General features: G+C 55.3%; 52 protein-coding genes (2 of these 52 running past the window's edge). 27 read left to right on the plus strand and 25 right to left on the minus strand.

Translation table 11 applies throughout. From position 1 onward, the window contains the following. A protein-coding gene (locus WJU22_RS12010) for a TonB-dependent receptor (protein ID WP_341843473.1) crosses the window boundary here: on the plus strand, window positions 1-1,139 show its 3' portion. 1,342 nt of this gene lie to the left of the window's left edge; only the last 1,139 of its 2,481 coding nucleotides appear in the window; its start codon lies beyond the left edge, outside the window; the stop codon is at window positions 1,137-1,139. A 74-nt stretch (window positions 1,140-1,213) separates the two neighbouring features. Here the strand turns inward: WJU22_RS12010 and WJU22_RS12015 are convergent, their stop codons facing one another. After that, window positions 1,214-2,260 carry an agmatine deiminase family protein gene (locus tag WJU22_RS12015; protein WP_341843474.1) on the minus strand — a complete coding sequence of 349 codons (1,047 nt, stop codon included), beginning with the start codon at window positions 2,258-2,260 and terminating at the stop codon, window positions 1,214-1,216. Continuing rightward, window positions 2,257-3,135 carry a carbon-nitrogen hydrolase gene (locus WJU22_RS12020; RefSeq protein ID WP_341843475.1) on the minus strand — a complete coding sequence of 293 codons (879 nt, stop codon included), beginning with the start codon at window positions 3,133-3,135 and terminating at the stop codon, window positions 2,257-2,259. Before WJU22_RS12020 ends, WJU22_RS12015 begins: the two co-directional genes overlap by 4 nt. Window positions 3,136-3,244: 109 nt before the next feature. On the opposite strand from WJU22_RS12020, the gene WJU22_RS12025 reads away from it, so the two are divergent. The 4 genes from WJU22_RS12025 to WJU22_RS12040 all read left to right on the plus strand — a co-directional run bounded on the left by WJU22_RS12025 (window position 3,245) and on the right by WJU22_RS12040 (window position 7,321). Continuing rightward, a complete protein-coding gene (locus WJU22_RS12025; RefSeq protein ID WP_341843476.1) occupies window positions 3,245-4,759 on the plus strand; it encodes a sensor histidine kinase in 1,515 nt (504 codons plus the stop codon). Next, on the plus strand, window positions 4,756-5,958 hold the full coding sequence (locus WJU22_RS12030) for a DUF4407 domain-containing protein (protein WP_341843477.1): 1,203 nt from the start codon (window positions 4,756-4,758) through the stop codon (window positions 5,956-5,958). The genes WJU22_RS12025 and WJU22_RS12030 overlap by 4 nt, the downstream gene beginning before the upstream one ends. 17 nt (window positions 5,959-5,975) lie before the next feature. Next, complete coding sequence (locus WJU22_RS12035) at window positions 5,976-6,680, plus strand: LytTR family DNA-binding domain-containing protein (protein ID WP_341843478.1); 705 nt, start codon at window positions 5,976-5,978, stop codon at window positions 6,678-6,680. Between the two features lie 164 nt (window positions 6,681-6,844). After that, the gene (locus WJU22_RS12040; protein ID WP_341843479.1) at window positions 6,845-7,321 is read left to right on the plus strand and encodes a DUF4920 domain-containing protein; all 477 of its coding nucleotides are present in this window, start codon (window positions 6,845-6,847) and stop codon (window positions 7,319-7,321) included. 68 nt (window positions 7,322-7,389) lie between these two features. Here WJU22_RS12040 and WJU22_RS12045 read toward each other — a convergent pair whose 3' ends face one another. From WJU22_RS12045 to WJU22_RS12055, 3 genes are all read right to left on the minus strand, one after another. Continuing rightward, window positions 7,390-7,932, minus strand: coding sequence for an alpha/beta fold hydrolase (locus tag WJU22_RS12045; RefSeq protein ID WP_341843771.1), 543 nt, complete (start codon window positions 7,930-7,932; stop codon window positions 7,390-7,392). Next, window positions 7,929-8,081 (minus strand): hypothetical protein, encoded by a 153-nt coding sequence (locus WJU22_RS12050; RefSeq protein WP_341843803.1) that lies wholly within the window; start codon window positions 8,079-8,081, stop codon window positions 7,929-7,931. The genes WJU22_RS12045 and WJU22_RS12050 overlap by 4 nt, the downstream gene beginning before the upstream one ends. A gap of 236 nt (window positions 8,082-8,317) precedes the next feature. Next, window positions 8,318-8,701, minus strand: coding sequence for a VOC family protein (locus WJU22_RS12055; RefSeq protein WP_126247149.1), 384 nt, complete (start codon window positions 8,699-8,701; stop codon window positions 8,318-8,320). 203 nt (window positions 8,702-8,904) lie between these two features. On the opposite strand from WJU22_RS12055, the gene recQ reads away from it, so the two are divergent. From recQ to WJU22_RS12070, 3 genes are all read left to right on the plus strand, one after another. Continuing rightward, entirely contained in the window at window positions 8,905-11,073 is a 2,169-nt protein-coding gene (recQ, locus tag WJU22_RS12060) for a DNA helicase RecQ (RefSeq protein ID WP_341843480.1), read from the plus strand. A 114-nt stretch (window positions 11,074-11,187) separates the two neighbouring features. Continuing rightward, window positions 11,188-12,216, plus strand: coding sequence for a sugar phosphate isomerase/epimerase family protein (locus tag WJU22_RS12065; RefSeq protein ID WP_341843481.1), 1,029 nt, complete (start codon window positions 11,188-11,190; stop codon window positions 12,214-12,216). A 78-nt stretch (window positions 12,217-12,294) separates the two neighbouring features. Beyond that, window positions 12,295-12,609 (plus strand): hypothetical protein, encoded by a 315-nt coding sequence (locus WJU22_RS12070; protein WP_341843482.1) that lies wholly within the window; start codon window positions 12,295-12,297, stop codon window positions 12,607-12,609. A gap of 98 nt (window positions 12,610-12,707) precedes the next feature. On the opposite strand, the gene WJU22_RS12075 is transcribed toward WJU22_RS12070, so the two are convergent. Then, window positions 12,708-13,484 (minus strand): FecR family protein, encoded by a 777-nt coding sequence (locus tag WJU22_RS12075; RefSeq protein WP_341843483.1) that lies wholly within the window; start codon window positions 13,482-13,484, stop codon window positions 12,708-12,710. A 203-nt stretch (window positions 13,485-13,687) separates the two neighbouring features. On the opposite strand from WJU22_RS12075, the gene WJU22_RS12080 reads away from it, so the two are divergent. Then, window positions 13,688-14,866 (plus strand): proline dehydrogenase family protein, encoded by a 1,179-nt coding sequence (locus WJU22_RS12080; RefSeq protein WP_341843484.1) that lies wholly within the window; start codon window positions 13,688-13,690, stop codon window positions 14,864-14,866. Between the two features lie 220 nt (window positions 14,867-15,086). Here the strand turns inward: WJU22_RS12080 and WJU22_RS12085 are convergent, their stop codons facing one another. Further along, entirely contained in the window at window positions 15,087-16,376 is a 1,290-nt protein-coding gene (locus tag WJU22_RS12085; protein WP_341843485.1) for a RagB/SusD family nutrient uptake outer membrane protein, read from the minus strand. A 25-nt stretch (window positions 16,377-16,401) separates the two neighbouring features. Beyond that, window positions 16,402-19,365 carry a SusC/RagA family TonB-linked outer membrane protein gene (locus WJU22_RS12090; RefSeq protein ID WP_341843486.1) on the minus strand — a complete coding sequence of 988 codons (2,964 nt, stop codon included), beginning with the start codon at window positions 19,363-19,365 and terminating at the stop codon, window positions 16,402-16,404. Window positions 19,366-20,059: 694 nt separating this feature from the next. On the opposite strand from WJU22_RS12090, the gene WJU22_RS12095 reads away from it, so the two are divergent. Beyond that, a complete protein-coding gene (locus WJU22_RS12095) occupies window positions 20,060-20,854 on the plus strand; it encodes a thymidylate synthase (protein WP_341843487.1) in 795 nt (264 codons plus the stop codon). Further along, the gene (locus WJU22_RS12100) at window positions 20,851-21,342 is read left to right on the plus strand and encodes a dihydrofolate reductase (RefSeq protein ID WP_341843488.1); all 492 of its coding nucleotides are present in this window, start codon (window positions 20,851-20,853) and stop codon (window positions 21,340-21,342) included. The genes WJU22_RS12095 and WJU22_RS12100 overlap by 4 nt, the downstream gene beginning before the upstream one ends. Window positions 21,343-21,389: 47 nt before the next feature. On the opposite strand, the gene dnaG is transcribed toward WJU22_RS12100, so the two are convergent. Beyond that, window positions 21,390-23,390, minus strand: a complete 2,001-nt coding sequence (dnaG, locus tag WJU22_RS12105; RefSeq protein ID WP_341843489.1) for a DNA primase — start codon at window positions 23,388-23,390, stop codon at window positions 21,390-21,392. Window positions 23,391-23,618: 228 nt separating this feature from the next. Between dnaG and WJU22_RS12110 the strand changes: the two genes are divergently transcribed. Then, entirely contained in the window at window positions 23,619-24,791 is a 1,173-nt protein-coding gene (locus tag WJU22_RS12110; protein ID WP_341843490.1) for an acetyl-CoA C-acyltransferase, read from the plus strand. 84 nt (window positions 24,792-24,875) lie between these two features. Next, the gene (locus tag WJU22_RS12115) at window positions 24,876-25,859 is read left to right on the plus strand and encodes a pyruvate dehydrogenase complex E1 component subunit beta (RefSeq protein WP_126247137.1); all 984 of its coding nucleotides are present in this window, start codon (window positions 24,876-24,878) and stop codon (window positions 25,857-25,859) included. 141 nt (window positions 25,860-26,000) lie between these two features. Here WJU22_RS12115 and cysM read toward each other — a convergent pair whose 3' ends face one another. Both cysM and WJU22_RS12125 read right to left on the minus strand, forming a co-directional pair. Beyond that, a complete protein-coding gene (gene cysM, locus WJU22_RS12120) occupies window positions 26,001-26,885 on the minus strand; it encodes a cysteine synthase CysM (RefSeq protein ID WP_341843491.1) in 885 nt (294 codons plus the stop codon). Further along, complete coding sequence (locus WJU22_RS12125; protein WP_425165451.1) at window positions 26,882-27,691, minus strand: serine O-acetyltransferase; 810 nt, start codon at window positions 27,689-27,691, stop codon at window positions 26,882-26,884. The genes cysM and WJU22_RS12125 overlap by 4 nt, the downstream gene beginning before the upstream one ends. Before the next feature lie 183 nt (window positions 27,692-27,874). On the opposite strand from WJU22_RS12125, the gene WJU22_RS12130 reads away from it, so the two are divergent. Together WJU22_RS12130 and WJU22_RS12135 are read left to right on the plus strand one after the other, a co-directional pair. Continuing rightward, window positions 27,875-29,251, plus strand: coding sequence for a sigma-54 dependent transcriptional regulator (locus tag WJU22_RS12130; RefSeq protein WP_341843492.1), 1,377 nt, complete (start codon window positions 27,875-27,877; stop codon window positions 29,249-29,251). Beyond that, window positions 29,244-29,897 (plus strand): alpha/beta hydrolase, encoded by a 654-nt coding sequence (locus tag WJU22_RS12135; RefSeq protein WP_341843493.1) that lies wholly within the window; start codon window positions 29,244-29,246, stop codon window positions 29,895-29,897. The genes WJU22_RS12130 and WJU22_RS12135 overlap by 8 nt, the downstream gene beginning before the upstream one ends. Before the next feature lie 4 nt (window positions 29,898-29,901). On the opposite strand, the gene WJU22_RS12140 is transcribed toward WJU22_RS12135, so the two are convergent. Beyond that, entirely contained in the window at window positions 29,902-30,804 is a 903-nt protein-coding gene (locus WJU22_RS12140) for a MerR family transcriptional regulator (RefSeq protein ID WP_341843494.1), read from the minus strand. A 165-nt stretch (window positions 30,805-30,969) separates the two neighbouring features. On the opposite strand from WJU22_RS12140, the gene lepB reads away from it, so the two are divergent. The 3 genes from lepB (at window position 30,970) to WJU22_RS12155 (ending at window position 33,772) form a co-directional block, all read left to right on the plus strand. Next, window positions 30,970-32,139, plus strand: a complete 1,170-nt coding sequence (gene lepB / locus WJU22_RS12145) for a signal peptidase I (protein WP_341843495.1) — start codon at window positions 30,970-30,972, stop codon at window positions 32,137-32,139. Between the two features lie 106 nt (window positions 32,140-32,245). Then, complete coding sequence (locus WJU22_RS12150; RefSeq protein WP_341843496.1) at window positions 32,246-32,731, plus strand: cytidine deaminase; 486 nt, start codon at window positions 32,246-32,248, stop codon at window positions 32,729-32,731. Between the two features lie 39 nt (window positions 32,732-32,770). Further along, the gene (locus WJU22_RS12155) at window positions 32,771-33,772 is read left to right on the plus strand and encodes a tetratricopeptide repeat protein (RefSeq protein ID WP_341843497.1); all 1,002 of its coding nucleotides are present in this window, start codon (window positions 32,771-32,773) and stop codon (window positions 33,770-33,772) included. A 57-nt stretch (window positions 33,773-33,829) separates the two neighbouring features. Here WJU22_RS12155 and argS read toward each other — a convergent pair whose 3' ends face one another. The 3 genes from argS to WJU22_RS12170 form a co-directional block, all read right to left on the minus strand. Then, on the minus strand, window positions 33,830-35,938 hold the full coding sequence (gene argS, locus WJU22_RS12160) for an arginine--tRNA ligase (RefSeq protein WP_341843498.1): 2,109 nt from the start codon (window positions 35,936-35,938) through the stop codon (window positions 33,830-33,832). A gap of 104 nt (window positions 35,939-36,042) precedes the next feature. Continuing rightward, window positions 36,043-36,627, minus strand: a complete 585-nt coding sequence (locus tag WJU22_RS12165) for a porin family protein (protein ID WP_341843499.1) — start codon at window positions 36,625-36,627, stop codon at window positions 36,043-36,045. 118 nt (window positions 36,628-36,745) lie between these two features. Then, a complete protein-coding gene (locus WJU22_RS12170; protein WP_341843500.1) occupies window positions 36,746-38,098 on the minus strand; it encodes an OmpA family protein in 1,353 nt (450 codons plus the stop codon). A 205-nt stretch (window positions 38,099-38,303) separates the two neighbouring features. Between WJU22_RS12170 and dnaK the strand changes: the two genes are divergently transcribed. Further along, a complete protein-coding gene (dnaK, locus tag WJU22_RS12175; protein WP_341843501.1) occupies window positions 38,304-40,220 on the plus strand; it encodes a molecular chaperone DnaK in 1,917 nt (638 codons plus the stop codon). Between the two features lie 69 nt (window positions 40,221-40,289). Here the strand turns inward: dnaK and WJU22_RS12180 are convergent, their stop codons facing one another. After that, window positions 40,290-41,204: a BPSS1187 family protein gene (locus WJU22_RS12180; protein ID WP_341843502.1), complete on the minus strand. Its 915-nt coding sequence runs from the start codon at window positions 41,202-41,204 to the stop codon at window positions 40,290-40,292. A 201-nt stretch (window positions 41,205-41,405) separates the two neighbouring features. Between WJU22_RS12180 and WJU22_RS12185 the strand changes: the two genes are divergently transcribed. The 6 genes from WJU22_RS12185 (at window position 41,406) to WJU22_RS12210 (ending at window position 46,878) form a co-directional block, all read left to right on the plus strand. Beyond that, a complete protein-coding gene (locus WJU22_RS12185; protein WP_341843503.1) occupies window positions 41,406-41,747 on the plus strand; it encodes a hypothetical protein in 342 nt (113 codons plus the stop codon). Window positions 41,748-41,761: 14 nt separating this feature from the next. Next, complete coding sequence (locus tag WJU22_RS12190) at window positions 41,762-42,376, plus strand: hypothetical protein (RefSeq protein ID WP_341843504.1); 615 nt, start codon at window positions 41,762-41,764, stop codon at window positions 42,374-42,376. A gap of 33 nt (window positions 42,377-42,409) precedes the next feature. Next, window positions 42,410-44,788 carry a 4-alpha-glucanotransferase gene (locus WJU22_RS12195; RefSeq protein WP_341843505.1) on the plus strand — a complete coding sequence of 793 codons (2,379 nt, stop codon included), beginning with the start codon at window positions 42,410-42,412 and terminating at the stop codon, window positions 44,786-44,788. A 54-nt stretch (window positions 44,789-44,842) separates the two neighbouring features. Continuing rightward, window positions 44,843-45,055 carry a hypothetical protein gene (locus WJU22_RS12200; protein ID WP_341843506.1) on the plus strand — a complete coding sequence of 71 codons (213 nt, stop codon included), beginning with the start codon at window positions 44,843-44,845 and terminating at the stop codon, window positions 45,053-45,055. Window positions 45,056-45,109: 54 nt separating this feature from the next. Then, a complete protein-coding gene (locus WJU22_RS12205; RefSeq protein ID WP_341843507.1) occupies window positions 45,110-45,322 on the plus strand; it encodes a hypothetical protein in 213 nt (70 codons plus the stop codon). A 536-nt stretch (window positions 45,323-45,858) separates the two neighbouring features. Beyond that, entirely contained in the window at window positions 45,859-46,878 is a 1,020-nt protein-coding gene (locus tag WJU22_RS12210; RefSeq protein ID WP_341843508.1) for a dipeptide epimerase, read from the plus strand. Here WJU22_RS12210 and WJU22_RS12215 read toward each other — a convergent pair. From WJU22_RS12215 to WJU22_RS12225, 3 genes are all read right to left on the minus strand, one after another. After that, entirely contained in the window at window positions 46,875-47,297 is a 423-nt protein-coding gene (locus WJU22_RS12215; protein ID WP_341843509.1) for a hypothetical protein, read from the minus strand. The genes WJU22_RS12210 and WJU22_RS12215 overlap by 4 nt on opposite strands. Window positions 47,298-47,491: 194 nt before the next feature. Next, on the minus strand, window positions 47,492-47,752 hold the full coding sequence (locus WJU22_RS12220; RefSeq protein WP_341843510.1) for a hypothetical protein: 261 nt from the start codon (window positions 47,750-47,752) through the stop codon (window positions 47,492-47,494). Beyond that, on the minus strand, window positions 47,739-49,223 hold the full coding sequence (locus tag WJU22_RS12225) for a hypothetical protein (RefSeq protein WP_341843511.1): 1,485 nt from the start codon (window positions 49,221-49,223) through the stop codon (window positions 47,739-47,741). The genes WJU22_RS12220 and WJU22_RS12225 overlap by 14 nt, the downstream gene beginning before the upstream one ends. 107 nt (window positions 49,224-49,330) lie before the next feature. Between WJU22_RS12225 and WJU22_RS12230 the strand changes: the two genes are divergently transcribed. Continuing rightward, the gene (locus WJU22_RS12230; protein ID WP_341843512.1) at window positions 49,331-50,587 is read left to right on the plus strand and encodes a PmoA family protein; all 1,257 of its coding nucleotides are present in this window, start codon (window positions 49,331-49,333) and stop codon (window positions 50,585-50,587) included. Here the strand turns inward: WJU22_RS12230 and WJU22_RS12235 are convergent. The 4 genes from WJU22_RS12235 to WJU22_RS12250 form a co-directional block, all read right to left on the minus strand. After that, the gene (locus tag WJU22_RS12235; RefSeq protein WP_341843513.1) at window positions 50,527-51,198 is read right to left on the minus strand and encodes a hypothetical protein; all 672 of its coding nucleotides are present in this window, start codon (window positions 51,196-51,198) and stop codon (window positions 50,527-50,529) included. The genes WJU22_RS12230 and WJU22_RS12235 overlap by 61 nt on opposite strands. Next, window positions 51,138-51,332 carry a hypothetical protein gene (locus tag WJU22_RS12240; RefSeq protein ID WP_341843514.1) on the minus strand — a complete coding sequence of 65 codons (195 nt, stop codon included), beginning with the start codon at window positions 51,330-51,332 and terminating at the stop codon, window positions 51,138-51,140. The genes WJU22_RS12235 and WJU22_RS12240 overlap by 61 nt, the downstream gene beginning before the upstream one ends. Then, complete coding sequence (locus WJU22_RS12245) at window positions 51,329-51,973, minus strand: glycosyltransferase (RefSeq protein ID WP_341843515.1); 645 nt, start codon at window positions 51,971-51,973, stop codon at window positions 51,329-51,331. Before WJU22_RS12245 ends, WJU22_RS12240 begins: the two co-directional genes overlap by 4 nt. A 508-nt stretch (window positions 51,974-52,481) precedes the next feature. Further along, the gene (locus WJU22_RS12250) at window positions 52,482-53,837 is read right to left on the minus strand and encodes an NAD-dependent succinate-semialdehyde dehydrogenase (RefSeq protein ID WP_341843516.1); all 1,356 of its coding nucleotides are present in this window, start codon (window positions 53,835-53,837) and stop codon (window positions 52,482-52,484) included. A 77-nt stretch (window positions 53,838-53,914) separates the two neighbouring features. Between WJU22_RS12250 and WJU22_RS12255 the strand changes: the two genes are divergently transcribed. After that, a complete protein-coding gene (locus WJU22_RS12255) occupies window positions 53,915-55,090 on the plus strand; it encodes an MFS transporter (protein WP_341843517.1) in 1,176 nt (391 codons plus the stop codon). A gap of 74 nt (window positions 55,091-55,164) precedes the next feature. On the opposite strand, the gene pyk is transcribed toward WJU22_RS12255, so the two are convergent. Further along, a complete protein-coding gene (pyk, locus tag WJU22_RS12260; protein WP_341843518.1) occupies window positions 55,165-56,658 on the minus strand; it encodes a pyruvate kinase in 1,494 nt (497 codons plus the stop codon). A 10-nt stretch (window positions 56,659-56,668) separates the two neighbouring features. Continuing rightward, a protein-coding gene (pfkA, locus tag WJU22_RS12265; RefSeq protein ID WP_341843519.1) for a 6-phosphofructokinase crosses the window boundary here: on the minus strand, window positions 56,669-57,474 show its 3' portion. The gene runs 175 nt beyond the window's last position; only the last 806 of its 981 coding nucleotides appear in the window; its start codon lies beyond the right edge, outside the window; it ends in the stop codon at window positions 56,669-56,671.

The raw sequence follows: 57,474 nt of genomic DNA on the forward strand, positions 1-57,474 counted from the left end.
TTGAACATACCGTACTTGCAGGTGTAGACGCTGATAAATATACCACCGACAATACCACTGCCTGGGATTTCGAAGGCGGATACGGCACCAGCAAAAACCTGTACGACAAGATCAGCTTCCGCGACCTCGGTCAAAAGCCCGGCCGCCAGGATATGCCGATGGCTACCGCCAGGGAGATCAACAGGCTGCCCGTTTCCCGTTTCGGTGGTTATGTGCAAGACCTGGTAAGCATTTCCGAAAAACTGAAAGTGCTCGCCGGCATCCGCTGGAGCTATATCGGCAACGAGGCGCAAAGGAAAACCGTGTACAAAACCGGCGCGGAAACTTTCACCAAAGGCCAATACGACAACGCTTTCTCACCCCGTTTCGGTGTGGTATATAAACCTATCCCCACCACGGCCCTGTTCGTAAGCTACAGCAATTCCTTCACCACCAACTCCGGGTACGACCTGAACAAAGAAGCCCTCAAGCCTTCGCTCATCGATCAGTACGAAGCGGGCGTGAAGAACGATTTCTTTGCCGGCAAACTGTCTGCCAACCTTACCGTTTACAAGATCAGGAACAGCAACCTCGCGCAGGTGGCTACTTATACCCGCGATGGACAAATCAACGGAGACGCGAACATGAAGGAGCTCATCGGCGGTACTACCAGCAACGGCGTTGAGATCGACCTGGCGGGGCATCCCGTTGCAGGGCTCGATATCGTGGCCGGTTACAGCTATAACGATATCTTCGTGTCCAAAGCCATTACTCCCGCTGAAGGCAAAACCAACGGCAACCTCCTGAAAGGCGACCGCCTCGTGAACAACCCGCACCACACCGCTAACGCCAGCGTTTTCTACACCCTGCAGAACGGCGGCGCGAAAGGCCTGAAATTCGGCGTGATGGCGTTCTACACCGGCGATCGCAATGTGGGCTGGAACAATACCACCGCGCAGCCCGACCGTATGTTCAATGTCAAAGGCTACACCACGCTCGATCTGAACATCGGCTACGGCTGGAAGCAATTCTCCGTAATGGCGAAGCTGTCCAACATCACCAACGAATACAACTTCCTGGTGCATGAAAACTACAGCATCAACCCGATCCCGCCGCGGCAGTTCACCGCTACCGTAGCGTACCGCTTCAAATACAAATAAGCTAGTTCGGATAAAGGAAAAGGGCTGTATCGGATGATGATACAGCCCTTTTCTATTTGGAAAAATAAAGCGCGTTAAATCGCGGGTTCCTGCTGGCTCAGGCAATGGAAACTGCCGAGGCCCCAGATGATGTCTGTAGAATCTACCCCCACCACTTCGCGGTCGCGGAAGCAGTCGGCGATGATGCGCAGGGCCTGCTCGTCTTTGTTGCACTGGAAAGTGGGAACGATGACGTATTTGTTGGCGATGTAGAAGTTGGCGTAGGAGGCCGGCAGGCGCTGGTCTTCCCAGATTACCGCATCGGGCATGGGCAGCTCCACGATGTTGAGGGGCTTGCCGTTCAGCAGGCGCATGGCTTTGAGCTGGCGCAGGTTCTGCTGGAGGATGTCGTAGTTCTCGTCGTTTTTGTCGGATTCGATGACGGTCAGCACGGTGTCTTCGTTCACGAACCGGATGGTATCGTCGATATGCCCGTCGGTATCGTCGCCCACGATGCCTTCTTCCACCCAAAGCACCTGGTTGGCGCCGTAGAAATCGTGCAGGTACTTTTCGACCTGTTCGCGGTTGAGGTGCGGGTTACGGTTTTCGTTGAGCAGGCAGCAGGTGCTGGTGAGGATGGTCCCTTTCCCGTTAAATTCCACCGATCCGCCTTCCATGATGATGCCCGGCTCGAAGAGCGGCAGGTCGAAATGGCGGGCGATGCGGGTGGGGATCACATCGTCGAGGTCGAAGGGAGGGTATTTCCCGCCCCAGGCGTTATAGTTCCAGTCTACCACCGCCTTTTTCTTTTCGGCGTTGGGGTTGATGAGGAATGCGGGGCCATGGTCGCGGCACCAGGCGTCGTTGGTGGGGTGGATGAAGAATTCCACGTTCCCGACGTTCACGCCGGCGTTCTGGAGGTGCCTGGTGGCGAAGGTTTTCATGGCTTCGTCTGCCACGTTGATGCGCACCAGTTCACTGTCTGCCAGGTATTTGATAAAACGGCTGTAGTGGGGAAAGATGGCATCGATCTTTCCGGGCCAGCTGGCTTCCTTGTGGGGCCAGCTCAGCCAGGTGGCGGTATGCGGATGGAACTCAGCCGGGAAGTAGTAACCCAGTTCCCGGGGCGTAGGTTGTATCATTGTTCGTCGTCTATGTAGCGTTTGGTGATCGGTTGGTAGGAGTCGATGCGGCGGTCGCGCAGGAAAGGCCAATGCGTGCGGTAGCGGTCTGTTTTGGAAAGGTCGAGCTCCAATACCACGTTTTCTTCATCGGTGTGCGAGCTTTGGTGGAGCACGGTGCCGAAGGGGTTGGCAACGAAGGAGCCGCCCCAGAATTTCATAAGCCCGTCTTGCTCGAAACCAGTCCTGTTCACGCTCACCACGTGAATGCCGTTGGCGACGGCATGGCTGCGCTGGATGGTTTGCCAGGCGTTGTATTGTTCGGTATTGGTGGCTTCGTCCTGGTTCGTGGCCCAGCCGATGGCGGTGGGGTAGAAGAGGATCTGTGCGCCCATGAGCGCCGTGATGCGCGCGGCTTCGGGGTACCATTGGTCCCAGCAGATGAGCACGCCGATGGTGGCGAATTTGGTTTTGAAGACTTTATATCCGAGATCGCCGGGGGTGAAGTAAAACTTCTCGTAATACGCCGGATCGTCGGGGATGTGCATTTTGCGATATTTGCCGAGATAGGAGCCATCGGCGTCCAGCACGGCGGTGGTGTTGTGGTAGAGGCCTTCCGTCCGTTTTTCGAACAGGGAAGCGATGATCACCACCCCCAGCTCTTTGGCCACCGCACCGAGGGATTCGGTAGAAGGGCCGGGGATGGGCTCGGCCAGTTTAAAATTCTCGTAATCTTCCACATCGCAGAAATACAGCGAAGTGAACAGTTCCTGGAGGCAGATGATCTGCGCCCCACTGGCCGCGGTTTCCCGGACCTTTTCGATGGCTTTGGCAAGATTGTCCGCCTTGTTGGCGGAACAGCTCATCTGAACGTAGCCGACTTTTACTTTAGACATGGGCGCAAAGTTATAAAAAAGACAGGTTCGTCCCATAATCCCAACTTTTCATCCCATTTACGAAAAGGGACGGCGGGGCTTTGTTAATATTGCATCAAAGAAATCTTGCATGAATAAGTTACAAAAGGTGGAAATATGGGCGGCTACGGGCATTTACCTGCTGGCTTTATTCACGATCCTTTTCCCTGTACTGTCTGACGACGGCCGGTATTCCGGTTTGGCCTGGATGTACGAAAATAATGGTGTGCCGTACGATCATTTCCTGCATGCCGTCTGGCCCGGCCTGCTCACATACACCGCCATGTACGGGGGCTTCATTTTGCTGAATTTCCGGGCCATGCCCCAGTTCGTGGAACACCACCGGTACTGGCGCGGCATCGCCATCTCGCTGGGTGTAGCGGTCGGCGCTTTCCTCATGCTGATGGTGGCCGAAAGCTGGAAGTACGGCTACCGGACCGATTTTTCCAGTGTACGCGCCTTTCACAACTGGTGCGCCGGCCGTGCCCTGATCATCGATTTCGTGTGCCTGGTGGCATTCGCTTTTTATTCCGGCATGAAATCCCTCCTGCTCGCAGGCGCCGAAAACGGCTGGGGCCGCCGCATCGCCGGCATCAAGATCCCGGCAGACATGGTCATCCTCGTCATCGTCTGGCTCGCCGTCACGTTCTTTTTCATCCTCGACCGCCATCCCGCCCGCACCAACCTGTTCTTCTGGTCGGCCGGCTGCTATATCATCTGCTACTATTTCATCAGCCGCCGCTTTTTCGGCCCGCTGCTCCGCAAGGAGCGCCACTGGAAAGAGCTACTGCCCAATGCCATCATGGTATTCCTCATTACCTATGTATTGGCCTGCGTACTGGCAGACGCTTCTACCAACATCAGCCACATGGCGCCATTCTACATCCTGATATTCGTGTGCCAGTTGCTCATGGTGATCCCCCTCGCCTGGTGGCTCACCTGGGCCACGCTCAGCCAAAAAAATGAGGTGTTGACCCTGGAGAAAGCACTGGGTCGCTCTTCCGCCAATCTGGACTTCTTGCGCTCCCAGATCAACCCTCATTTCCTTTTCAACGCCCTCAACACCCTCTACGGCACCGCCCTCCAGGAACAGGCGGGCCGCACCAGCGAAGGGATCCAGAAGTTGGGAGACATGATGCGCTTCATGCTCCACGAAAACACGGAAGAAAAAATCCACCTCAGCAAGGAAGTCGGGTACCTCCAGAACTACATCGCCCTGCAACGCCTGCGCACCCAGGAATCGCCCGACATCAAGATCGAAGTCAACATCCAGGACGCCAACTGCGAGCACGCCATCGCCCCCATGCTGCTCATCCCGTTCGTGGAAAACGCCTTCAAACACGGCATCAGCCTGCGAAACAGGTCGTGGATCGTAGTGTCGCTCTCGTGCGACGATCATCATATCTATTTCGATGCCTACAACAGCCTCCATCCCAAAAGGGAAAACGATCCGGAACGCAACAGCCTCGGCATCGGGCTCAATAACGTCCGCCAACGGCTGCAGCATATTTATCCCGGCAGGCACGAACTGTCTATCCGCGAAACAGCATCGGAATTCTTCGTTCACCTGACCATCAAATCCGAAAAAATAGTTCCATCAGCATGACCGACACCACGCAACAACAAGATCACCGACCGGTAAAAAGCAAAGAACCCGATGGCTGGAGCCGCTTCCTGTGGTGGCTCGCCGCCGCAGATCCCGAAGTGCTGGCAGATTGCCGCGCAGACCGCGAAAGGTACCGCATCATCGGCCTGGCGGTGCTCGTGACGGCCCTTTTCGCCACCCTGGCCTGGGGGTATTTTTTCTCCACCGTCGTGAAAGACGACCTGCTCAATTACGGACTGGCCCTGTTTTTCGGGTTCGCCGTACTCTGTATCGACAGGAGCCTCATCGCCGCGATGCAGCGCAACGGGAAAGTACAGGTGCTGCCCGTCGCCTTCCGCCTCATCCTCGCCATCACCATCGGCCTGTTCATCTCGCAGCCCGTGGTGCTGATGCTTTTCCAGAAAGACGTGCAGGCGCAGATGGTGGTAGACCGGCAAAAGAAGATGGAAGATTTCCGCAAACAGCAAACCACCTATAATTCCGAACGCACCACGCGGCTGCGCACGCAGCTGGTGGGGCTCGATAAAACGCTCGCCGACCGCGAAAAGCAGGTGAAAGACTACAAAGACGCCTACATCCGCGAAACCGACGGCACCGGCGGCTCCGGGAAGATCGGGGAGTACGCCATCGCGAAAGTGAAACGGAACGAATACCTGAAAGCCGAAGACGAATTGCGGCAATTAAGGTCTGAAACCGCCACCCTCCGCGAAGGTCCGCTGGCAGAACTGGCGCTCATCCAGGCGGAAGACAGCACCCGCGAATCGGCCTACCGCGCTACGTTGACAGACGGGTTCCTCGCGCAGGTAGAGGCGCTCAACACGCTCACGGAAGAAAAACCGCCGCTCAAACAACGGTACCGGCTCATCGTATTCATCATCACCCTCATCGAGATCATGCCACTGTTAACCAAGCTCATGATGCCCAAAGGCGAGTACGATGCCCGCCTGGCGGCCATCACCGCGTCCAGCATCAACGAATCCGAACTGTCGGCCGCACAGCAAAAGCAATTGCAGCAACATTTTACCGAAGGCGCGGGAGCGGCAGACAAGGAAGTGATGGACCATATTTTCGGGTTGACGGCTTCCGCACGGCGCCGGGAATCGGAAAAACTGGTGGAGGAATGGGAACGGGCCGACGGACGGAGCTTCCGCAAACTCTGGGCTTCCGCGCGGAGGCTGCTATTACTCCATAAAGCCTGAAATCGTAAATTGTGCTTATGAAAATGACAGCCATAGCGATAGACGATGAGCCCGTGGCGCTTTCGGTGATCGCCGCGCATGCGGAGAAAGTACCTTTCATGGAACTGAAGCGCACGTTCACCAACGCTTTCGAAGCCATGGACTACCTGCGGCGCGAGAAGATCGACCTGTTGTTCCTCGACATCAAAATGCCCGATATTTCCGGGCTCGATTTCCTGTCGGGCCTCCACGAGCCGCCCATGACCATTTTCACGACGGCGTATTCCGAACATGCCGTGCAGAGCTTTGAGCTGGACGCGATCGATTATCTCCTGAAACCCTTTTCCCTCGCACGTTTCCTGAAAGCCTGCAATAAAGCGCACAGCCTGTTGCTGCTGAAGCAGGACAAACCCTCCGCTGTTCCCCAACCGCAGGATTACATTTTCGTCAAAAGCGGGTACGAGCAATGCAAGGTTGCGTTCCAGGACATCCATTACGTGGAAAGCGCCGGCAATTACGTGCAATTCGTGCTGGGCGACCGCAAGCTGCTCAGCCGCCTTTCCATGCAGGATGCGCTGGACCTTTTGCCTGCTGGCCAGTTCACCCGGGTGCACCGGTCTTACATCGTCGCCAATGCGCGGGTAGACCGCATCGACCGGAACAGCGTGTATGTGGGGAATACGGACATTCCCATCGGTGCGGCATTTGCGGAAGCGGTGGGGAAGATCAGCGGGGAGGCATAAAAATACGGGCGCCGACATAGCGAACGCCCGTTTCAGATGGTGTATCCGGTGGGTCGGTTCCCACGTTACAAATATATATTATAACTGTTCATAAATTAAAAAATAACCATGGCCCGGGGGCGGATTTTGCGCCGTATATTTGAGTACCGTAAATCAGCTTACTTATGAGAAAAATCCTTTTCCTGTTTGCCGCGGCGCTCCTGGCCGCAGGCGGGGCTCAGGCCCAAACCCAGATCGCACCTGCCGCACCCGGTGTTACATACGGCAAATCCATTGACGCACAAGGCGCTGTGGCGCTGAACGATCTCGAAAAGCAGATCGGGTCAGACACTTCCTATACCGGCAAGATCGAAGGCAAAGTGGTGGAAGTGTGCAAAAAGAAAGGCTGCTTCATGAAACTGGAGCGCGAAAACGGCGAAGCCGTGATGGTGAAATTCACGGATTACGCGTTTTTCATGCCGCAGAACATCGTGGGCAAAACCGTGGTGCTGGAAGGTAAGGCGAAAGTGACGGAAACTTCCGTGGAAAGACTGCGCCATTACGCGGAAGACGCGGGCAAAAGCAAAGCCGAGATCGAAAAGATCAATGCACCGAAGAAAGACATCGTGATCGTCGCCGACGGGGTGGTGGTCGTAAAATAATGGCCGCGCAAGCGGATGCAGAGGGCGTTCCCGGCCGGGAGCGCCCTTTTTTTATCCCTGCGCCGCCGTTACAGCGTCATGAAAGACCGGATCTCCCAGATCAGCACGGCTTTGTTCACTTTCTCGATGGGGTGCTTTGTTTCGGGCAATACCACCATGGAGCCGTTTTGCAGGCTGCGGAAGATGCCCAGCGTTTCTTCCACGCTGACCATATGGTCGCGGTCGCCCACCATGAGCCGCACGGGGATGTCTACCGCGGTAACGGTTTCCGGGGTGAGCAGGGGGCGCTGGCCCAGGGCTTCCATAAGGCCTACGGTGGCGGGCAGGAGGGGTTCCCAGGCCGAGGGGCCGTGGAATTCGGCGAGCTGGTTGACGAACGCGGGGGCTTTTTCGCGGAGGAAGTCGGCGTTGAGCGTCCGGGCTTCTTTGGCGGCCACGTCGGGCGTCCAGTCGAATTTGGTGCCGAGGGTGAGGATGCGCGAAATGGTATCCGGCGCCTGGATGGCGGCCTGCAGGGCGATGTAGCCGCCCATGCTGTAGCCGAAAACAGCCGCAGGGCCGATGTTTTGGCTCCGGATGTAATCGATCAGCTGACCCGTGAGGGCTTCTATGCGGAGGGGGCTTCCGGTAACGGCGTACCACCGTGCCCGTACAGATTGAAACGGTAAACGGTGTACTGGTCTTCCAATACAGATGCGATGCTGTCGAAATGCTGGACAGCGCCCAATGCGCCATGTAGTAAGATGAGGGCAGGTTTCATGCGGAAGCGGGGTTTTAAAAAAATGTATGCGAGTCAACGAATTTAACTATATTTATGTAAATCTGAATCTGTCTTCCTCAACACATTGATTATCGTCGCTTAACATACATTATTTTCCATCTAAAAAACGCATTGTCCTCTCGAAAACCCTACGGAGCAGAAGGAATGTGAGTCTTAATGGATAATATCCGCAGCGGGTCCGCTGCGGTTTTTTTTCGCCGCTTCCATCAGGAATTTTACGCGCTGATCTGCTGTCCGAACTGGATCAGATAACCATTGTTGTCGTAAATCCCGAATTCGCGCATGCCATAATCGAAATTCTGAACGGGGAAGCAAATCTCCGCACGGTCTTTCACCTTCTCCCACAATTCATCGATCCCATCCATATGAATATAGATTTCACCGGTGAAAACGGGCTCTTCGAAAGGCGTTGAGCTGCCGAAAGGATATTTCGCCTGCGGATGCACCAGTTGCATGGTGACTTTGTCTTTCTGAATAGACGCGAACTTCCATTGTTCGTCCAGCGCCTTACAGGTAAAATCCAGCACGGTAACATAAAAGTCTACCGTTTCCTGGAGTGATGGTGTAGCCAGTGTAGGAATGGGTGCCAGCAGTTCCATAAGTTCTCTGTTTGGGTAATTAGTGCGACAGTTGTAATAGTTGTATCAGTCTTGCTTTCTTGCTTTTTCGATTTAGTATTGAAGTAGCTTCGACTCTCGTTCTAAATATAACAGAATTTTTCTTTCCGCCCATGGTTGTTGATGTTAAATTTATGCACATCCTTTTATGCTATATTTGCCCGGAAGCTAAATTTTAGTCGGGTATGCAGTCTTTGTTCGCGCTTCTGAAACAACATTTCGGTTATACGCAATTCCGTCATAATCAGCAGGCTATCATCGAGCACGTGCTGAATGGGGGAGATACGATGGTATTAATGCCTACGGGCGGTGGTAAATCCATTTGCTACCAATTGCCAGCTTTGGCGCTGGAAGGCGTCACCATCGTTGTTTCCCCGCTCATCGCCCTGATGAAAGACCAGGTAGACGCGCTGCGGCAGAACGGGATCACCGCTGCCTATCTCAACTCCACCCAGTCGATGTCGGAACAGCAGACCGTGATGCAGATGATGCAGCTCGGTCAGGTAAAACTGCTGTACCTGGCGCCGGAACGGCTGATCGGCGAAGCCAATTTCATGCAATGGCTCGCCACGCTGAAAGTTGCGCTGTTCGCCATCGACGAAGCGCACTGTATCAGTCACTGGGGCCACGATTTCCGGCAGGAATACCTGGCGCTGGGGCAACTGAAAGACAAATTCCCCGGCGTGCCCGTCATCGCGCTCACCGCCACGGCAGACGGCATCACGAAACAGGACATCCTCGACAAGCTCCGGCTCCGCAACCCCGCCGTATTCGAGAATTCCTTCAACCGGCCGAACATCCACTACAGCGTTCGCCCGAAAAAAGACCATTACCAGCAATTGGTGGAATATCTCCGCCAGCACCCGGACGATAGCGGTATTATTTATTGCCTGTCGCGCTCCGGCACCGAATCGCTCGCGGAAGACCTCCAGTCGGAAGGCTTCTCCGCCGCCGCCTATCACGCCGGCCTCGAACGGGCGCTGCGCGAAGAGCGGCAGGACCGGTTCCTGCGAGACGATATCCGCATCATGGTGGCCACCATCGCCTTCGGCATGGGGATCAACAAAAGCAACGTGCGGTTCGTGGTACATGCAGACCTGCCCAAAAACATCGAAGGATATTACCAGGAAACGGGCCGCGCCGGCCGCGACGGCCTGCCTTCCGAAGCCATACTGTTCTACAGCGCGGGAGACGTTTTCAAGATGAAACGCTTTGCCAGCGTGGATGGCAACGAAGAACAATCGGCTGTGATGCTCCGCAAACTGGAACAAATGGCCGGTCTTTGTGAAACGATCACCTGCCGCAGGCAATACCTCCTGCGGTATTTCGGCGAAGAATCCCCCGACGCATGCGGTAATTGCGACATCTGCCAGGGCCAGTACGAAAAGGCCGACGGCACCGTGGCCGCGCAGAAGCTGCTGAGCGCCGTATACCGCCTCCAGGAAAGGTTCGGGCTGAATTACGTGGTGGATTTCCTGCGCGGGAGCGCCGGCGTCCGCGAAGCGCACCAGGAAATCAAAACTTACGGCATCGGGAAAGACATCGGGAAAGACCAATGGAAACAATATGCCCGCGAGCTCATGCAGTTGGGGTTCCTGGGGCAGTCGACCGGTGAATACCCGCTCCTCCGCCTCACCGATACCAGCTGGAGCGTGCTCCGCGGCGAAGTGCAGGTGCAGTTGACGGCCCAGGTGGCCGCTCCGCAGGGGAGTGCCATGCAATCCGGATCGTCCCGCCATACGGGCGACATTCCGCAGCCCGTGCTGCTGGCCGAACTGAAGCAGTTGCGGCGGAGCCTGGCGGAGAAGGAACGTGTGCCGCCGTACATCATTTTCTCCGACGCCACATTGGCCGAGTTGTGTTCCTGGCTGCCCCAGAGCATGGGGGAACTGGCGCGGATCTCGGGTTTCGGGGAAGTGAAGCTCGCCAAATACGGCGAACCTTTCCTCGAAGTAATGTTGCAATATTGCCAGCGCCACGGCCTCCAGAGCCAGATGCACCTCAAGGCCGGCAAGGCCGTCAAGCCCCGCAAATCGAAGCCCGAAACGGGCAACAGTCAGCGCGCGAGCCTGCAGTTGTTCCAGGACGGCATGGCGGTGGAAGAGATCGCCGCGCAAAGGGGGCTCGCCATTTCCACCGTAGAAAGCCACCTCGCCGATTTTATCCGGAAAGGGGAGCTGGACATCCGGGAAATGGTGCCCGACAGCGGCCGCCTCGCCTGGATCCTCCGGGCCGTCGAAAGCGCCGGGGCGCAGGGGCTTACCCGCATCAGGGAACAACTGGGCGATGAAGTGGGGTACGGCGAAATCCGCGCCGTCCTCAATTATTATTACTGGCTCCAGGAACAGGCCTGATCCCCGAAAGGCATTTGATTTACTGTTTTTTTTGCTTAATTTGTTTGATACTTCCACGTTCACGGAGTTTAACGTGTAGTCTTTACTGTTTCATTACTTCAAATCTTTACACCCATGTCATCATCCACGAACCGCAGACATTTCTTACGCCAGATCGGTTTGTTCACGGCCGGCGTTACCCTCGGGCCCGCATTCCTCACCGCCTGCAACAGCGGAGGTACCTCCGGCAATGCAGACTCTGCAAAAGCAGACAGCACCGGCGCCACCGGCACGGCGAAAGATCTCTTCTTCAAGATTTCCCTCGCAGAATGGAGCTTCCACAACGCCCTGTTTTCCGGTAAAATGTCTAACCTCGACTTCGCCGAAAAAGCGAAAAAAGATTACGGCATCACCGGCGTGGAATACGTGAACCAGTTCTTTAAAGACAAAGCCAAAGACAAAAACTATCTGGCCGATATGAAGAAACGGGCAGACGACAACGGCGTTACCTCCGTGCTCATCATGTGCGACGGCGAAGGCGAATTGGGCGACCTCGATCCCAAGAAACGCACGCAAGCCGTGGAGAACCACTACAAATGGGTGGAAGCCGCACAGTTCCTCGGTTGCCATTCCATCCGCGTGAACGCGGCCGGCCACGGCACGGCAGATGAAGTGAAGAAAGCCGCCATCGACGGCCTCGGCCGCCTCACCGATTTCGCGAAAGATTTCAACATCGGCGTGATTGTGGAAAACCACGGCGGATTCTCCTCCAACGGCATCTGGCTGAGCGACGTGATGAAAGGCGTGAACAAACCGGGTTGCGGCACTTTGCCCGACTTCGGCAACTTCTGTATCGAGCGGTCCAAACCCAAAGACAATACCCCCGAAGCATGGCACGCCACCAAGTGCATCGAAGAATACGACCGCTACAAAGGCGTAACCGAACTGATGCCCTTCGCCAAAGGCGTTAGTGCCAAAAGCCATGATTTTGATGCCAATGGCAACGAAACGGAAACGGATTACAAAAAAATGCTGCAAATTGTCAAAGCAGCAGGATATACCGGTTACATCGGCATAGAATATGAAGGAATGAAAGACGCGGAAGACGCGGGCGTGCGCAAAACGCTCGAACTGCTGAAACGCGTGGGCATGGAACTGAGCTGACGAACAATTGGCCCGGCCCATTGTTTTTAATAAGCGCTACAAATTCATCGTAATATGATCACAAATCCAGGACACAATATGACAACGCTATCAGACGTAATGGAAGTACTGAAGGAAAGAGGCGTAGACCATGAACTGCGGCTCATGGAAGACGGGAAGCTGCTGGACACGGATTCCGGCCGCACTTTCAGCGCAGATGGGGTGAAGATCATCCGGACCTACCGGTTCGAGGGCGAATCTAACCCGGACGACGCGGCGGTGCTGTACCTGCTGGAAAACGCAGAAGGTATCCAGGGTTACATCATTAACGCTTATGGCGCATATAGCGACTACGACGGCGATATGTTCGATAATTTTATCCGCAATCTGCCGGTCGAGGAGCGCGAATGGTAGCGCCGGGCCTGAAAAAATACAAAGGGTGACGATCTGCATCGTCACCCTTTTTTATTGCCCCTTATGCCGGGGCTTTTTTCCAGAGGATATGGAATTTGTCAGAATTTGATCACGACTTTGTCACGTGTGATCCGGTAAGTGAAGCCCATACTGTCTTGCAGGGCTTCCAGCATTTCCCGGAGGGTTTCTTTGCTGTACTCGCCGGTAATGTTGCGGGACGGCTCGCTGCGATTGCCTTTCACTTCCATCTCCACACCATACCAGTCTTCCATCTTCTTTAACGCCGCAGGCAGCGGAGTATTGTGGAACACGAGGCGATTATTGAGACAGTCTTTCTGCTCTTCCAGCTCGAAAGTTTCCTTTTCCATGAGGTCGATCATCTTGTTGGCGAGCACGCTTTGGCCCGCCACCAGGTCTTCCGGCTGGTTGTCGGAAGGGGAGTGGTATGATTTGCGGACGTGTGCGGAGCCGCTGAGCACGTAGCAGAAAGCGCCCTGTTGGGATTCGAGGCTATGCAGGCGGAAAGTAGCGCCGGGCGTGATGGTCTTGAGCTTGTCTGTCCAAACCGTGAGCGGCTGGCCCTGGGGCACGGAGAAAAACGCCTCCCCGTCGAGCACCAGCTCCCGGCGGCCGGGATAGTCGGACGGCATGTAGAGGCGGGAGCGGGAATTGAGGATGACCAGCGTACTGTCTGGCAGGCGTATCGCTTTCCTTTCCCCGTAACGGCTCTGGTAGAGTTTATACCGGATGCCGGGCTGCAACATGGCGGAGCTCCGCTGGTGGCGGCCGGCCAGGTAGTAAAACACGCCTCCGGATATGAGCATGACGAGTATCAGCGCGAGGGCAACAGGTTGCCAGTTGCGCCGCCTTTTCATATACAGTGGAAATCGTGGCCGTCTGTTTTGCTTGATTCGTGCACTCATGGTTGGGAATAAAAAGATTTGGTGTACGTCCCGGCTACAATATAGTAAAAAATTCGGCTGGACCCTTGCTGGCTCCCGTTCTTGTATGTCAGAAATTGATCATAAGTAAAAACTGATTTTTTTAGAAGGGATCGTTCCCCTTAACTTTGCGGGCCATGGAACAACAGCTACCCTTATCGTTTGAGAATACAGCCATTGCGTTCGAGCATATGTCGAACAAGGAATTGAAAAGAGCGAATTTTCTGTTCAGCAATATCGGCAAGCCCTGGCTGGTAAAATTCGGCGCCTTTGCCACACCGCTGGCCTTCAAGCTCCACCTGCCCGTGAAAGGCCTCATCAAAAGCACCATCTTCAACCATTTCTGCGGAGGCGAATCCCTCGAAGAAGCCGTTCACGCCGCAGAAGCCCTCGGCCGTTTCGGCGTTGGCGTTGCGCTCGATTATGGTGTGGAAGCCCTCGAAGGCGAAGAAAATTACGATAAGGCGGTCCCCGAGTTCCTCCGTGCCATCCAATACGCAGCCGGCAAACCCTACATCCCGTTCCTCCCCATCAAAGTCACCGGCTTCGCAAGATTCAGCCTGCTCGAAAAAATCCACGCCGGAGAAACCCTCCCGGCCGACGAACAAGCCGAATTCAACCGCGTCCGCGAACGCATCCGCACCATCTGCGCCGCCGCCGCCAAAGCGAAAATCGCCGTGCTCGTAGACGCCGAAGAATCATGGGTACAACAACCGGTAGACGATCTCACGGATGAAATGATGAGCCAGTTCAACAAAGACAACGTATTCGTTTACAATACTTTCCAATTGTACCGGCACGACAGGCTCGAATATCTCAAAAAATCTTTCGACCTCGCCAAAGCCAATGGTTACCTCCTCGGCGCCAAGCTCGTTCGCGGTGCTTACATGGAAAAAGAACGCAAACGCGCGGAAGAACTGAGCTACGAATCGCCCATCCAGCCCAACAAACCTTCCGCAGACGAAGATTACAACGAAGCTCTTACCTTCTGCCTGGACCGCATCGATTCGCTGGGCCTGTTCATCGGCACGCATAACGAAGACAGCTGTATGCTGGCCGCCCGCCTGATGGACGAAAAGAAAATCCCGCATAATTCGCCCCGCGTCAGCTTCTCCCAACTCTACGGGATGAGCGACAACATCACTTTCAACCTCGCCCACGCCGGCTACCGCGTCTCCAAATACCTGCCTTACGGCCCGGTGAAAGACGTAATGCCGTACCTCATCCGCCGCGCACAGGAAAACACTTCCATCGCCGGGCAAATGGGCCGCGAGCTGGGCTTGATCCGTAAAGAGATGAAACGCAGGGGTTTATAAAATATTTGTCGTGAAAAGACAACCGCTTCCTCCTGGGAGCGGTTTTTTTATTTCCGTTCAGCCTGTAACATTCGGGAGATATGGTACGTTTTACGCATAACTGACCCGCCCATACCCAGGCGGCGTTAAACGGAAACCATACTTATATTCTTTTGCCATGTAAAAGAATAGAGGGCGCCTAGCAAGGGCGCCCTCTTTATTTTTCACTGTTTTCTTTAAATCAATTCCCTTCCGTCAGCGGAACGGGAAATTTGTCCCACACTTTATCGTTCGGGCGGGGATTGGGCAGCTCGCCCAGTTTGTTGTACCGGCGCATATCTATCCACCTGTGGCCTTCGCCGAAGAGCGAATACCGGCGGTTGTAAAGTAGCTCGGTGATGAGCGCCGCCTGGGTGATGCCACCTGCATATGGCGTCAGGTTATGCTCGTCCCGGATAACGTTAAGGGCTACGATGGCATCGGGGATCTGGCTCAGCTGGATTTTCGCTTCGGCGTAGATCAGGATCAGTTCCTCGTTGCGGATGATGTACACCGGCGCTTCGTTGCCTTTGTGGATCCATACGTCGCGGTTGCCGACGAGGCCCAGCTGGGTGGCCGGCTCGGTGCGCAGCGTGGCTTTCCCGATACGGTCGTCGCCGGGTTTGATGTCGGCCGCGTAATAGGGCGTAGCCACCCTGAATTCGCCGGAAGTCGTGTTCTGCGGCAGGAAGAGCGGGTTGAGCTGGTCGCCGGATTTGTTGCTGAAGGAATGGTAGTACCCATTGTCGAACGGACCGTTCAGATCGAAAAACGACTCGTTCAATGCTGTCAGCGCCGCTGCCCACTGTTGCCTGTAAATGGCCACCCTGGCCGCAATGGCACGATTGAACTTGAGGAGGCTCGCGGCGTTGATGTTGGTGCCGATCGTAACCGGGAACGCGATCTCGGCGCCGGTCAGGTCAGCCTTGCCCTGGTCGAGCAAAGCCGCAATATCCGCCAGCGATTCCGGGTATCCCTTGATGGGCCCGATGTTGTTCGGGTCTTTCACATCCGTCCGGATACCGTTCGTATACGTCATGTTCAGGTTCATGAGCAACTGGTAAGCCATGATGGTTTTGGTGTAACCGGTATAGCCTTTCTTCTGCGCGTCTGACAGGTACGTGGCATTGGCGACTACATCCTGGATGATGTTTCCCTGGCGCACCACGCGGTAACGGGCGGCCCAGGGGTTGGTAATGTAGAACGTGTTGTTGTCGAGCGTACCGTCGCCCATCAGTTCTTTGGTGTACCGGGGCTCGGAGGCCGACATGCGGTAGATTTCACGGCCGATGAGGCCGATGGCGTCGTAGTAGGTGGCAAGACTGTTCCGCGTACCCGATTCCAGGCCTACCATGAGGTTGTCGAGTTTCACCTTGGTGCCGTTCCGGATGGCGTCGTCTACGATGGGACTGTTAAGGTTGGGGATTTCGCCCTTCTGGCAGGCCGCCAGGCCGATGAGCGATCCCAACAATATGATCAGATGCTTTTTCATGTTGAATTCTTTTCGGATGAAACAATCAGAACGTTACGTTCACGTGGAAAGTGGCGCGCTTCGATGCCGGGTAAGGCATTACTTCCACGCCGGAGGAAAGGCCGTTACTGCCTCTCGAGGTAGCGGTGGAAATGGTGTTGGAACCGAAGTTGGAAGATTCCGGATCGTAGCTGTCGTACTTGGTCCAGGTGATCCAGTTGTTCAGCGACGCACCGATGTTCACGCCGGTAATGTATTTGTTCCGCGGGATGGGCACGTCGTAATACAGCCCCATTTCACGGATGCGCACGTAAGACGCGTCCTGCACGAAGCCGGCGGCAAAGCCCTTTCCGAAAGCCTCATTGCGGTCGTCCCCATCCTTGATGCCGTTGCCGTTCTTATCGTCGTCATAATCGGGCGAAGTCTGGTTCAGATCGTTCAGCAGCTGGGTGAGGTTGATGTTGTCTCCACCTTTCTTCCAGTGCAGCATGAACCGGAAGCTGAAACGCTGCAGGAAATTGAATTCGTTGAGCGTGCTCAGCTGGAAGTCGGGTTCCGAATTCCCCAGCACGGCGGTCCCTTTGCCGATGCCGATGGTACCGATGATCTGGGTGGCGGATTTGCCTTCTTCGATATAGAAGTTGCCCAGCGAGTTGCCGAATGCGCCCATGGGGAACGGCGGGATCAGCAGCTTGGTGATCTTCGACTTGTTTTTCCAGAAATTGACATGGGTGTTCCAGCGGAAATTCTTCTTGTTGACGGGGAGGGCGCCGATCCCGATTTCGATACCGGTGTTCTTGAGGTCGCCCGCATTCAGCCACTGTGCCGTGAATCCGGTAGAGGGCTGGAGGTTCCGGCGGATGAGGAGGTCGAAGATGTTTTTGTTGTAATAGGTGGCCTCCAGCGTCAGTCTGCCGTTGAGGAAGCTCACGTCCACACCGGCTTCGAATTCGGTCTGTTTTTCCTGCTTGATGTCGGGGTTCCCCAGCTGGTTGTCGACCAGCACACCGCCGTTTCCGCCGATATTGCTGGGCAAAGCCGCCAGGAACCGCGCACCGTAAGGCGCTACGTTGCCCGACTGGCCATAGGCCGCACGGAGCTTCAGGCTGTTGATGAGTTGCATCTTCCAGAAAGGCATCTTCGCGATGTTCCAGGAGGCAGACGCCTTGGGCAATGCGTAGTATTTTTTCCAGTCGCCGTTATTGGTAGAACGGTCGAGCCGCAAGCCCACGCCGAGGGTAATGGCGTCCATGATCAGCAGGTCTTCCTGGATGAAAATACCGTTGTCGCGGTACTTGGTCCGGAACTGCTGTAAAGCGGCGTTGGCGGCCATGTCTACGTTGGTTTGCAGCGGCGTGGTATTGGTGGCCGTGGCCAGGATGAGGTCGAGGTAATTGGTTTCCAGCGTAGCGCCGAGCGAAGTCGTGAAGTTCAGCTTGTTGTTAGCGGCGAACTGGTTCACGAGGATGCCGGCCAGGTTGGAATTGAGGTTGCTCGTATTCCCCTGGATGGAGGCGCCTTCGAGGTTGTCTTTCATGAAAGGCAGGGACCGCGGGAAGATGGCTTCCGTTTTCAAATGGAAGAAATCGACCCCGCCGCGAACGATGAGGCGGGTATTGCTTTTGGGGCTTTCCTGCAGCAATACCTTGATTTCGCCGCCGGTGATCACACGGTTGACGGTTTCGTTGTTCCGCATTTTATCCCGCGTTTCGATGGGGTTCTGTGCGCCCACGAGGATCGGGTAGTTGCCGTTGGCGTCGGGCAACAGGGGCACGTATTCCGGCGCGGCGGAAAGGGCAACGCCGTAGCTGATGGAGTTGTTGTCGTTATTGGTGAGCCCGCGGTCGGAGGAGGTTTTCATGTACGTGGCGCGCAACCCAACGGAAATGCGGTTGTTGAGCTTGTGGTCTACGTTCAGCCGCAGCGAATTGTTGGAATAGCCGGTGTTTTTGATGATGCCGTCTTCGTCTTTTCGGTTGGCGGAGAAGAAGACCCCGGTGCGTTCGTCCCCACCGGAAACGCTCACGTTCGTATTGAGCAGGAGGCCTTTTTCGCCGTACATTTCTTTTTCGTGATCGTACAGCTTGCCGGCGTTCCTGGCGGCGATGAAAGCATCCCTGGCCGCCGCGCCGCCTTTATCGAAAGCGGTCTGTTCGGTGAAATGCCGCATGCCGAGGAGCTTCCGGGCCTGCGTCCACCCCACGTCCTGGCGCGCCTTCACGATCGTGCGGCCGGCCTGTCCTTTTTTGGTGGTGATGATGATCACGCCTGCCGCGGCTTTGGAGCCGTAAATGGCGGCGGCCGAAGCGCCTTTCAGTATTTCGATATTCTCGATATCGTCCGGGTTGATGTCGGCCACACGGCTGGAGGGGTTATCCTGGTATTGCTCGTTCCCCGCGCGGGAAGCGGCCGTGATAATGTTGAGGCTCGCGGGAACGGAGACGTTGCTGATGAAAATCCCGTCTACCACATACAGCGGCTGGCTGTTGGAGAAGATAGACGTTACCCCGCGCATTTTAACGGACATCCCGCCGCCGGGCGCGCCGGAGTTGGCGGTGATCAGTGCTCCGGGGATCTTACCGCTCAAAGCGGCGTCGAAGGTTTGGGCGGGCGCCATGCCGTAAAGTTCTTTCGCGGAAATGGTGGCCACGGCGTTGGCGAGGTTGCTACGCTTTACGCTGGTGGCCAGGCCGGTGATCACTACTTCGTCGAGGTTGGCGAAGTCTTCTTCGAGCGTAATGGCCATGGCGCTGCCGGAGGCCGCCTGCGAAACGGTTTTGTATCCCGTGAAGGAAAATACGAGCGTGCTGCCGGCCGGCGCATCGATGGCGAAGCGGCCCTGTACGTCGGAAACGGTCCCGCGGTTGGTATGCTGGATACGGACGGTAACACCGGGCAGTCCATTGCCCGCATTGTCCGTAACGCGGCCGCTTACACGCTGCTGGGCTTGCGCGGAAATCGCGCTGCAAAGCAGGAGGAGCAGCCAGGTACATTGTTTAAGGAAATGCATGTTCTGGCGATTTAGAGGTTAGTGAAATGATGGGAGGTTGATAAATCGTAAGTTACTTGCCGTTGCTGCTAAGGATCAGTGGCGCGTTGAAGCATGATTCGATGGATTTAGAGGTTGATAATAAACGATTCAGGGGCAGGCAGGCGATGGGGCAAACAGCTTTCCGCACGCGTTTGCACGCGCGAAAAATCGCGGAACTCAATGGCGCGACGCCGGCGGGTTAACGTCGGCTGTTTTCCGGTCCGGATGCTTTTGCATGTTTGATCATTGCGTACCTGCGTCTACAGTGCGCGGGAATTTGCCCGCTTCACGTGATATGGCCTTTCTTCTACATACATCGGTGCTGAAATTGTCTTGCCCCTGGCTCGATCCAGCTGCTTGTTAGGTCCTGTTTTCCATTACATGGTGATGCTCATAATCGGGTTCAGTTCCAAGTGCTGTTTTTCAATTGGTTAAATGTCGGAATCACTGCTAATTTTTCGGTTCGATCTGTTGTAACACGACGGGGCAAGTCGCACCTTCGCAGATTAACGAAATTTATGAAAAACGAGATTTGTTTATGTGGGGGGATTCCGTTATATTATTTCATCCCGCTATTTGTATCGCCCTGCTATCCTGCTTCAGCCACTTATCCACATATGTCAGGAGAAAACTGGCCGGTAATTCTCTATTTACCATTAAGTTTGCAGAAGCTATGCAACAGTACAAAGACCTTCTTCAACATATTCTCGATCACGGGGCCGACAAAACGGACCGTACCGGCACCGGCACCCGGAGCGTATTCGGTTACCAGATGCGGTTCGATCTGCAGGCCGGTTTCCCCATGCTCACCACCAAGAAACTGCACCTCAAATCCATCATTTACGAACTGCTGTGGTTCCTCCAGGGAGATACGAACGTCCGCTACCTCCAGGAGCACGGGGTCAAAATATGGGACGAATGGGCCAACGCGGAAGGGGACCTCGGCCCGGTATACGGTAAACAATGGCGCAGCTGGGAAGGGGCCAACGGTAAAACGTTCGACCAGATCAGCGACGTCATCGCCCAGATCAAAAAGAACCCCGACTCCCGCCGCCTCATCGTAAACGCCTGGAACGTGGCCGATCTGCCGGATATGGCCCTCAGCCCCTGTCATTGCCTGTTCCAGTTCTACGTGGCAGATGGCAGACTGAGCTGCCAGCTCTACCAGCGCAGTGCCGACGTTTTCCTCGGCGTTCCCTTCAACATCGCGTCTTACGCGCTGCTGACGCTCATGATCGCACAGGTTTGCGGCCTCCAGCCGGGTGAGTTCGTGCACAGCTTCGGAGACGTTCACCTGTACAACAACCACTTCGACCAAGCCCGCCTCCAGCTCGAACGCGAACCGTTCCCCCTGCCGGCGATGAAAATCAACCCGGAAGTGAAAGACATTTTCTCCTTCAAATTTGAAGACTTCACCCTGGAAAATTACCAGTCGCACCCTCACATCAAAGCCCCGGTAGCCGTATGATTTCCGTAATAGTAGCCGCTTCTGAGAATAACGTCATCGGTATCAACAACCAGCTTCCCTGGAAACTGCCCGACGATTTCAAGTTCTTCAAAAATACCACCTACGGTTTCCCGGTCATCATGGGCCGTAAAACCTTCGAATCCCTGGGCGGCGCCACCCTCAAAGGCCGCCACAACATCGTCATCACCCGGCAAACCGATTACGCGCCCAGCGGGGTTTCCGTCGTGCATTCCCTGGCAGACGCCCTCGAGCTGGCGGACCAGGACGATGTGAAAGAATATTTCGTGATCGGCGGGATGGAAATCATCAACCAGGCCTGGCCCCAGATCCAGCGCATCTACCTCACCCGCGTCCACACCACCGTGGAGGGCGACGCGTATTTCCCCGACATCAACCCGATGGAATGGAAGCGCGTCCACGCGCAGGAACACCCGGCCGACGAAAAGCATGCCTACGCCTTCACGTTCGAAACCTGGGAACGGAAATAATTCCTTAAAAAATAATGGGAAAGTGCAGCCGGAAAAGGCTGCATTTTTTATTTGAAGATCACCGTGCCCACCGTTTCCGTCAGTTCCTTCATGATCTGCTTGAGATGTTTGTCCATCTCCAGGCAGCGGATCTGCGCCTCGAAATCGGTCGCCGTCTGCATTTCCTGCTGGTTTTCTGCGATCAATTTCTGGATTTTGCGGATGATGAGGTAATTGGTGGTGCTCACGGTATCGCGCCGGAAAGCATCGTCGCCATACACGGTCTTGATCTCGAAACGCTCTCTCCAGGCGGCGCTCAGCTCGGCTTCCTTGTCTTCGAGGATGATGGCCACGTTGCGCGCCACGTCATTGTCCGGGTGGTAGAGGAAGAGTTTTTTATCGGGAATGGAGCCCTGGTCGTAGTGCTCCTTGTATTCCCGCAGGATGCGTTTCACGATTTCGTTTTCCGACAGCGATTCGAAATCGTAGGGGAGGTGGAAGATATAATCCGCCACGGTGGTCTGCTGTTCGTCGTCGAACAGTTTATCGCCGAACCGCAGCAGGATCTTGATGAGCTCGCGCTCCTGGCGTTCGGAGGTATTGAAAATGTTTTCGGTAGACGCGGCCGGCGCTTCCGCTCCGTCGGGGAAGTACTCGGGGTACATTTCGGCCAGGGACGGACCGTCGTCCGGTGGCGGCGCATCGAACCCGCCTTTTTTCTTGTTGCTGTTCTGTTCGTTGAGCGCCTGTTTGGAAAGGCGTTCGCGGATGAATTTGTTGACCAGGTCTACCAGCCTTTCTTCGTCGATCTTCAGCAACTGGCTGCACTGGCGGATGTAGTCCTGCTGGCGGGTGAAATCCTCGACTTTATCGATCCGCGCGATGGTTTCCGCGATCTCGTTCACGAGTTGCGATTTGCGCGTGGTATCGTTGCCCGCTTCCTTCATGGAAACGTGCAGTTTGAAGAGGACGAAATCCTGTTTGTTATCCGCTATGAACTGCCGGAAACCTTCCGCGCCGATCTTCCGGACGTAGCTGTCGGGGTCTTCGTTATCGGGGATAAGGGCAAGCTTCACGTTCAGGCCTTCTTCGATGGCCATGTCCAGCCCGCGGAGGGCGGCTTTCACACCGGCATTGTCGCCATCGTACAGGATGGTGAGGTTGTTGGTGTATTTCTTGATGAGCCGCAGCTGGTCGGTGGTGAGCGATGTGCCGGAAGAGGCTACCACGTTTTCGATACCGGCCTGGTGCAGGGAGATGACGTCGGTATAGCCTTCTACCAGCAGGCATTCATCGAGTTTGTCGATGGCGTGCCGGGCGAAGTAGGTGCCGTACAGCACCTTGCTTTTGACGTAAATATCGTTTTCCGGGGAGTTGATGTATTTGGGTGCGCGGTCGGATTTGACGAGGATGCGCGCGCCGAACCCGAGCACTTTACCGCTCTGGTTGTGGATGGGGAAGATGACGCGGCCGCGGTAGTTGTCTATCGGCTGATCGTTGCGGACGGTCACGAGGCCCGTTTTCTGGAGGTATTCCAGGTTGTAGCCTTTGTGCTGCGCTTCGCGGACGAAAGCCTCCCGGAGGTTCAGCGCGTACCCCAGCTGGAATTTGCGGACGATCTCCTCCGAAAACCCGCGTTCTTCGAAATAGGAAAGGCCTACGTTCTGGCCTTCGTCGGTCTCGAAAAGGGTTTTGACGAAATAATCCCGCGCGAAGTTGTTGATAATGAAGAGGCTGTCGGCCATTTGCTGCCGCTGCTTCACTTCGGGGCTTACTTCCGTTTCCTCGATTTCCACCTGGTAACGTTGCCCCAGCCACCGGATGGCTTCCACATAGGAGTACTTTTCGTGCTCCATGACGAAGTTGATGGCGTTCCCGCTTTTGCCGCAGCCGAAGCATTTATAGATTTCCTTGGTGCCGGAAACGGTGAACGAGGGCGATTTTTCGTTGTGGAAAGGACAGAGGCCCATGTAGTTGGCGCCTCTTTTCTTCAGTTTCACGAATGCGCCTACCACATCGATGATATCGATGCGGTGGAGGATGGTTTGTATGGTAGCCTGGGAGATCAATGCCGGTCTGCTGTTATCGAACGTCTATCAAATTACTAAAGATTTTGCTACGGAATCGTCAAAATGGCCTTTCAATTTTTGAAAGATATTCAGGCGGCCGGGCAAAATTTTCAGCAATGAACCAAATGCAAACTTAACGCAATTTTTCGGGACGGTCCGCCTTTTGGCCACCGCGTCCCAAATCGGTATATTTGTCAGATTCCACCAAAACATTCGGAAAATCAAGTTATGAAAGAAGTATTTATCGTATCCGTAGCCAGGACCCCCATCGGGGCATTCAACGGCGCTTTGGCGTCCGTTCCCGCCACTACTTTGGGTGCTACGGTCATAACAGCTGCACTGGAGCGCGCCGGCGTTGCGAAAGAGCAGGTGCAGGAAGTATATATGGGCAACGTGATCAGCGCCAATACCGGCCAGGCGCCCGCCAACCAGGCGAGCCTCTACGCAGGGCTGCCCAACACCGTTCCGTGCACCACGGTTAATAAGGTATGTGCGTCGGGGATGAAAGCCATCATGCTCGGGGCCCAAAGCATCCTGCTCGGCGATAACGACATCGTGGTGGCCGGCGGCATGGAATCCATGAGCAATATCCCGTATTATCTCGATAAAGCCCGCAACGGCTACCGCCTCGGCCACGGCGCCGTGATCGACGGTATCCTGCGCGACGGCCTGTGGGACCCCTACAAGGATTTTCACATGGGTAACGCCGCCGAAATCTGCGCCACGGAGTACAAAATCTCCCGCGAAGACCAGGACGCCTACGCCAAACAAAGCTACCAGCGCGCCGCTGAGGCCTGGGAAAAAGGATATTTCGCCGGGGAAATCGTTCCCGTGACCACCGGCGGGAAATCTCCTGTGACCGTGAGCGACGACGAAGAATATAAAAAAGTGAACTTCGAGAAAATGGCCACCCTGAAGCCCGCATTCCAGAAAGACGGTACGGTGACGGCCGCCAACGCCTCCAAGATCAACGACGGCGCCGCCGCCGTGGTATTGGCGAGCGGGGAGAAGGTGAAAGAGCTGGGCCTCAAGCCGTTAGCGCGCATCGTAAGCTTCGCCGACGCCAGCCAGGCACCGGAATGGTTTACCACCACGCCCGTAAAAGCCGTCAATAAAGCCCTCGCAAAAGCGAAACTGGACATCGGGCAGATGGATTTCGTGGAGATCAACGAAGCGTTTTCCTGCGTTGCGCTGGCCAACGAAAAAGACTTGGGCATCCCCAACGAAAAGCTCAACGTATGGGGCGGCGCCGTAGCCCTGGGGCACCCCATCGGCTGCTCCGGCGCCCGTATCATGGTAACGCTCACCTCCATCCTGCAGCAGAAAAACGGCCGCTACGGCGTAGCCGGGATCTGCAACGGAGGCGGCGGCGCCAGCGCAATGGTCATAGAGAAAATCTAATTCCTTTGCTTTTTGGGAAACAAACGATAAATTTGCCCTGCCTTTTCAAAAAGGAACATCATTAAACATATAGTAAAGAATCAAATGCGTCAGATAGCCTTCAGACAAGCCTTAAGAGAAGCCATGCAGGAAGAAATGCGCCGTGACGAACGGGTGTTCCTGATGGGAGAGGAAGTGGCAGAATACAACGGTGCCTATAAAGTTAGCCAGGGAATGCTCGATGAATTCGGCGCCCGCCGCGTGATCGACACGCCGATCGCCGAGCTGGGCTTCACCGCCATCGGTGTAGGCGCCGCACAGAACGGCCTCCGTCCGATCGTGGAATTCATGACCTGGAACTTCGCCGTACTGGCGCTGGACCAGATCCTCAACACCGCCTCCAAAATGCTGGCCATGTCTGGCGGACAGGTTGGCTGCCCCATCGTTTTCCGCGGCCCCAACGGTTCCGCAGGTCAGCTGGGCGCGCAACACTCCACCGCATTTGAAAATTATTACGCCAATATCCCCGGCCTGAAAGTAGTGTCCGTATCTAACCCTTACGACGCGAAAGGCCTTCTCAAAGCCGCTATCCGCGACGAAGATCCCGTGGTTTTCATGGAATCCGAGCAGATGTACGGCGATATGGGCGAAGTTCCGGAAGAAGAATACATCATCCCCATCGGTAAAGCGGATATCAAACGCGCCGGTAAGGACGTGACCATCGTTTCTTTCAACAAAATGATGAAAGTAGCCCTCGGCGCCGCCGAAGAACTGGCGAAAGAAGGTATCGAGGCCGAAGTGATCGACCTCCGCACCATCCGTCCGCTCGACTGGTTCACCATCCTGGAGTCGGTTAAGAAAACCAACCGCCTGGTGATCGTGGAAGAACAGTGGCCGTTCTCCAGCATCTCTTCCGAGATTTCCTACCGCATCCAGAAAGAAGGTTTCGACTACCTGGACGCGCCCATCCGCCGCATCACCGCGCAAGACGCTCCCATGCACTACGCGCCCAACCTCGTGAAACTGTATCTCCCCGACGTGGAGCGTACCGTGAAACTGGTGAAGGAAGTGATGTACATGAAAAAGTAAAAGTCAACTTTACAGTGCATAATCATAGCTGCGCTCCACACCGGGGCGCAGCTTTTTTTGCCCCGCCCCGAAACGCAGACCGCGCCCCAGTGTGAGGCGCGGCCGGATTGAGATTGATGGTTGATGATATAGAAAGCTGAATTATTTGCCGAAAAGGTCGGTACTGAGGTAACGGTCGCCGCGGTCGCAGATAATGGCCACGATCACGCCGCTCGTCAGTTCGTTGGCGAGCCTTACCGCCGCGGCTACCGCTCCGCCGCTGCTCATGCCGCAGAAAATGGCTTCTTCCTTCGCCAGGCGGTTCGACATTTCGCGGGCTTCCGCTTCTGAAATATCCATGATCCGGTCTACCCGCTGCCGCTCGAAAATCTTGGGCAGATAAGCTTCCGGCCATTTGCGGATGCCGGGGATCTTGCTCCCGTCCGTCGGCTGGCAACCCACGATCTGCACCGCGGGGCTCACTTCCTTGAGGAACCGGGAAACGCCCATGATCGTGCCTGTGGTGCCCATGGCCGATACGAAGTGAGTGATGCCGTGATTGGTATCCCGCCAGATTTCGGGGCCGGTGGTACGGTAATGCATGCCGTAATTATCGGGATTGGCGAACTGGTTCAGCATGTGATAGCCGCCTTTCGCCACCTGCGCATGCGCATAGTCGATCGCGCCTTCCATGCTTTGCTCTTTCGGGGTGAGGGTGACCTTTGCGCCGAAAGCTTCCATGGTGAGCACGCGCTCGCGGGTTGCGTCTTCGGGCATGACGATCTCTATTTCCACGTTGAAAAGGTTCGCGATCATGGCCAGCGCGATGCCGGTGTTGCCGCTGGTGGCTTCGATCAGCTTGATGCCCGGGCGGATCTCGCCGCGGTCGAGCGCGCCCTTGATCATACCGTAGGCGGCCCTGTCTTTCACGCTGCCGCCGGGATTGGTGCCTTCCAGCTTGGCGTAGATCGTAACGTCCGGGTTTTCAGGGATGCGCTGCAGGGCAACCATGGGTGTGTTGCCCACTAAATCCAGTACTGTGCTCATTGTTCGATTACTTTTATGCTACCGTCTGCTTTGTAATAAATCCTGGAATGAGGGTCCACCGATTTGATGAGCCACACGTTCCCGCCGATGACGCTGTGGTGGCCGATGATGGTGTCTCCGCCCAAAATGGTGGCACCTGCGTAGATCACCACGCCTTCTTCGATGGTGGGGTGGCGCTTGGCGCGGGCCATCGATTTGTCGATGCTCAATGCGCCGAGCGTTACGCCCTGGTATATTTTAACGTGGGGGCCGATGACGGTGGTTTCACCGATCACGATCCCCGTGCCATGGTCTATACAGAAATACGGCGCGATCTCCGCCGCGGGGTGGATGTCGACGCCCGTTCGCGCGTGCGCGTATTCGGTGATGACGCGCGGCAGGAGCGGCACTTCCAGCAGGTGGAGCGCATGCGCCACGCGGTACGCCGCAATCGCCGAGAAGCCGGGGTACGCCCGGATCACTTCGTATAGGCACGTGGCGGCGGGGTCTCCCTGGAAAATGGCCTCCGCATCCTTCGTCAAATCCCCGTATATGCCCGGCACCATCTCCATGAACTGGCGGCTCACTGCGGGCGGGGCTTCGGGCAATTGCGCCGAAATATGCTGCAGCAGATCGTTCAGCTGCGTTTCCAGCCGCACCGCGTATTGCTCGATGGCCGCATCGTCCAGCACCCGGCCGTTATGCTCCGGAAACATCCAGCTGATCAGGTCGCTGCAAAACTGCCAGACAGCTTCCGAACTGGGATATGGCACAGCGCCGGCAGCAGCGTGCCGCTGTTTCAGTAATTCGAGTAGTTGGTGCATCATAACGTTTAGTTACCTGTGTCGGGCTAAAATTACTGATAAAACCGACAAGATTGGTAGACTTTATTTGCCTAAAACGCCCGTCCGGGGACATTTTTTTGTTCCGCTGCCGTTTAAAGTAAGTGAATAGTGCTACATCGGCCGTTTTCCGTTATTTTTGCCCTGTTCAAAAATATAGACAATCTTATGGCCAACATTCTGATCATCGACGACGAAAAGAGCATCCGCAAAACGCTCAGCGAGATACTCAGCTACGAAGGATATAAAATCGACGAAGCCGCCGACGGTGCCGAAGGCTTCAAGATGTTCCAGGCCAAAACCTACGACGCCGTGCTGTGCGATATCAAAATGCCGAAAATGGACGGGCTCGAATTCCTCGAAAAAGCCCGCGAAATCAACGGCGACGTTCCCATCATCATGGTTTCCGGCCACGGAAATATCGACACGGCGGTAGACGCAGTGAAGAAAGGCGCGTTCGACTATATCTCCAAACCTCCCGACCTGAACCGTTTGCTCATCACGCTGCGCAACGCGCTCGACAAAACCACCCTGGTGGCCGAAACGAAAACGCTGCGCAAGAAAGTGAACAAAACCCAGGAAATGATCGGCGAATCGGGGCCCATCTCCAAAATCAAGGAAACTATCCATAAAGTGGCGCCCACGGATGCGCGCGTGCTCGTGACCGGCGAAAACGGCGCCGGCAAGGAGCTCGTAGCCCGCTGGATCCATGCATTCAGCAACCGTGCCAACGGCCCGCTCGTTGAAGTAAACTGCGCCGCCATCCCGTCGGAGCTTATCGAATCCGAACTGTTCGGCCACGAAAAAGGCTCGTTCACCTCCGCCGTGAAACAACGCATCGGCAAGTTTGAACAAGCCAGCGGCGGAACACTGTTCCTCGACGAGATCGGCGATATGAGCCTCAGCGCACAAGCCAAAGTGCTGCGCGCCCTGCAGGAAGGCAAGATCACGAGAGTGGGAGGGGACAAGGAAATCAGTGTGGATGTTCGCGTAGTAGCGGCCACCAATAAGGATTTGCTGAAGGAAGTGGAAGACAAGAACTTCCGCCTCGACCTCTACCATCGCCTCAGCGTGATCCTGATCCACGTGCCGTCGCTCAACGACCGCCGCGACGATGTGCCCCTGCTGGTAGACCATTTCCTCGACCTCGTTTGCGCGGAATACGGCATGGCCCGTAAAACGGCAGACAAAGACGCGATGAAGGCGCTCCAGAACCATCAGTGGACGGGCAACATCCGCGAACTTCGGAACGTGGTGGAAAGACTGGTGATCCTTTCCGGGAAAACCATCACGGCAGACGATGTGGAAAATTACGTGGTACCTAATCACGACAAAAAAAGCCACTACCTGAATGACGAGCTGCTCGTTTTAACGAAGCTGCACGATTTCCGGGACGAAGTGGAAAAGATATTCATCGAATTCATGTTGCAAAAGAACGGATGGAACGTGACGAAAACCGCACAGGCGCTGGACATCCAGCGGAGCCATCTTTACAACAAGATGGAACGTTACGGCATCCGCAAAACAGCCGACGGGGATGAGTAAAAGACACATATACCTGATCAGTGGCCTGGGCGCCGACGAAAGGGTGTTCGAACGGCTGGTGTTCCCGGCCGATTGCGAAGTGCATTACCTTCCGTGGATCCCGCCCCTCAACGCCGATGAGCCCATCAGCGAATATGCAGGCCGCATGGCCCGGAGGATCCTCCACCCGGAGCCCATCCTCGTCGGACTTTCTTTTGGCGGCATGATGAGCATCGAGATCGCCCGGCAGTTGCCGGTGAGGCAGGTGGTCCTCATCTCCAGCGTCAAAAACCGGCAGGAATTACCGCCATACTACAACAACTTTGCGCGAAAAGTTTTGCGCCGCCTGCCCGACAGGCTGCTTTTCACCAACCGCCGCTTCATCGTACAGCTGTTCATGCAATGCCAGAGCACGGAAGAGCGGTTGTTGCTCAACGATTACCTGGGCAAAAAAGACCTCAGATACATGCGCTGGGCGCTGAATTCCATCCTGCAGTGGAACAACGAATGGATGCCGCCCGGCCTCCTCCACATCCATGGCAGTTCGGACAGGCCGTTCCCGCGGCGCTATGTTACCCCTACGCACACGATCGTCAAAGGCGGGCATTTCATGATCATGAACCGCGCGCCGGAAATCAGTAATATTCTGGAAAAAAATCTGCTGTAAAGCCTCAGGACGAAGTAGTTACGGGCATTCGGCGGGCGTATTGGAGCACTTCGTCCATCGAAAGGAGCGTTTTCACGTTTTCGGGCAGGGGAACGGAGATGCGGGCGATCTGCGGGCCGGAAATCGTGACGGGGATAGTGGGGAACAGGCGGCCGAGGTCTTTTACGAAATTATCGAGCGCGCGCTGCGGGAAATTGGTGATGATGTGGGTATAGATCTGATCTACCTGTTTGCGGTCGGTATAGAAGCAAAGGTCCTCCAGCGGCACGTTGGCGCCGAAGTTCACGACCGTGCAGCCATTTTTCTTCAGCAGGTATTGCATGAACAGGAGGGGGATTTCGTGCCATTCGCCTTCGGGGAGGAACACCATGAAGCATTCGGTGGACGATTGCGGGATATCGAGCCCGTCGATGGCGACCATCAGCTTTTTCCGGATGATATTGGCGGCGAAATGTTCCTGTGCGGGGATGACGCAATCCACGAGCCACAGCAGCCCGATGCGCTCCAGGTAAGGGTAGATCACCTTCAGGATGCACTGCTCGAAGCCCATGCGGAGCAAGACGTTGTGGAAGATTTTTTCGAAACGGATCTGGTCGAAGTCGATCATCGCCTCCACGAGCTGGTTGATGTAGACCTGGTGCAGGTGGTTGCCCTTATGCCCGGTCTCCTCCAGCGAAAGCTGCCTGATCTCTTCCTCCGACATCCCCACGATCTTCGATATCTTGTAACCATGCCGGTACAGGTAAGCAATACGCATGATGTGCTTCAGGTCGCCGTTGTCGTAGACGCGATGGTTCGTGTCTTTCCGCTTGGGCCGAAGCACATTGTAGCGCTGTTCCCATATTCGGATGGTATGCGCCTTGATGCCGGTGAGGCTTTCAATGTCTTTTATCGTAAAGCTGTTCAAGGTTCTGGATATAGAATTAAACAAAAATAGAAATAAAGTGGTTCAACCGTTGTTTTGAATCCGAAACTTACGTGGTATTTTTTAAGAAAACTTTATCTTCAGAAAAATCAGCTGACAATTAACAGAATATTATATTTGTTGGTAAAATAAACTAAAACACTACGCATGAACCTGGTATTTTGGAAGAAGAAGGACGGCCAGCCGAAGAAAAAGAAGTCCGCGGTGCGGGAATGGCTGGATGCGGCTATCTTCGCCATTATCGCGGCAACGTTGATCCGTACCTTCATTTTCGAAGCCTACACCATCCCTACGCCATCCATGGAGAAGACCTTGCTGGTCAACGACTTCCTTTTCGTAAGTAAAGTTAGCTACGGCCCGCGCATCCCCATGACACCGCTTGCGGTACCCTTCACCCACCATACCCTTCCTTTCACGAAATACACCAAAGCCTATTCCGAGGCCGTTCAATGGAAATACCGCCGCCTGCCCGGTTTCAGCGATATCAAACGCAACGATGTTGTGGTATTCAACTTCCCCGAAGGAGACACCGTGGCTCTGGAAATCCAGGAAAGCGGGTTCTATTCGGACGAAGTGCGCAAAAACGGCCGCGATTTCGTGTGGAATTCCTATCATGTCATTTCCCGCCCGGTCGATAAACGCGAAAATTATATCAAAAGATGTGTGGGTATTCCGGGAGACAGTCTTGCCATCCGCAACGGTGTGATCGTCGTTAACGGCATCGCCGAAACCCCGCCGCCCGCAGGCGAACGGTATTACACCGTGCAAACGCAGGACGGCAGCAACATCAACCCCATGCGACTCGAAGAACTGGGGATCGAAGAATCGCCGGCCGGGAACGTGCTCAACATGACGCCCTCCGAAGCCAAATCCGTCGAAAGCCTCGGCTCCGCCGTTACCGGCGTTACGCCTTATGTGTACGACGAACCTTCTCCCGACGTTTGGCCCCACGATACCGCGAATTTCAAGTATACCATCGATAATTTCGGCCCCATCTACATTCCGAAGAAAGGTGCCACGGTGAAGCTGGACAGCGCCTCGATCGAGCTGTACCGCCGTATCATCGCGGTGTATGAAGGCAACAAGCTGGAAGAAAGAGGCCCCAACCAGTTCTATATCAATGGTCAGGCCGCCAGCACCTATACTTTCAAAATGGATTATTACTGGATGATGGGCGACAATCGCCATCGCTCCCTCGATTCCCGCTTCTGGGGCTTCGTTCCGGAAGATCATATCGTGGGCAAAGCCTGGATGATCTGGATGAGTTACGGCAAGAACGGCATCCGCTGGAGCCGCCTGTTCCGTACCATCAGATAAAAACGTTCATACACAATAGATTATAACGGCAGTCGCGCCTCCGTCCCGAAAAAAATGTACTTTCGGCCCGGCAGCGCGACTGCCTTTTTTATGCAAACTCCCGCTCATGGAAACAACCCGGCACATCATAGAATTTGAGACATATGCAGACATCAGCGCGCTTCCGCCCGAAGACGCCGCGCTGTTGCGGCAGGCACGCACGGCCACGAAAGACGCCTGGGCGCCCTATTCCCGCTTCCGGGTGGGCGCGGCCGCATTGCTGGAGAACGGGGAAGTGCTGACCGGTACCAACCAGGAAAACGCCAGCTATCCCGTGGGTATCTGTGCGGAGCGGACGGTGCTTTCCGTGGCTTCGGGCCTGCATCCCAACGTGCCGGTATTGGCGATCGCCGTGAGCTACGACAACGAGCTGGCCCGTTCGGTGGAGCCCATCGCGCCCTGCGGCATCTGCCGGCAAACGCTCATAGAATACCAGGCACGGTTCCACCGGCCCATCAAACTCATCCTCGGCGGGCTTTCCGGAAAGGTTATCGTGGTGGCAGACAGCGCCGACCTGATGCCTTTATCATTTTCTGCAAAAAGTATGAAATAATTTATATATATTTGGTTCAGTGCCTAAGCACATTGAACCATGTTCCTATACCGCTGTATCCTTATCCTATGCCTATTGGGCCCGGCGCTTCAGCCTGTGGCCGCTTCGGTGCCTCCGTTCGGGGGCGACCGCGCTTCGGAATTATACAGAAAAGGCGAGCAATGCATGCTGGAAGGCAGGCTGGACGAAGCTGAGCAATGTTTTGCCGCAGCGATCGGGGCTAACCGGAAGTACGTGGCGCCCTATCTTCAGCTGGCGGTGCTGTACCGGCTGCGTCACGATGGCGAGCTGGCGCGGCAACGATATCTCGATTTATTGAAAGAAGTGCCGGAAGAACCTTCGGCGCTGGCAGGAATGGCGGAAGTGAGTTTCGAGCAGGAGGCCTGGGAGGATGCGCTCGCCTGGGCCATGCGTGCGCAGGAGCAGGGCGCGCCGGGCATGTATGCCATCATCGGGATGAGCTACGCCGCGCTCGACCATGCCAGGGAAGCCATCCGGGCCATGGAGCGCTCGCTGGCGGAAGATCCCCATCAACCCGCCCTTAGCCGGCGACTGGCCAGGCTGTTCGCACAGGAAGAAAATTACGCCGCGGCACTCAGAATTTACGAAAAAGCACTGAAGACAGACAGTACGTCTGCCGATTTATATTTGGAATCAGGAATGATGCATTTTAATATGGAAAACTACAAAAACGCCGCCGGCGCATTTGAAATGGCAGCCAGGTACGGAGCTTCCGGCGATGCGGACCTTTATGCAAACCTGGGTATCGCCTACCTTCAACAGGCAGCTTACGACGACGCCATTCAAAATCTTAAAAAAGCCCTCCAGTTGCGAAGCGCAGATATCCGCATTATGCAACAGCTGGCCCATGCCTACTTCAAAAAGCAAAGCTATGCGGAAGCGGCCATGCAATGGGACCGTATTCTCGTGCTCCAGCCGCAGAACGCCTTCGCGATGTTCATGCTCGGTAAATCCTATATCTGTTCGGGGGAAGTGGTGAAGGGGCAACGCATCTGCGATCAGGCGCTTCAGTTACATTAACGGGGAAACGAAATGTCAATGACAGTTGCGTCATTGACATTTCGTCAGTTTCTTTTCCTACATTCTTTCAGGTACCCGGATGCCCAGGAATTTCATGGCCTGCCGGATGGTATTGGCCGTGAGGGAAGCGATCTGCAGGCGCAGCTTGCGCTTGTCTTCGTTTTCCGCGTCGCGCACGGAATAGGTGTATTTCCCGCTTTCCTTTTTCGCGTAGAACGAGTTGAAGGTTTGCGCCAGGAGGAAGGCGTAGTTCGCGATCACGGAAGGGCTCATTTCGCGGCCGGCTTCCGCCAGCACTTCGCCGAACTGCTCGTTGATCTTGATGAGCTCTTTTTCCATGGGCAGCAGCGCATCCGCGTGGCGATAGGTGGCCAATGCAGCAAGGTCTTCCGCGGAAAACTCGCGCAAAATCGACCGGATGCGGGCGTGGCTGTATTGAATGAACGGGCCGGTAAAGCCATGGATGTCGATAGACTCTTCCGGGTTGAAAACCATTTTCTTTTTCGGGTCCACTTTCAGGAGGAAGAATTTCATGGCGCCCAGGCCGATCGTTTCGTACAGTTCGCGCAGCTCTTCTTCCGTAAAATCTTTCACTTTACCGAGCTCTTCGGTGTATTTGGCAGCGGTGCTCACCATTTCCTCCACGAGATCGTCAGCATCCACCACCGTCCCTTCGCGGCTTTTCATCCGGCCATGGGGCAGTTCCACCATGCCGTAGGAAAGGTGGGCGATGCCGTCTGCAGAGGGCTCGCCGAGTTTCTGCATGATGAGCTTCAGTACCTTGAAGTGGTAATTCTGCTCGTCGGCCACCACGTAGATGCTTTGGTCCATGTGGTAGTCGTCGTACTTGAGGCGGGCGGTACCGATGTCCTGCGTGATGTAAACGGATGTACCGTCGCCGCGGAGCACGAGTTTTTCGTCGAGCCCGTCGGCGGTAAGGTCGATCCACACGGAGTTATCGGCTTTTTTGAAGAACACGCCTTTGCGGAGGCCTTCTTCCACCACGTCTTTCCCCAGCAGATAGGTATTGCTTTCGAAATACATTTTGTCGAAATCGATGCCGAGGCGTTTGTAGGTTTTTTCGAAACCTTCATATACCCAGCTGTTCATCGTTTGCCAGAGGGCGCGCACTTCCGGGTTGCCGGCTTCCCATTGCTGGAGCATGATTTTGGCCTGCTGCATGATCTCGGTCCGGTTGCGGGAGAGTTCTTTGATGTCGTCATGGATTTTGTCCGCTTTTTCTTCGTCGCTTTTGATGGCGGGCGTCAGTTCCTGGTGGAGTGATTTGGCGCGGGCCTTGTCTTCCCCTTCAAAATCGGAAAAATCGCCTTTTTCTATCCTTGAGATAACATCTTTGGTTTCTGCGGAAGCGGTGCGGGCGAGGGCTTTGATGTCATGTCTGAGCTTTTCTGCCTTTTCTACATTGGCCTTGAATTCAGGTTTGTTCAAAGCCGTGTGGAGCTTGATGAGCTTTTCTACCTGTTCGCCTTCGAAATCCCCGAAATTCCCTTCCAGCACGCGCGAAATGATCGGCTCGGCCTGGTCGCGGAGGATGGATTCGAAATGAACGTAATAATCGCCCACGAGATGGTCGCCCTTTTTGCCGGTGGATTCCGGCGTATCGCCATGGGCAAAGAGCTGCCATGCGAGCATGGATTTGCAGATATGGATGCCGCGGTCGTTCACGAGGTTGGCTTTGACCACTTCGAAGCCGTTGGCTTTGAGGATCTCCGACACGGAAAAACCGAGGAAGTTGTTACGGAGGTGCCCCAGGTGAAGGGGTTTGTTGGTGTTGGGGGAAGAATATTCCACCATCACCTTTTTACCGTTGGCAGGCTGCTGGCCCACGCTGGTGTTATGATGCGCGTCCTGCACGAATCCAGTCCAGAACTGGTCGTGAACGGAGAGGTTAAGAAAGCCTTTCACAACGTTGAAACCAGCCACGAGCGCGGGATGGTGCTCCGCCAGCCAGGTGCCGATGGATTGTGCTGTTTCTTCAGGTTTTTGCCGGCTGAACTTGGTAAAAGGGAACACGACGATGGTATACTCGCCTTCGAATTCGGGCTTGGTGGTGTTGACAGAAACGTCGGCCGCGGTGAAGGGCTGTTGGTACAGCGCCTGAACCGCTTCTGCGGCGGCCTGTTTAATGGAAGCAACTACGCTCATGAATATCTATTGATGGTAGAGGGCAAAGGTAACGGTTCGGAAGGGCAAAAAAGAGCAGCGGCCTTGCGGCACGCTGCTTCGGGTTTTACAGGCTAATGCCTTTACTATTTTTTGATCCGGAAGTTGCCGAACGTGTAGGTCACGCCGAACTGTGCAACGGAGTTCGCATGTTTTTCGTCGGTTTCGCCGGCATGTGTGAGTCCAAAGTTATACCGTGCGTTCACACCAAGACCGAAATCGAAATCATATCCCAAACCTGCGCCCAGTCCAAAATCAACACCTTTGTAGGCGTCGCCCACGTCGTGGGTATTGCCGTCGTACTTGGTTTTGGCGGCTACTTTGAAACCGATCTGGGGCCCGGCTTCCAGGTAGAATTCGGGGATGATGTGATATTGCGCCATGATGGGCAGATTGATGTAGTTGACGGCCACCGTAGTTTTGTCGAAAATCGGCGGGTCGAACACGAAGCCCTGTCCCGAATACACCAGCTCCGGCTGGACGCTCCACTGTTCATTGAGGCCCACTCTCGCGAAACCACCCACGTAAATGGATGCCCGGGTTTTGCTATTGGTCAGGTTCGTCATTTTGGCGACGTTCAAACCGCCTTTCACACCGAATTTCACTTGCTGCGCCTGGGCGGCAACACTAAACAGGCATACGGTCAGGAATAAGAAAATGGATTTTTTCATAATATGTTAAAATTGGCAGGATTGGTTTAACAAAATACATGCCGAAGCGTAAAAAAAGCCCTTCCGGAGTTACCGGAAGGGCTTTTAATGAGCTGTCACTATGTTGAAAACCAGTTTTTTAATAGATGGTGAATTCCACGCGGCGGTTGGCCTGGCGGCCCGCGGCGGTTTTGTTCGAAGCGATCGGCTGGTCCTGGCCGTAACCCGTGGCTTCGATGCGGCTGGGGTTCACGCCTTTAGACACCAGGTACGATTTCACCGACTCGGCACGGTCTTTCGAAAGTGCCATGTTCTTGGTGCGGTTGCCGGTATTGTCTGTATGGCCTGCCAGTTTGAGGCTGAGGTTTTTACGCACCAGCAGCGACGCCACCTGGTCCAGCGAAGCAAAGGATTTCGGGCTGATATCCGACTTCCCGGTAGCAAATTCCAGGTTGTCGATGGCGTTTTTCACGAGCCTGCGGTCGTCGTCTGTAATTATGACCTGAACGGGCCGTGCGGTATCCGGTTTTGGCAGTGAGCAGCCGGCGCCGTCCACTTTGTCGCCCGAAGGTGTGTTCGGGCATTTGTCGAATACGTCGGAAACGCCGTCGCCATCGCTGTCTTTCTGCAATTGCGCGAGATCGGCGGCCAGTTTTTCATTGTTGGCTTTTTCCGCTTCGAGCTCGCGGCGGAGCTGGTCGCGCTGCCCCACCAGGTCGTCGTACATGACGGCGGGCCCGTTATGCCATTGCAGTTGCGGTTTGGTGCGGGAACCGATGGCGAATTCGAGGCCGGCGTACCCGTAGGAGAAGCGGTCTTTGGAAGGGCCATATTTATAGCCGTCCAGGTTGTCGGCATCGAGGAAATTCATCGTGTAACCGAGATCGAGGTTCATGAAGTCGTTGAGCCTGAACTTGATGCCGGCGCCTACGGGGATGATGAGTTCCTTGATATTGCCGTCTGTCTTGTATTCCATTTCTGTGCCGCCGGTGGGGGTGATGCGGGGGCTGTAGCCGGCGAGGCCACCGCCGACGGAGGCGTATAATTGTGCGATGGGCTTTTTATAGGCCCAGTTGATGGAGGCGAAGTTGAAGACCCCGCTGAGGCTGGCGGTCCATTTCAGGCGGGTTTCGAACGACGAGAAGGCCCGGTTGGGATTGGCGCCGTTGCCGAGCTCGCGGCTCTGGTCGCCCTTGAGCCGGCCGCCCATATAGTCGGCCCGGAGGCTGAAGAAATGAAGGAGCTGCCATTTGGCATAAGCGCCATAGCCATAACTGATGAGCGATTTGGTGAAATCGTTGCTGCCGCCGATGAGGACGGAAGGGGCGGTGATGCCGCCGTTGATGCCGACGGAGAAGGTCCTGTAGTTCATGCCGCCGCCGCCGAAGAGGCTGCCGTGCGGATTAGGGGCGGGGTCGGAGTTCTGGGCAACACTGGCGAGGGGCAAGACGGTCATGACGCAAATGACCCACCGGAACATGGTTTTTTTCATATGAATGTCGGTTGTGTACGTATTTGAAAACAAAAAACACCCGACTGTGTTCTATTAGGGAAGACATCTTTTTATTCGTTATACAAAGCTGTTGGACGGAAACTGACATATTTTCATACTGCCTGCCGTTGGCATAATCATTGTCCAGAGAAGACAAGCCCGGTTTTCCGGGATACACTGTTTCACAAAGGAGAATATTATTATTATGGGAAAAATCATAGGTATTGACTTAGGGACTACCAACTCTTGCGTTGCTGTAATGGAAGGCAACGAACCGGTAGTTATCGCAAATGACGAAGGGCGCCGTACCACCCCATCCGTCGTTGCTTTTTTAAAGAACGGAGAAAGAAAGGTGGGCGATCCCGCCAAACGCCAGGCGATCACCAACCCCGTTAACACCATCATGTCGGTGAAGCGTTTCATGGGCCGTCATTTCGACGAAGTGTCCAATGAATTGAGCCACGTGAGCTACAAAGTGGTAAAAGGCGACAATAACACTACCCGCATCGATATAGATGGACGGCTGTACACTCCCCAGGAGATTTCGGCCATGATCCTTCAGAAAATGAAGAAAACGGCTGAGGATTACCTCGGCCAGGAAGTGACCGAAGCGGTAATTACCGTTCCGGCTTACTTTAACGACGCACAGCGCCAGGCTACCAAAGAAGCCGGCGAGATCGCGGGCCTCACCGTTCGCCGTATCATCAACGAACCTACCGCCGCCGCACTGGCGTATGGTATGGACAAGAAACATCACGACAGCATGATCGCCGTGTTCGACCTCGGTGGTGGTACTTTCGACGTGTCTATCCTTGAACTGGGAGACGGCGTGTTCGAAGTGAAAGCTACCAATGGCGACACCCACCTCGGTGGTGACGACTTCGATAAAGTGATCATGGACTGGCTGGCAGACGAATTCAAGAAAGATGAAGCCGTAGACCTGCATAAGGACCCCATGGCATGGCAGCGCCTGAAAGAAGCGGCTGAAAAGGCGAAGATCGAACTGTCTTCTTCCCAGGAGACCGAGATCAACCTGCCTTACATCACTGCGGTAGACGGTGTGCCGAAACACCTGGTGAAAAAACTCACCCGCGCCAAATTCGAGCAATTGAGCGACAGCCTCGTGGAAAGGACGCTGGAGCCCTGCCGCAAAGCATTGGCCGACGCAGGTATCGAAATCAGCAAGATCGACGAAGTGATCCTGGTGGGCGGTTCTACCCGTATCCCCCGTATCCAGGAAGTAGTTGAGAAATTCTTCGGCAAAAAGCCGAACAGGGGCGTAAACCCCGACGAAGTGGTGGCAGTAGGTGCAGCTATCCAGGGCGGCGTTCTCACCGGTGAGGTGAAAGACGTGCTGCTGCTGGACGTGACCCCGCTTTCCCTCGGTATCGAGACCATGGGCGGCGTTATGACCAAGCTGATCGAAGCCAACACGACCATCCCCACGAAAAAGAGCGAAGTGTTCTCTACAGCGGCCGATAGCCAGCCGAGCGTAGAGATCCACGTACTGCAAGGCGAGCGCCCCATGGCCAGCCAGAACAGGACGCTGGGCCGCTTCATCCTCAACGATATCCCGCCCGCTCCCCGCGGCGTGCCCAAGATCGAAGTGGTGTTCGACATCGACGCCAACGGTATCCTGCACGTAACCGCGAAAGACCAGGGCACCGGCAAATCTCAGAACATCCGCATCGAAGCCGGCAGCGGCCTGAATAAGGATGAGATCGAAAAGATGAAAGCCGAAGCCAAGGCCAACGAAGCGGAAGACAAGGCAGCACGGGAGAAGATCGAGAAGATCAACCAGGCAGACAGTCTCGTATTCCAGACCGAAAAACAACTGAAAGAATACGGCGACAAGATCCCGGCCGATAAAAAAGCCCCGATCGAAGCTGCCCTGGAAAAACTGCGTACCGCAAACAAAACCCAGGACATCGCCCAGATCGACGCTGCTTCCGCCGAGCTGAACGCTGCATGGACGGCCGCTTCCGAAGAAATGTACAAAGCATCCCAAGCACAGGGTGGCGCCAATGGCGGGCCCGAGCAGGGAGGCCAGCAACAACAGGGCGGTCAACAGGGAGCCAATGGCGACACGGTGACCGACGCGGAATTCGAAGAAGTGAAATAAGGATTACTACGAATAACGGAAAAGCCCGGATGCGAAAGTGTCCGGGCTTTTTTTATGCATGGGATTTTTTTATTGCAGGAAATGCAGCCAGGCGTTATCTGCGATGGAGGCGGGTGCGAAAACATCCACGGCGGTCATGTTGTGGAAGCGCAAAGGCAGCAGGAGCGCGGGTGTAGCGGTAGTGATGAGGGTCTGCGCCGTAGGCGGGATGGGGGAGTCGGCGGAAACGGGGGGCGTCATGCCGAGGTGCGTCCAGCCGGATTTTACGATGTTGATGTCGAGGAGCTCGTCTTTTTCGTGGTGGAGCGCGTAATAAATATTATGGCGGGTGGTGTTTTGTACCCAGTCGGGGATTTGTCCGTCGGTGAGGAAGTCGATGCCGGAAAAGAGGATTACACGGCGGAGGGGATAATGCTTTCCCATAACGCCTGCATGGCCGGCGCCTTGCGAGTGCCCGGCGGCGAGGACCTTTTCCCAGGCGGGCTGGTTGCCGGCGAGGAATTGCGCCCAGTTTTCGTCGGGGTATGTTTTATCGAGGTAATGCAGGAGATCGGTCAGCCGCTGGATGATGCAGTGGGTGCGATCGACGGTGACGCCGGGATGGCGGTCGGTGCCGTCGATGATTTCGAGGCGTGCGCGGGAATGGGCGGTGATGTCGGCCGAGCCGGCGCATAGCTCGTTGACGGCGGGTTTGTTGGGATACATGAGGCCGATGGCGTGGTATCCTTTTTCGGCGGCGAGGCGGATGAATTTCCGGTAGTTTTTGGGCTCGGCGCCGGTGCCGGGGAGGAAGAGGAGGAGTTGGTTGCGGCGTTTGTTGTCGGGGACCACGTACGCGTAGTTCGGGTCGTTATAGGTTTTGATATTCGAATTGGCGGTGGATGGCGGAACGATGTGTTCGCGGAGGCCGGAGGGCGTGGTGCGTTCGGATGGTTTGGTGCAGCCGAAAGAGAGCAGGGCGCAGAGGATGAGGGGGCGGATCATGTTTCAAAAACGATAAAAAGAGAATTTTGTTTTAAAAAAGTTTTGTATTGAAAAACGTGTTAAATTGAGCAAATCCGCAGCGCATTTTTGTTACCCTTTCCGCTGCATTTTCCCACTTTTATGATGGATAAGCGTTTTTTGGGTTGAAGTTTACAAAACTTCGATCTGGTCAACTATTGTTAACGCTTAAAATTTTGAATGATGTATTATTCGAATGATGAAGAGGAAAAACGGATAAGGGCCTCTCAGATGGAAAGGCGTCGCCTGTTGTTGTATGACCGCGCGTATTTAAGGATGTTTCAGAAGTATTGGTTCATAAATGACGGTACCAGGGCGACCGCTGAAGACAAACGCAAGTATTACGAATTAAGGGCGAATCTGGAACAGGAGCTGAATGAATATACCGCCAGCGAAGCATTTGATCCAGTTTTGGCTAAAAAATTAAGGGCTTGCCATCGGAGGTGGATGAAAGAAGATTTGGAAATGGGTAGCTGGCATGAACAGCGAATGAAAAGGCTTTCGGAAAACAACATTCAGGTATAGCTAAAGTAGATCCATTGTTTGTACCATCCCAAAAACTTTATACGGCTGAGCCAGGCTTAATAATTGGCTTTCATGGATGTGATCAATTTGTTAGGGATGCGGTGGCTTCCGGCCGGGATGTGCTGTGGAAAAGTGAGAATGAATATGACTGGCTGGGACATGGTTATTACTTCTGGCAAAACAACTTCGAGCGAGCGTTTGAATTTGCCAGTCATCCGCCAGGGAAGCCGGTTTCTGAAAGGCCAGCAGTGTTGGGTGCGGTGTTGAGTTTGGGGAATTGCCTAGATTTAACAGATAAAAAATGTATTAAGGTAGTAGAGGATATATACCGGGAATTTAGTTTGACGAGATTCATCGAAGATAAGACGTTGTCTACAAACAAATCGATCGGCGCCTCGCCAGATTTATTATTACGTAATCTCGACTGTGAAGTGCTGGAATTTCTGCATGCTAAAATGAAAAGAGAAAATGTCCCTCCTTATGATTCCGTACGGGGCGTCTTTGTGGAAGGGAAACCGATTTTCGAAGGTGCCGGTATTTATGACAAAACGCATGCGCAAATCTGTATCCGCAATCCGAATTGTATTCTCGGTTACTTTGTGCCGCGTGAACGTGTTGCCTGGCCGTAAGAGGAATGACCGTTTTTTTTGTAATTTCCGGGTATGACCCTGCGTTTCTATGTCCGCTTTGCCTCTGCCTGGGGGCAGCAATTGGTGCTCTGCCTGGAAAACGGGCAGCGGCTGGCAATGGATTACGTTGATCCGCAAACGTGGGCATTTACCCTGGAATGGGAAGATGCGGTCATTCAATATCGTTATGCCATCCAATCGGAGGGGAGCCTGGAAGAAAATACGATGCGGGGAGTACATTTTCCCCAAAACGTAAGCGCCTATGCTATCCACGACACGTTTCATTTCCCGGGGGATATAGCTGCATCGTGGATGCGGGCGCCGTTCAGGGATGTGTTTTATACGAGGGAAGGGATGGCTGCGGCAAATCCAGGCACCACGGGCTCGCATCGGTTCCGGGTGAGAGCACCGTTATTGCCGGTTGAAAAGAAAGTTTGGCTGATCGGGAATGTGGAGCCCCTCGGAAATTGGGCCCCTGACTTTGCGGTGGAGATGTTCGCTGATGGCAACGGGATTTTCTCGGTGGAAGTAGAATTGCCGGTCCAGGAGGCTATCGCATACAAATATTGCGTTTCCGGGTCGGAAGACGATTGGGAATGGGAGCAGGGTGAAAACAGGACGTATTATTCAGAAAGCGCTGCTTCGATAGACGATGGGTTTGCCCGGTTCCCGCGCCAGCCTTGGAAAGGTGCGGGTGTGGCGGTGCCTGTGTTCTCGCTCCGGTCGGGGAAGAGCCTGGGATGCGGGGAATTCGCCGATCTGCCGTTGCTGGCGGAATGGGCCGCAGCGGCGGGAATCCGCATGATACAATTGCTCCCGGTAAATGACACGACCTGGAGCAAAACCTGGCAGGATTCATATCCCTATGCCGCCGTATCGGCCTTCGCCCTCCATCCCATTTATATACACCTCCCGTCGATCGGGCAGGTGAGGGGGTATGCTGAACAGCAAAAGCGACTCGATCTTCCCGAAATGGATTATGAAGCCACGCTTGCCTTTAAAGAAACCGCATTGCGGGGCTTCTACCGGGCGTTCACACCAGACGCGGCTTTTCTTGACTGGGAACGCGCGCAGGCACATTGGCTCCCGGCATACGCGAATTTTTGTTGCCGGCGCGATGGAACGAGCGATCAGGGGTATTATCGCTTCGTGCAATACCATCTGCATAAACAACTCACCACCGCAGTAGCCATATTACGGTCGAAAGGGATTGCGCTGAAAGGTGACCTCCCCATCGGTATGTTTTTACATAGCGCAGATGTGCTTGAGCAGCCCGGTTTGTTCAACACCGCTGTTCAGGCAGGCGCACCGCCCGATGAATTCGCCACCGAAGGACAAAACTGGGGATTCCCCGCTTACAATTGGGAGCAGATGGAAGCCGACGGCTTTAACTGGTGGAAGCGCCGACTGCAGCACATGGCCCAATATTTTTCCGCTTTCCGGATAGACCATGTGCTGGGGTTCTTCCGCCTCTGGCAGGTGCCCCGCAATGCCGCGAGCCCCCTGCTGGGGTATTTCCAGCCGTCGATCCCGTTGACAGCATCCGAGATCACGGACGTGGGGATCCCGTTTTCCCGGGAAAGATATTGCAGGCCGTATATCACGGATGGTGTCATATCGTCGCTGTTTGGACATGAGGCAGACCGGTTGAAATCCGCTTATCTCGAGCCACAGTCCCCGGGATTCTACCGCCTGAAACAGGCGCAACCTTTTGCCGGGGAAAAGCCGTCGTTCGCAGCTGCGCTTCGTCAGCTGGCCGCCAACGTTCTGTTTCTGGAACCCGAACCTGATCAATTCCATCCCCGGTTCGGAATGGCCGACACGCTTTCGTTCCAGGCACTACCGGATTTGGAGCAAACCAGTTTGCGCCGGTTGGCAGACGATTTCTTTTTCCATCGCCATGATGAACTTTGGAAGCGATCGGCCCTGCATAAGTTGCCGGTCTTAACCAGCGCCACAGATATGTTGGTGTGTGGAGAAGATCTGGGACTGATCCCGCACAGTGTGCCGGAAGTGATGTCGGCGTTGGGTATTCTGGGGTTAGAGGTTGACCGCATGCCCCGCTATCCCGGCCGAACACCGGCAGACGCACCTTATTTATCGGTAGTTACGCCGTCCACGCACGATATGAGCACGCTGCGCAGCGAAGTCCCCACAGACCGGGAGCCCTCCATCCGCAGGCAGTTGCTGTCGCCCGCGATGTGGTGCATCCTTCAACTGCAGGACTGGCTTTCGCTCGACGATTCCCTCCCGCACCCGGACGACCCATCCCAGGAACGGATCAACGTTCCCGCCATCCTTCCCTGGTACTGGCGTTACCGGATGCCCCTGCCCCTGGAATCTCTCCTTGAAGCAACGTCCCTCCGCGACCGGGTGCATCGCCTCATCAGCGAAGCTGGGCGCGAGGGATGAAAAATCCCCACTGACCGGGAGCCCTCCATCCGCAGACAATTGCTGTCGCCCGCGATGTGGTGCATCCTTCAATTGCAGGACTGGCTTTCGCTCGACGATTCCCTCCCGCACCCGGATGACCCGTCCCAGGAACGGATCAACGTTCCGGCCATTCTTCCCTGGTACTGGCGCTACCGGATGCCCCTGTCCCTGGAATCCCTGCTGGAAGCAACGTCCCTCCGCGACCGGGTGCATCGCCTCATCAGCGAAGCGGGGCGCGAGGTATGAAAAATCCCCACAGACCGGGAGCCCTCCATCCGCAAGCAATTGCTGTCGCCTGCGATGTGGTGCATCCTTCAACTGCAGGACTGGCTTTCGCTCGACGATTCCCTCCCGCACCCGGACGACCCATCCCAGGAACGGATCAATGTTCCCGCCATCCTTCCTTGGTACTGGCGTTACCGGATGCCCCTGCCCCTGGAATCCCTGCTGGAAGCAACATCCCTCCGCGATAGAGTGCATCGCCTCATCAGCGAAGCGGGGCGTGAGGTATGAAAAATCCTTATGACCAGGAGCATCTGAAACTTTTCTTCAAAGACTTTTTACCTAAAGTATAGGATGATAGATTTGATGAACGAATCCAGCAAGGCGTCAAGTGGCGTTTATTATTCCTGCTGATACCGGATGCCCCTGACCCTGGAATCCCTGCTGGAAGCAACGTCCCTCCGTGACCGGATGCATCGCCTCATCAGCGAAGCGGGGCGCGAGATATGAACAATCCACATGACCTTGAGCATCTAAAGCTTTTCTACAAAGACTTTTTTATCTAAAGAATTGGATGGTAGATTTTATGAACGAATCCAGCAAGGCGTCTAGTGGAATTTTTTCTACAATCCCAGCCGTACACACGAAGGGATAGCTTCAATCGTCCTCCGGTCAGTTTGCAGGAAACTCCCGTCCATGGAAGGGTTTGTAGTTTTAGGGGAGCCGTTTCCCGCCTGACCGTTCCCACTTTCGCATGATTTCAACCGACCTTTCAAGCCCTTCCAGAATGGATGAAAAAATGAAACTTTCCGCCGTATATTTATCCTATGGAATTGACATTATATCCCTTTGAACTCAAATTCCGGCATACATTTACGATCTCCCGGAAGAGCAAAGACGTTCAACCACTCCTCGTGGCCAAACTTTCGCAAAATGGCTTCAGTGGCCTCGGCGAAACTGCCGACAATTCCTATTACAACATCACCGTTCCCATGCTGATGGATGCCCTCAACGCCCATCGCGCCTTCATCGAAAGCTACACCCTCGATACACCGGAAGATTTCTGGGACGAAATGTTCCCCCGGCTCAAAAACAATATGTTCGCACTTTGCGCCCTCGACCTCGCCGCGCACGATCTCCATGCCCAGCAACTCGGTAAGAAACTCTACGAAGTCTGGCATCTCGACCCATCCTCCAACCCCATGACCGACTATACCATCGGCATCGATACGGTGGAAAACATGGTCCGCAAGCTGCAGGAATTCCCCTGGCCGATCTATAAAATCAAACTGGGAACGAAAGACGATATCGCCATCATCCGGGAACTGCGCCGGCACACCGACGCCGTGTTCAGGGTAGACGCGAACTGCGCCTGGGGCGTGGACGAAACCCTCCGGAACGCGGAAGCCTTCCGCAGCCTGGGCGTCGAGTTTATCGAACAACCCATGCCCGCGGCCGATTGGGACGGCATGAAAAAAGTCTTCGAACAATCCGCCCTGCCCCTGATCGCAGACGAAAGCTGCATCGTGGAGCAAGACGTAGCCCGCTGCCATGGCTATTTCCACGGCATCAACATCAAACTCACCAAATGCGGCGGCATCACGCCCGCCCGCAGGATGATCCTCGAAGCCAAGCAACGCGGTATGAAAGTCATGACCGGCAGCATGAACGAAAGCACCGTAGGCACTTCCGCCGTTGCGCACCTCCTCCCTTATCTCGATTTTGTGGACATGGACGGGCCGCTCCTCCTCGCGGAAGACATCGCTACCGGCGTCCGCATCGAAAACGGCGTCATATACTATGCAGACAGAAACGGAACGGGCGCTGTGCTCACCCGTACCCGTTAGTCTTTCTTCGTGAGATAGCCGTCTTGCGGCAACGCCTGTTTCATTCCCGAAAAACTGAAATTGGGCGTGCTGAACTCATTGCGCACCACCATGTAGCCGCTGATGATCCCCTCCTCGCGGAACGAAAAATAAACCTTGTTGTTCAACAGCCACTCGTACGGGCTACACGGAAGCTCGTACGGCAAGCCGTTTTGCAGATCGGGTTTCATGATGAAATCGTACCGCTTTCCAGGCGTCATGATTCCCTTGATGTAACAGAAATCCCGGCGCTTCGTGATGTACCGTGGATCGCTTTCCATCTTCCCGTAAAAAAACATCCCGCTCGTACTGTCTATATGCAGCATGTAGCGAAGCGTTCCGAGGGAAGATTTGAACGAGATACAATAAGTGCCGGGCAAAGCAGCGGTTTTTTGCTGCATGAGGCGATTGATTTGCTGACTGTTTGCCTGCAGGGGCGCTGTGCACAGAAAAAGCACTGCAAGTAAACAAACAGTCGACCAGGAGTTAGAATGGCGGATCATGGCGACAGATTTGTTTATATAAAGGACACACGTTTTGCCCTTTTGGTTGCATGCGATTACACCAGCGGAAATAACAGGATTAGTTGGAGAAATCAGTCCGGATCGGGGATTTCGCGCCATTTGGACGCGAAAAAGACATAAGCGCTCCTTCGCCCGGTGGCTTCGATGTACTTACCGGCCAGCTTGGCGAGGGGATTTTCAAATGGATTGCCGGAAGCCGGGCGTATAAGGAAACAGTCGTCGGCCGTTTCCAGGTACACGCCCAGGCTTTCGCTTTTGGTATTCCTTGCAAAGGTCCGGAGCGTTAATCTCCCTTTTACCTTTTGCTGTTTTTCAGGTTTATCTTCTGACATATGTTCTTTCTCCAAGGATCTGTCCGGCCCTTTCCTTTATCACCAACACATTGGTTTCCTTGAACTTGCCGTGAAATTTCGAAGCCGAATATACGTGAAATTTCACGGGAGCCGCTAAGCCTTTGGACTGCAAACCTCGGGCCAGGGGAGCGGGGCCGCCTTCCATAACGAAAACTTTCTTGGTAGTCTTTCCGGGAAATTTATGTGCCTTGACGAGCGCCTTGATATTGGCAGGCTCCTCTTTCCCTGGCAGCGCTTTCGGCACGGAGAGGTACTGGCCGAGCATGACGCCCTTGGCCTGCATGCCCTCCCTTCTGTTCTCGCGTGCATCGCGGAGCTTGGTGGGAACGTTTACCGGCACCAGCGAAGGGTCGCCCAGGAGATAAAATTGCGACAAGGTTTTGATCTCGTAAGGATCGAGCGTAGGGCCCATTTCGTCGAGGAAACGCTGGCGCGCCTCCAGGAACGCGCGCCCCGTAGAAGCGCCGCGCAGAACATTGATAAGAAAATATTGGGTGATAAGGTCTGCCAGCCCCTGGCCTTCCGTTGGCCCGTACGCAATTGTGGAACTGCCCGCCACCGCAACGGCGTGCTGCAAAAGGTACTGCGACGCGATGCTCGGGTACCCGGAATCCGTAAGGCCGGGATCGTACAACTGCGCGCCGTAGCAGCATTCCGCCGCCACCACCGTGCCTTTCGCGATCTTTTTCTCCAGCCATCCCGATGTATGGGAAATGGGATAACTACTGCCTTTCTGACCGTAATAATTCCCGTCTTCCAGGGCGCCGTGGCAGTTAATGAAGTGCGTTTTAGCCTTGAGCTGCGCGGGCGTCCAGCGGGGGCCTTTCGTAGGGGAGAGGTGCAGTTTTTCGGTATTGCCGAAAATGTTCTGCACGCTTTCTTCGGTGGATAGGCGCCATTCGTACACGCTGATAGCCAGATAGTTAAGATAATCTTTCTGGTTGCCGGGCTTGCTGGTGATAGCATCGCGGACGAGCGAATGGAAATACTTCGGGTCTTTCCCGCCGGGCAGATCGGGCAGGCGGCCCACCACCCGCGAAGGATTTACGAATTTCCCGGGCTCGTCTGACCAGGGCTTGTCGCAGGCATACGGCAGATCGCTGGGAACGATGGCATCTTCGTCGTCCTGGCTGTGGATGAGGTTCTTCAGCGGCTGGAACGGGATCACGTCCTGCGCACCGGCGATGAGGATGTAATCGGGCTGGAAGTGTTTGTACAGCCCGTCTATGGCCCGTTTGTTCTGCCGCGCGTCTGCCTCGTTCTTCACGGCCGTGACTTTGCAGGTTTTCATGGTCTTGACGTCGTCAACAAACACGATCTCGGTGCTGAGGCCACGCGCTTTGTCGCCGGCTTTCAGGTCTTCGAGGTCTTGCAGGAATGCAGGAAGCTTGGCGCCATACTTCTTTTCCAGCGCCTTCCGATTGGAAACGATAATTTTATCCTTTTTCATGGATGCGGGGTTTTGGGGTTCAATTGCACTCCGAATTTACACTAATTCCAGTTATTGTGATTGTCGGCCGGAATGTGTAATTTTATCTTATAATAATCATTTGTAATATGGCGAAACCGTGTTATGTCCTTTGCTGCATGGCCCTTTTGCTCGGCCACGGGGCTTCTTCGCAAGTGGTGGCGCACATCACCGTGAAAGCGGGGGCCGTAAACCGTCACCAGACGATCATCCAGGTGCCGTTTGACGCGGAGCCGGGTAGGGTGTACCGCCTGGTGAGCGTGGAAAACGGGAAGAAGGTGGAGCAAAACGTTCAGCAGGAAGACGGGCAGATCGCCTGGCAGCTGCGCGGCGATCTGCCGGCGGGCACAGAGCGCACGTTCGATCTTGTGCTGCTGAAAGGTAAGGTGGACGTGCCTTTGAACAAACGCCAAATCACATATAAGGAAGAAGACGGCGGTTATACCATTTCCCGCGGCGAGCACCCCGTCCTGCATTACCGCACCGCCATCATGGAGCCGCCGACCGGGGCCGATACGGCTTTCCGCCGCGGAGGCTTCATCCATCCCGCCTTTACGCCGCAAGGCAAATCGCTCACCAACATCCATCCCAAAGATCATTTCCATCACCTCGGCATCTGGAGCCCCTGGACAGACACTGAATTCGAAGGCAAAACGGTAGATTTCTGGAACCTGAAAAAACGCTCCGGCACCGTGCGCCCCGTTTCCTCCCCGCAGAATTCCCTGACCGCCGGCAACGTGTTCGGCGGATTCCGGCAAATGCAGGACCATATCGTGATCGGGAACCCCGATCGCACGGCCATGACCGAGCTGCTGGAAATAAAAGTCTACAACACGGCAGACGATCATTTCGTGTGGGACTACAATTCCACCCTCCAATGTGCGTCCGCCGCGCCGATCACGCTGAACGAATACCGCTATGGTGGTGGATTTGCCATCCGCGGGGCGGAAGAATGGAACAATGCGAACAGTAAAGTGCTGACGTCTGAAGGGAAAGACCGCAAGCAGGCGGATGGCTCGCTGGCGCGGTGGTTCATCGTGCAGGGCGCGCTGAAAGCCGGAAACGGCGGACTGCTCGTGCTTTCCTGTCCGCAGAACTTCAATTCCCCGCAACCCCTCCGCGTTTGGCCGGAAAACGACCAGGGTGGACAGGTTTTTGCGAACTTCAGTCCCACGAAAAACAAGCCCTGGCCCCTCGTGCCAGGCCAGTCATATGCACAACGCTATCGCATCGTTACGTTCGATGGTGAGTTGACGGCCGCGCAGGCCGAAGCGTACTGGAACGATTACGCCTTTCCGCCGGAAGTTACGGTAGTGCCTGTAAGCAGGCCCGTTTCGCGGAGGTAATCCGTGTGGGAAACGAAAGTACCTTTCGTGCCCAGCCAGATCAGCCACCGGCGCATCTTTTCCTCCAAATGCGGGCCGCGCGCGCGTTTCACGTATACGGGCAGCTTATACCGGCCGATATCTTCCAGCTCCCAGGGGTGGAAGTAGCAACTGAAATAATCCTCTTTTTTAAGAATTCTGGCGGCACAGGTTTGCGAGAACCACAGCGGCATGTTTTTGACGCTGAGCCAGAAAACCGGGACGCGCATCCGCGGTGTCACCGAAGTCGGCATTTCCCAGATCGGCCCGAGGGCATGTACCTGGCGGGGAACGTGCCGGTTATCGTATCGCCCGGGTAGCCAGGTGGGGTTCACCGAAGCGTCGTACAGGTAACCGGCGGTATACAGGGCATCGAGGTCTACGGGTTGGAGCCGCGGCATCCGGAAACCGTTCACAGGCTGGCCCGAAATCCTTTCCAGTTCGAGCTTTGAGGCCAGCAGGTCGGGGTTTTCGAAACGGTCGTGGTAGTAAGCGTGGGAAGCGATCTCGTGCCGTTCCGCGATTTCACATACTAGTTCAGGGAAATGTTTCGCCCAGAAAGCGGTGATGAAAAAGTCCCCCGAACGCCGCATTCCACGAAGAGGTCCAGCGTTTTTCTCACGCCGGCTTCACTCACGCGCAGCTTCTCTTCCAGCGGGATGCGCTGGCCATACTCTTCGGGAATATCGAATTCCTCGACGTCTACACTGATCAGGATCTTTTTCATCGTTTTACAAGCAGGCCCATGAAGTTAACGAATTCGCGCAGCAGCACGGTGCTCCGGAAATCGGAGAACTGAATGTCTGGCCGGCAGGAAATAGGAATGGAACGGATGTTCAGCGTTTTATTGCGGCCTGCGCGCTTGACGAACTCGCTGTCGTACAGGAATCCATCGATGCGGGTAGACAGGAACTCCATCCTGCCGCGGCTATTGAAGGCTTTTAGCCCGGCCTGCGCGTCGGAAACGGGCAGGTGCAGCAGCCAGCGGTTCATGAGCCGGTTTACCCGGGTGATCATTTTCCGCGCGGGCGGCAGCATGGCCACGTACTGGCTTCCGCGTGCGCCGGCCACCACGTCAGCCCCTTCGAGCAATTGTTCGAAAGCGCGTTTCACCGCTTCTACGCCAAACGGGAAATCGTAATCGGTACAAACGATATACGATGCGTCGCTAACGGCAACGCCTAATCGGCATGCGTAGCCTTTCCCGCGGTTGACGGGGTGATCGATGATGCGGACGCCGGGGATGCGGAGCGCCAGTTCCTGCAACAGCGCGGTGTGCATGTTGCGGACGGACCCGTCGTTCACCAGTATCAGCCTGATTTCCGTGCCGGGCATCAGCCCCTGCAGTTCCCGGAAATCTTTTGTCATTTGCCCTACCCAGCCTTCCGGCGGATTGCAGCAGGGAATGATGAGGTCAAATTTTGAGGTTACCGTGTTTCCAGCAATAGTTAGGTTCAAATGGGACGGTAACCTGGTCAGTTCCAGCATGTCTGTTTCAATGTTTTTAATTCACAGCTCGATCGTTAGGTCCAAATAATAGATGCGCATTTCTCCGCGGGCCTTTCGCGCGCGGGATCAGGTTTTAGTTCACCGAACAGATTGACAGCATGAGAACTCCTCCGGGCATCCGTGCCCGCTGATTTCGCGAAAGCCCGTGTAACAAAGGCTTCCGGTGTAGGTATGGCCTGGGGAAAATTGGCCCTGTAAAATTGATGTGTTGGCCCGTGCCGTTACATCGGTCGAATGCATATTGTTAGGTTCTGTCTCTAAGACGTTCAAATATAGGAAGAACCCCTATTCTTTAAAAGCGGGACTAGATAAAAATAAGTGAAATACTACGAATGTGGGAAGGCGAAAAGTCAGCCCTGTTGACGGATTACTGGATATAAACCGTCTTGATATTGAGGAACTCATGCACCCCTTCGATGGAAAGCTCGCGCCCGTAGCCGGATTGCTTGATGCCGCCGAAAGGCAGCCGCGCGTCTGACCGTACCATGGCGTTGACGAACACGTTCCCGCTTTCGATGAGCGGAGCGAGGCGGGCCGCTTTTTCCAGGTCTTTCGTCCACAGGGAGGAGCCCAGGCCGAAGGGGGTATTATTGGCGAGGCGGATGGCATCCTGCTCGTCGTTGGCGGAGATTACCACTGCCAGCGGCCCGAACGTTTCCTCGTCGAAGGCCGTCATACCCGGTTTTACGCCGGCAAGGAGCGTGGCTGCGAAATTGGCGTTATGCTGCTCGCCGCCTGCCAGCAATTCCGCGCCCTGCCAAATCGTGCTCTGCAACTGGCTGTTGAGCTCTTTGGCGAGGTCGGTGCGGGCCATGGGGCCGAGATCGGTTTCGGGTAGGAAGGGGTCGCCCTGGCGCATGGACGTGATAAGGCTCTGGACCTGCTGGGTGAAATCTTCCGCGATGCTTTTCTCGACGATCCAGCGTTTGGCGGCGATGCACGATTGCCCGGCGTTCTGCATGCGGGCTTTCACGGCGGTGGCAGCGGCGGTTTTGAGGTCGGCGTCTTTGAGCACGATGAACGGATCGCTGCCGCCGAGCTCCAGCACGGTTTTCTTGAGGTGCTTCCCGGCCAGGGAGGCCACGCTCATGCCCGCGGGCGTGCTGCCCGTCAGCGTAACGCCCTGCACGCGGGGATCGGCGATGATGGGCTCAATATCTTTGGAAGCCACCAGCAGCGCCTGGAAAGCCCCTTCCGGGAATCCCGCTTCCAGGAACACCCCGGCAATGGCCAGGCTACAGCCGCTCACGTTGCTGGCATGTTTCAGCACTGCGGCGTTCCCTGCGAGCAGGTTCGGTATGGCAAACCGGAACACCTGCCAGTACGGGAAATTCCAGGGCATGATGGCGAGGATGATCCCTTTTGGCTCAAAAGCCGCGTAGCTCTTGCGCGCGTCAGACGCTATGATCCGCGGCTCCAGCATACTTTCGATGTTATTGGCGTAATATTCGGCCGTGGTTGCGCACTTCAGTACTTCGGCCTTCGCTTCCTTCAGTGTTTTCCCCATTTCCCGCGTAATGAGCTCCGCATGCCGGTCGACCTGCGATTGCAACAGTTCCGCCACTCTCCGCATCCATTCCGCCCGCTTTGGCACGCCGGCCTGCCGCAACGCCTGAAAAGCACGGTGGCCGGCCTTCAGTTTGTCTTGCAGCTGTTCGGGCGTATGCGCCGGGTAGCTCGCGATGGTTTCTCCGTTGTAGGGGTATATGCTCTCGAAACTCATACTTTAAAGATAAGGATTTTTGCCCGGCGGCCGGTTTTGCGCGAATGCCGTACCTTTGCAGCCTGAACGTACGGAACATGTCTTTGAGCAAATGGAATATTGCGGTCATGGCCATCTGCACCGGCCTGATCGTTGCGAACATTTATTACGCACAACCCCTGCTGGTCCTCATTGCACGGGAATTCAACGTCACCGAGTCCAACGCAGGACAGGTAACATTCTTCACCCAGATCGGCTATGCCCTCGGCCTGCTCTTCTGCGTGCCTTTGGGCGACAAGCTCGAGCGCCGCAGCCAGATCCTCGTCATGACGGGTTGTGCCGTTGCCGCCCTCGGTGCTGCGGCGCTTTCGATGAACATCACCATGCTGAAAATAACGGGTTTCGTTATCGGTTTCACGTCTATCGTGCCCCAACTGATCCTCCCCATGGCCGCATCGCTGGCCGAGCCGCACAAGCGGGGGAAAGTGATCGGGGTGATCATGAGCGGGTTGCTGATCGGGATATTATTGTCGCGGACGATCAGCGGGTTCGTGGGGCAGCATCTCGGATGGCGCGCCATGTTCTGGATCGCGGCGGCATTGTCTGTAGGGATGATGATGGTGATGATGGTCTCTTTCCCGAAGAGCCGTCCGGCCTTTACGGGAACTTACGGTGCGCTCATGAAAAGCGTGTGGCAGCTCATGAAGGAACAGCCTTTACTGCGGGAGGCCTCCGTGATCAACGCGTGCTGCTTCGGGGTTTTCGGGCTTTTCTGGACCACTTCGGTGTTCCTGCTGAGCAATCCGCCGTTCAATTACGGGAGCGACGTGATCGGCCTCCTCGGCCTGGCAGCCGCTACGGGCGCGCTGGGAGCGCCGCTGATCGGGCGGGTGGCCGACCGGAAGAACCCGCGTATCGCCATCGGTTACGGGATTTCGCTGGTGTTTTTTTCCTACATCATATTTTGGGTTTTCAGCAATTCGATCGCGGGCATCGTGGCGGGGATCGTGCTGCTCGACCTGGGGCTCCAGGGCGTGCACGTTTCCAATCAAACCCGCATCTACGCGCTGTTGCCGGAAGCCCGCAACCGCATGAACACCGTTTTCATGACGGCGTCTTTCCTCGGCACGTCCCTCGGTTCCGGCATCGGGCTCTGGGTATGGGGCATCGGGAAATGGACGGGCGTTTGCATCGCGGGCCTGGCGCTCACGGGGATAGGTATCCTGGTGTATGCGCTGACCTATAACCGGGAATCTTCGCTGCAGCGGGCCTGATCCGCAGCAAATAAACGCATAAAAAAATCCCGTTCCGGTCTGGAACGGGATTTTTCTGTATGTGAAATGCCTGATTACTGCTCGGGCACTCTGGTGATCTTGAGGATGTTGGTCGGCAGGTGCTGCTTAACGGGCGTGCTGCCGGTGTTCACCACCACATCGTTCGCCTTGATGAAACCACGCTCTTTCAGGATGTTGATCTGGTCGGCGATAATATCGTCCAGGCTTTCTTCTTCGCCGTAATAGAATGCGCGAACGCCCCAGCTGAGGCTCAGCTGGTTTACCAGCGTGCGTTCTTTGGTGAAGATGAACAGCGGGGATTTCGGGCGGTAGCTAGACAGCATGAAGCCGGTGTAGCCGGATTGCGTCATACCGATCAGCGCGTCTGCCTCCAGGTCTTCCGCGATTTTGCAGGCATTGTAGCACAGCGCGTCGCTGAGGAAGGTGGGGGAGTGGCGGTGAGGGATGAGGTTGCGGTTGTAGATGATGCTTTCCTTTTCTACCTCGCCGATGATCTTGCGCATGGTCTCGATCACCAGTACGGGATAGTTGCCGGTAGCGGTCTCGCCGGAGAGCATCACGGCGTCTGCCCCTTCCAGTACGGCATTGGCCACGTCGGTGATCTCGGAACGGTTGGGACGGGTGCGGTCGATCATGGATTCCATCATCTGCGTAGCCACGATCACCGGCTTCGCACGGTGGATGCACTTGCGGATAATGTCTTTCTGGATCATGGGCACCTGCTCAACGGGCAGTTCCACACCGAGGTCGCCACGGGCGATCATCACGCCGTCGCTTTCCCAGATAATTTCTTTCAGGTTCTGGATCGCTTCCGGTTTCTCGATCTTGGAAATGATCTTGATTTTGGAATTGCGCTCGGCCAGGCGTTTACGCAGCAGGGCGAGGTCTTTCACGTTGCGGACGAAAGACAGGGCCACCCAATCGCACTCATGGTCGATGATGAACTGGAGGTCCACTTCATCTTTTTCGGTGAGGGCGGGGAGGGAAACTTTCGTATCGGGAAGGTTGAAGCCTTTTTTGGAGGACAAAACGCCGCCCAGCAATACTTCGGCCTTGATGAGGTTGTCGGGCGTGATTTCTTTCACCACGGTCTCGATCTTACCGTCGTCCAGGAGGATTTTCTGGCCGGGGCGAACGTCGCGGGGGAGGTCATGGTAGGAAACGTAGATCCTTTCCATGGTGCCCACGCATTTTTCGGTGGTGAAGGTGAGGATATCGCCCGTTTTGAGGGGAAGGGCGTTGTTTTCGATCTCTCCAACGCGCAGCTTGGGACCTTGGAGGTCGGCCAGGATGGCTACGTTGTAGGGCTCGGTTTTATTGATCTGGCGGATGTAGGTGATGATCCGCAGTTTGTCTTCGTGGCTGCCGTGGGAAAAGTTCAGACGGAACACATTGACGCCTGCCTGTACAAGTTCCAACAGTTTCTCATAGGTGTCGCTGGCCGGACCAACGGTCGCAACAATCTTCGTTTTTTGTTTGGCATGCGAAGCACCAGCCTGGTTGTCCATTTCCTTGTGATAGTATTTGGACAGATCTTTTGTACTCATAGACGTTTATTTAACTCGCGAGAATTTTGACAATCTTTAACCATTCCGGATCGATCTGCTGTTTTGCTTTTACGGCTTTATCGAGCGGGGTGAATTGAATTTCGTTGTTGACGATGCCGACCATGACGTTGGAGACGCCGTTGATGAGCGCTTCTACCGCGGCGTAGCCCATGCGGCTGGCCACCAGGCGGTCGAGGCAGGTGGGGGAGCCCCCGCGCTGGATGTGCCCGAGAACGGTCACGCGCGTGTCCAGCTGCGGCATTCTTTCCTTGACGTGACGGGCCACTTCGTCTGCCCCGCCGAATTCGTCGCCCTCGGCTACCACGATGAGGTTCACCATTTTGGAGCGGCGCTCGTTGGCCGTGAGGCTATCGATCACGTCGTCGATATTGGTTTTATGCTCGGGGATGAGGATGTGCTCCGCGCCCGTGGCGATGCCGCTGTGAAGGGCGATGTACCCCGCGTCGCGGCCCATAACTTCGATGATGAAAAGACGATCGTGCGCATCGGCGGTGTCGCGGATCTTGTCGATCGCTTCTACGGCCGTGTTCACCGCCGTGTCGAACCCGATGGTGAAATCGGTACCGGCGATATCTTTATCGATCGTTCCGGGAAGACCGATGCAGGGGATGTCGAACTCCTGGCTGAATTTCTGGGCGCCTTTGAAGGAACCGTCGCCCCCGATCACCACCAGCCCGTCGATCCCGAATTTCTTCAGGTTCTCGTATGCTCTTTTGCGGCCTTCGGGCTGATAGAATTCCATGCAGCGGGCGGTTTTCAGCACGGTCCCCCCGCGCTGGATGATATTGGCGACAG

Origin of the sequence: Chitinophaga caseinilytica (assembly GCF_038396765.1) — a bacterium.
Classification (GTDB): Bacteria; Bacteroidota; Bacteroidia; order Chitinophagales; family Chitinophagaceae; genus Chitinophaga; species Chitinophaga caseinilytica.

Coding starts and splice junctions, on each gene's coding strand:
- WJU22_RS12130 (WP_341843492.1), top strand. CDS start 27,875: ATGGCCAACATTCTGATCATCGACGACGAAAAGAGCATCCGCAAAACG.
- WJU22_RS12030 (WP_341843477.1), top strand. CDS start 4,756: ATGACCGACACCACGCAACAACAAGATCACCGACCGGTAAAAAGCAAA.
- WJU22_RS12075 (WP_341843483.1), bottom strand. CDS start 13,484: ATGAAAAGGCGGCGCAACTGGCAACCTGTTGCCCTCGCGCTGATACTC.
- WJU22_RS12115 (WP_126247137.1), top strand. CDS start 24,876: ATGCGTCAGATAGCCTTCAGACAAGCCTTAAGAGAAGCCATGCAGGAA.
- WJU22_RS12015 (WP_341843474.1), bottom strand. CDS start 2,260: ATGATACAACCTACGCCCCGGGAACTGGGTTACTACTTCCCGGCTGAG.
- WJU22_RS12220 (WP_341843510.1), bottom strand. CDS start 47,752: ATGTCAGAAGATAAACCTGAAAAACAGCAAAAGGTAAAAGGGAGATTA.
- WJU22_RS12240 (WP_341843514.1), bottom strand. CDS start 51,332: ATGAAAAAGATCCTGATCAGTGTAGACGTCGAGGAATTCGATATTCCC.
- WJU22_RS12205 (WP_341843507.1), top strand. CDS start 45,110: ATGTGGTGCATCCTTCAACTGCAGGACTGGCTTTCGCTCGACGATTCC.
- WJU22_RS12085 (WP_341843485.1), bottom strand. CDS start 16,376: ATGAAAAAGCATCTGATCATATTGTTGGGATCGCTCATCGGCCTGGCG.
- WJU22_RS12155 (WP_341843497.1), top strand. CDS start 32,771: ATGTTCCTATACCGCTGTATCCTTATCCTATGCCTATTGGGCCCGGCG.
- WJU22_RS12025 (WP_341843476.1), top strand. CDS start 3,245: ATGAATAAGTTACAAAAGGTGGAAATATGGGCGGCTACGGGCATTTAC.
- WJU22_RS12065 (WP_341843481.1), top strand. CDS start 11,188: ATGTCATCATCCACGAACCGCAGACATTTCTTACGCCAGATCGGTTTG.
- WJU22_RS12230 (WP_341843512.1), top strand. CDS start 49,331: ATGGCGAAACCGTGTTATGTCCTTTGCTGCATGGCCCTTTTGCTCGGC.
- lepB (WP_341843495.1), top strand. CDS start 30,970: ATGAACCTGGTATTTTGGAAGAAGAAGGACGGCCAGCCGAAGAAAAAG.
- WJU22_RS12135 (WP_341843493.1), top strand. CDS start 29,244: ATGAGTAAAAGACACATATACCTGATCAGTGGCCTGGGCGCCGACGAA.
- WJU22_RS12050 (WP_341843803.1), bottom strand. CDS start 8,081: ATGAAACCTGCCCTCATCTTACTACATGGCGCATTGGGCGCTGTCCAG.
- WJU22_RS12055 (WP_126247149.1), bottom strand. CDS start 8,701: ATGGAACTGCTGGCACCCATTCCTACACTGGCTACACCATCACTCCAG.
- WJU22_RS12210 (WP_341843508.1), top strand. CDS start 45,859: ATGGAATTGACATTATATCCCTTTGAACTCAAATTCCGGCATACATTT.
- argS (WP_341843498.1), bottom strand. CDS start 35,938: ATGAGCGTAGTTGCTTCCATTAAACAGGCCGCCGCAGAAGCGGTTCAG.
- WJU22_RS12100 (WP_341843488.1), top strand. CDS start 20,851: ATGATTTCCGTAATAGTAGCCGCTTCTGAGAATAACGTCATCGGTATC.
- WJU22_RS12125 (WP_425165451.1), bottom strand. CDS start 27,691: ATGATGCACCAACTACTCGAATTACTGAAACAGCGGCACGCTGCTGCC.
- WJU22_RS12110 (WP_341843490.1), top strand. CDS start 23,619: ATGAAAGAAGTATTTATCGTATCCGTAGCCAGGACCCCCATCGGGGCA.
- WJU22_RS12255 (WP_341843517.1), top strand. CDS start 53,915: ATGTCTTTGAGCAAATGGAATATTGCGGTCATGGCCATCTGCACCGGC.
- dnaK (WP_341843501.1), top strand. CDS start 38,304: ATGGGAAAAATCATAGGTATTGACTTAGGGACTACCAACTCTTGCGTT.
- WJU22_RS12040 (WP_341843479.1), top strand. CDS start 6,845: ATGAGAAAAATCCTTTTCCTGTTTGCCGCGGCGCTCCTGGCCGCAGGC.
- WJU22_RS12090 (WP_341843486.1), bottom strand. CDS start 19,365: ATGCATTTCCTTAAACAATGTACCTGGCTGCTCCTCCTGCTTTGCAGC.
- WJU22_RS12180 (WP_341843502.1), bottom strand. CDS start 41,204: ATGATCCGCCCCCTCATCCTCTGCGCCCTGCTCTCTTTCGGCTGCACC.
- WJU22_RS12235 (WP_341843513.1), bottom strand. CDS start 51,198: ATGCGGCGTTCGGGGGACTTTTTCATCACCGCTTTCTGGGCGAAACAT.
- WJU22_RS12170 (WP_341843500.1), bottom strand. CDS start 38,098: ATGAAAAAAACCATGTTCCGGTGGGTCATTTGCGTCATGACCGTCTTG.
- WJU22_RS12095 (WP_341843487.1), top strand. CDS start 20,060: ATGCAACAGTACAAAGACCTTCTTCAACATATTCTCGATCACGGGGCC.
- WJU22_RS12020 (WP_341843475.1), bottom strand. CDS start 3,135: ATGTCTAAAGTAAAAGTCGGCTACGTTCAGATGAGCTGTTCCGCCAAC.
- WJU22_RS12195 (WP_341843505.1), top strand. CDS start 42,410: ATGACCCTGCGTTTCTATGTCCGCTTTGCCTCTGCCTGGGGGCAGCAA.
- WJU22_RS12225 (WP_341843511.1), bottom strand. CDS start 49,223: ATGAAAAAGGATAAAATTATCGTTTCCAATCGGAAGGCGCTGGAAAAG.
- WJU22_RS12250 (WP_341843516.1), bottom strand. CDS start 53,837: ATGAGTTTCGAGAGCATATACCCCTACAACGGAGAAACCATCGCGAGC.
- pyk (WP_341843518.1), bottom strand. CDS start 56,658: ATGAGTACAAAAGATCTGTCCAAATACTATCACAAGGAAATGGACAAC.
- WJU22_RS12215 (WP_341843509.1), bottom strand. CDS start 47,297: ATGCAGCAAAAAACCGCTGCTTTGCCCGGCACTTATTGTATCTCGTTC.
- WJU22_RS12200 (WP_341843506.1), top strand. CDS start 44,843: ATGTGGTGCATCCTTCAATTGCAGGACTGGCTTTCGCTCGACGATTCC.
- WJU22_RS12245 (WP_341843515.1), bottom strand. CDS start 51,973: ATGACAAAAGATTTCCGGGAACTGCAGGGGCTGATGCCCGGCACGGAA.
- WJU22_RS12165 (WP_341843499.1), bottom strand. CDS start 36,627: ATGAAAAAATCCATTTTCTTATTCCTGACCGTATGCCTGTTTAGTGTT.
- WJU22_RS12070 (WP_341843482.1), top strand. CDS start 12,295: ATGACAACGCTATCAGACGTAATGGAAGTACTGAAGGAAAGAGGCGTA.
- recQ (WP_341843480.1), top strand. CDS start 8,905: ATGCAGTCTTTGTTCGCGCTTCTGAAACAACATTTCGGTTATACGCAA.
- WJU22_RS12150 (WP_341843496.1), top strand. CDS start 32,246: ATGGAAACAACCCGGCACATCATAGAATTTGAGACATATGCAGACATC.
- WJU22_RS12080 (WP_341843484.1), top strand. CDS start 13,688: ATGGAACAACAGCTACCCTTATCGTTTGAGAATACAGCCATTGCGTTC.
- WJU22_RS12185 (WP_341843503.1), top strand. CDS start 41,406: ATGTATTATTCGAATGATGAAGAGGAAAAACGGATAAGGGCCTCTCAG.
- WJU22_RS12035 (WP_341843478.1), top strand. CDS start 5,976: ATGAAAATGACAGCCATAGCGATAGACGATGAGCCCGTGGCGCTTTCG.
- cysM (WP_341843491.1), bottom strand. CDS start 26,885: ATGAGCACAGTACTGGATTTAGTGGGCAACACACCCATGGTTGCCCTG.